This is a genomic window from Shewanella sp. UCD-KL21 (assembly GCF_001957135.1).
GTDB lineage: Bacteria > Pseudomonadota > Gammaproteobacteria > Enterobacterales > Shewanellaceae > Shewanella.
On the sequence record NZ_MPHK01000002.1, the window covers coordinates 115,343 to 173,013 of the forward strand.

Genomic DNA, 57,671 nt, shown 5'->3' on the forward strand with positions numbered 1-57,671 from the left:
CTCGCCACTGGACGTTGATACCATGCCGTGCTGAGTGGCTTTGATGGCGCTGATGGCCATCGTTTCGACTTCGCAGCCTTCATAGTTAGCAAAATGCTGACTGTGTTTTAGCATATCGGTCAATAAACTTAATACATGGCTCTGTTGATCGCGAGTAACCCTGTCAACCTTACTGGCGGCAAACAGTAACTTATCAATTTTAGGTGAGAACAAACGCCTTAATAAACTCGATTGTCCAAAATGAAAGCTTTCGACAATACTATTAAGTGCATTACCCATATCCTCAAATTGTGCTTTACCGCTGTTTAAGCCATTAAAGCAATCCACCAGCACCAGTTGACGATCGAAACTGGCAAAATAATCCCGATAAAATGGCTTAACCACCACTGAAACATATTCTTCGTAGCGACGCTTTAGCACTTGATAATAGCAACCGTCAGCAGCATTTTCTAAGTCAGCTAACTTATCTTTACTGAGGTTAATGAGAGGAAAAAAGGCCAATAAAGGCGTGTCAGCAAACTCTCCGGGCAATAACATTCGACCGGGCTGAGCAAGGTAAAAGCCTTGGTTGTTAACCAAGTCGACCAGTAATGCTTGGTACAAGTCTGCAATCTGCTTTAACTTATGCTCATCAGCGGTTTCAGATAAATTGATGCTGGATAATTCACTGACAAATTGCGGATAATAGCTTGAGGCAGCTAGTCGCTGCTTAACATCAATTTGTGACTCACACCACTGGATGAAGTTTTGCTTCATCATAGGTAAATCGAGTAACCACTCACCAGGGTAATCAACAATATCCACATACAAGGTGGCAGTATCAGCAAGTTTTGCCAATATGCCCTTTTGAGGCCGATATTTAATCGCCAGCCTTAGCTCAGAGATATTGCGAGTTGATGCAGGCCAAGTCGCTGGCGACTGGGTTAATGATGTCATCGCTCCTTTATAGTCAAAACTGGCAATGGCTAAATCAGGTTGCATGGCGCGTTTAATGCCAATTAAGCGATTTTCACGACAAACCTGCCACAAAGGCAGTGGATTTTGGGTTTGGCTTTTTTCTGATTGCAGCCCCGCATGGAGCATTTGATTAACCAGTCCGGTAATAAAAGCGGTTTTACCCGCCCCTGATAAACCGGTCACGGCTAAGCGAACATGCCGATCGGTTGAGCGATGAACTAATTGATGTGTTTTTTGGGAAATTTTATTAATGGAACGATCAATAAAGCTCATAGTTAATCTCAAATTAAAGAATAAGCAAACTAGGGATGAAAATTGTTTTCAAGTACTGATAATCAGGTCTTTACTAGAAAAACACAAGGGCGGTAAACCGCCCATTGGAATTATATGAAGATAGTCGTTTGAATCGAGTTAAAGATTATTAATTTCTCTTTTCAAATCAAAATTATCCGAAGTGACATGGCGCTCAAGTCGTTGCAGTCTAATTTCAAGAGCATAAAACTGACTATTCACATCATGTAAAGCACGTTTAGCCGGCTCTCCTGCCTGCCAAACCTTTTTCTTAACTTCTATATCTTTGTGACCTTTAGCATGTGTTGTGTCTTCAGGCTTAATATCTAATATCATCCATAAGGCAACGTAGATGATAAATACAGGCCCTGAACCACCCAATAAAAATATTGAGACTACGACCACTCTAACTAACCAGGTTTCAAGATTAAAAAAGTCTGCTATCCCTGCACATACCCCAGAAATTTTGCCTGATGATGGGATGCGGTATAACGTGCGACCGTTAGCTGTGCTCATCTTTCCCCCTCCATTCTGGCGCCTCTGTATCTAAAATAGCTTCCAATGTTTCAATACGTCGACCCATTTTATCTGCTTGGGCAATTAGTTCATTCAATTGTGTAAACTCTTCTTCAGTGAGCCCCTGACTCACTTGTCGCTTACTGCGATAATGAAGAATCAACCAAATAGGTGCCACAATAACTAAAAATATAATGATTGGGGCAATAAGAAGATCCATATCCATAACTCACCTCTGAAAAAGTTTACTTGTCTGATTTAGTTTTTGATTTAGGTTGCGATTTAGCTTTCACTTTCGCTTTTAATGCTTCAAGTTCGTCATTGACTGAATCTTCAGCTTCAAGTGCCGCAAACTCATCAGCAAGGCTACCCTTTTTACCAATATCATAAGCTTCAACTTGTGACTCTAAACCTTCAACGCGACGCTCATATTGCTCAAACTTCACCATCGCATCATCAATTTTACTTGAATCAAGCTGCTTTTTAACTTCTAAACGTGAAGTGGCAGTTTGCTTGCGCATGATAATGGTTTTTTGGCGTGCTCTGGCATCATTCAGTTTTTCTTGTAACTGTTCAACTTCATGTTTAAGACGAGCAATGTGCTCTTCTACTACTTGAAGTTCCATCTCAAGGGTTTCTAACAATGATACCGTTTTTTGTTTTTCAATTAGCGCAGCTTTTGCTAAGTCTTCTCTATCTTTCGATAAAGCTAATTCAGCTTTAGCTTGCCAATCAATTACTTGCTCTTGAACTCGGCTAATGCGTCTTAGTAACTCTTTCTTTTCTGCTAATACTTTTGCAGAAGTAGAGCGTACTTCAACTAACGTGTCTTCCATTTCCTGAATGATCAGGCGTACCATTTTTTCTGGATCTTCAGCTTTATCAAGTAAAGCACTGATGTTCGAATTAATGATATCTGCAAAGCGTGAGAAGATTCCCATAATGTGTCCCTCAAAAATATTGTTAATGTCGAAGTTTACTATTCACAAGTTATGCCAACTTTCAAAAAGCGAAATAATTCAACACCATAACCAAAATATTAACTTTTTCTTTCTTTTAATGCCGCAGCCCACTATTATGATTTTCACCACTTGTTAGCGTAATAGACTAAAAATTACAGTGACTAAACAATTTGAGCAAGACAATCTTATCGGACAATCTAATGCTTTGTTAGAGGTATTAGAACATGTTTCTAAAGTTGCCCCACTTTCTAAACCAGTATTAATTATTGGTGAACGCGGCACAGGTAAAGAATTGATCGCCGAGCGGTTACACTATTTATCAGGCCGTTGGGATAAAGAGTTTATTAAATTAAACTGCTCTTCATTAAGTGAATCATTACTTGAAAGCGAACTGTTTGGCCACGAGTCTGGGGCGTTTACGGGCGCGAAAGGCAAACATGAAGGTCGCTTCGAACGTGCCGATGAAGGCACCTTATTTTTAGATGAGCTGGCCAATACCTCAGGGTTAATTCAAGAGAAACTGTTACGAGTCATCGAGTATGGTGAATTTGAGCGAGTGGGTGGCAGTAAAACAGTCAATACCAATGTAAGGTTAATTTGTGCTGCCAATGAGGACTTACCTTCATTAGCAGAAAATGGTGAATTTAGAGCCGATTTACTAGATAGATTAGCCTTTGATGTAATCACCCTACCGCCCCTTCGTAGCCGCACAGAAGACATTATGCCTTTAGCAGAGCATTTTGCTGTGAGCATGGCAAGGCAACTGAATTTAGATTATTTTGGCGGTTTTAGTCCGGTTGCTATAGAGCAGCTCATGTCATATCGCTGGCCAGGTAATATCCGCGAGCTTAAAAACGTGGTCGAGCGCAGCGTCTATCGTCGAGGATCAGAAGGTGAAGAAATTGACCACATTATTGTCGATCCCTTTGCCTCTCCTTATCGACCAACATCAAGAATAAAAACCCGTGAAAGGCAGCAGCCTCAGCAAACAGCGCATCAAGCTCCCGATACTTCAGTCACGAGCCCTGTAGCCGATGATCCCGCTGAAAATGAAGCATCATCAGTGAGCACCAATGCAGCAGACAGAGATATTCGCTTCCCATTAGACTTTAAAGAGCATACTGAAAACTATGAGATTAACCTGCTAAAAAGTGCCTTAGCCCAAAGCCAATATAATCAAAAGAAGACCGCTGAAATATTAGGTTTAAGCTACCATCAACTGCGGGGCATTTTGAAAAAGTATAATTTACTTGAAAAGTCTTAATAGGATATTTGCTCCTAAGTTATTAACACTGCTAAAATACTTATTCAGTACCTAAATAAAATGATGAAAAAATGCGTGAGACATTAAAACGCTTCAAACCTGCTGCATTACTCTACTTGCTATGTTTTTTAGTAACAGGTTGTGGTGAGCTCAATGTCCCATCAGGTATTGTGTATTGCTCTGAGGGCAATCCTGAAACCTTTAACCCGCAATTGGTCACTTCTGGTACCACGATTGATGCCAGTTCTAATCAGCTATACAATCGCCTAATTGACTATAATAATGACTCATCTGATTTTATGGCTGCGCTGGCAACCCAGTGGCGCATATCCGATGATGGCTTACGTTATCACTTTGTGTTGCGAAAAGGCGTACAGTTCCAGCACAATAATTTGTTCAAACCTTCGAGAAATTTTAATGCCGATGATGTCTTGTTCTCATTTAATCGCATCATTGATCCCGCGCATCCCTTTCACTCAGTGAGCAGAACTGGCTATCCATTTTTCCAAAGCATTGATTTTTCTAATTTAGTGAGTCGAGTCGAAAAAGTAAATGACTATGAAGTGGTATTCCACTTAACCCAACCTGATGCATCCTTTTTAGCTAATTTGGCCACTGATTTTGCGGTTATTCTTTCTGCAGAATATGGCGAGCAACAATTGCAGGCAGGTACCCCTGAAAATATCGATTATTTCGCCATCGGTACAGGGCCTTTTTACCTCGCTGATTATGTCAAAAATGATTTTATTCGCTTTAAACGCAATACCGCATATTGGGGTGAAGCGGCTAAAATTGACCTGTTAGTTTTTGATATCACACCTAAAAGTGAGTCTAGACTGGCTAAAATTATCACTAAAGATTGCCATGTATCTGCCCTGCCTAAGGCCAATGAACTTGCGGTAATTAAAAAGCATAAACACCTGAAAGTTAACACTAAACCTGGGTTAAACGTCGGTTTTTGGGCTTTTAACACCCAAAAGCCTCCCCTAGACGATGTGCGAGTTCGACATGCCCTTGCCCATGCCATTGATAAGAAAAATATCCTTAATGTGGTCTACCATGACACCGCCGTAGAAGCGACCGGAATGCTGCCGCCTGGTTCATGGGCTTATGCAGACTCTTCCAACCCTAATGATTTTGATCCTGAAAAAGCTAAAAGGCTGCTAGAAGAAGCAGGGGTTAATAACTTAACCTTTGATATTTGGGCGATGCCAGTGGTGCGAATTTATAATCCAAATGCCCTCAAGACCGCAGAGCTGATTCAGGCCGACTTAGCCAACATTGGGGTTAAAGTAAATATTGTCAGTTATGACTGGAGCGTGTTTACGCAAAAATTAATTAGCCAAGATTATGATTCAGTATTAATTGGTTGGAATGCTGACAATACCGATCCTGATAATTTCTTCACCCCACTACTCAGTTGCTCAGCCCTAGAATCAAATAATAACCGTTCTAAATGGTGTTCAGCTGAATTAGACGCAATACTTGCACAAGCTAAAGCTACGCCAATAAAAGCCACTAGAAAAGCGTTATATCAGCAAGCTGAACAGCTCATTCATCAGCAAGTTCCCTTGGTTAATATTGCCCATGGACAAAAATTGATCCTAAAAAACATTTCAGTATCAGCTAAAGATGTTAACCCCTATGGTGGCATGGCTTTCTCTAATATCGAACTAAACGCAGCGGAGAAAAAACCTTAATGTGGCGTTATTTTCTAAGACGAATTAATTTATTTTTTGCCACATCATTGGTTATGATTGCGGTACTGTTTTTTGCCACCGGTATGTTTCCGGTAGAAAAAAGCTACGCCTTAACTGGGATACAGTTCCCTACCAGTGAACAACAAGCGCAAACCGTAGCCGATTTTAAACTGGAAAGTAACCAGCTCAGTCAATTTATCGCTTATTTGAAGCAACGATTATCAGGCAATTTAGGGATTTCGGTTAACTCACAACAAAGTGTCGCCACAGAGCTCAGTCACGTGTTACCCGCCTCTTTTGAACTGTCATTATTTGCTGGGACAATAGCGATATTTTTTGGGGTGCCACTTGGCGTATTGTCCTCATTAAGTGAAAGTAAGTCAGTCCAGCGCAGTATTTTAGCCCTAACCTTAACCGGTTATTCTATACCGGTATTCTGGCTCGGATTAACCTTGTCGTTATGGTTTGGGGTAAAGCTAGAGTGGTTGCCGATCTCTGGACAAATCAATTTATTATATGAAATTGAACCCGTCACAGGTTTTATGCTGATCGATACCTTGCTATCACATGAAGCCTATCGGATCTCGGCATTCAAAGATGCCTTATTACACATCATTTTACCTGCAGTAACCTTAGCGGTATTACCTTTTACTGTCGTCATACGTATCACACGTCAAGCAATGATGACGGTAATGACTCAAACCTATATTCGCGCTGCTGAAGCCCGTGGCCTTAATACCTATCGTATTTTAATGAAACACGCCTTACCTAACGCGCTGATCCCAGTACTTAAAGCCTTTGGCTTAATGCTGGGCTCGTTTGCCAGTTACGGCATTATTGTCGAGGTGATTTTTGCATGGCCAGGAGTAGGTTCATGGCTTATTGCTGGAATATATCAGCGAGATTACACCGTGATTCAAGCAGGGATTCTTTCTGTCTCGCTGCTGATTATCTTTTTAAGCATTATGATTGATTTAGTGCATACCACTATCAACCCTATTAATAGGAAAGATCTGTATGCCAGCAATTAAAATATATCAGGATGAACACATAGCTTCACCTATGATGCAATTGTGGAAAGCATTTGCCAGCAACCCATTTGCTGTCGCAGGCCTATGGGTGGTGATATTTTTATTGCTACTGGTTGTATTGGGGCCGCTGCTTGCCCCTTACCCACCAGAAATGCAAAATCCTGATGCCATATTATTGCCGCCATCATGGGATACTCTTGGACATGTTTCGCATTTTTTAGGTACCGATGATTTAGGCCGAGACTTATTCAGCCGCTTATTGCATGGGGTTAGATTAACGTTTGGCATGTCATTAATTGTGGTGCTTTGCGCCTTAATCGTCGGCTTTGTTATTGGCTCCCTTTCAGGAATGATGCGTGGGTTAAAATCAAGTATTTTAGGTCACTTGCTCGATGCCTTATTATCAATTCCGTCATTATTGCTAGCCATTTTGGTTGTCGCAGTGACCGGTCCGGGGTTAATAAATGTATTTTGGGCAGTAGGCTTAGCCTTAACCCCGCAATTTGTGCGGGCGATTCACCAAGCTGTACATGAAGAGCTACAAAAAGAATACGTTATTGCCGCTAAACTTGATGGCGCCAGTCAAATACAAATCTTTTGGTATGTCATCATGCCAAACGTCTGGGAAGTGGTTATTATTCAAACGACCATTGCTATATCGGTGGCGATATTAGACATTGCCGCCTTAGGCTTTCTCAATCTTGGCGCACAAGCCCCTAGCTCAGAGTGGGGAGCGCTGATTTTTCAGGGGTTAAACAGCCAATTAATTGCGCCTTGGTCGATTACCATTCCTGGTCTGGCTATCCTATTTACCGTGTTATCCATTAATTTGGTGGGTGACGGATTACGCTCGGCGCTCGCGCCGATAAGAAACTAGCCCATGCCATTACTTGATGTTAGAAATCTTACTATCGAACTCGATACCCCACAAGGCACAGTGAAGGTACTTGAGAAAGTCAGTTTAACCATTAATCCGGGTGAAATTCATGGCTTAGTTGGTGAGTCAGGTTCTGGGCGTAGCTTATTAGCCAAAGCGGTACTGGGCGTTTTAGGCCCAAACTGGCGCATCATTGCCGATCGCATGATGTGGGATGGCAAGAATTTATTGGAAATGACTAAAAAGCAACGCCGCAGCTTAATGGGCAGTGATATGACCATGATTTTCCAAGACCCTTCTGGCAGTTTAGATCCGGTAAAAACCATTGGCAGTCAGTTAATTGAATCGCTCACGCCAAACAAAGCCGTGCCTTTTTGGCGCAGAGCAAAAGACACTCATTTAACCGCGCAAAAATGGCTTCATAAAGTTGGAATTAAAAAGCCCAAAGCCATTATGAAGCGCTACCCTTGGGAACTTTCTGAAGGTGCCTGCCAAAAGGTAATGATTGCTATGGCAGTAGCAAACCACCCTAAGCTATTAATCGCAGACGAACCAACCAATGCGATGGAATTAAGTACCCAAGCGCAAATATTTCGTTTGTTAGCCCAATTAAACCAACTACAAAATGTCTCTATACTGTTAGTCAGCCATGAACTAGAAACTTTAGCCAAATGGTGCGATCGCATCAGTATTTTATACAGCGGACAAATCATGGAGTCGGGGCCAGTTAACGAATTAATCAAACAGCCCTATCACCCCTACACCAAAGCATTATTTAAAAATCTGCCAGACTTTGCAGGCCAAATACGCCACAAAGCCTATTTACCAACATTGCAAGGTTCGTCGCCGTCATTACAGCATTTACCAGCAGGCTGCAGGCTAGGTCCTCGCTGCCCTGACGCCCAAAGAGCATGTGTTATCCAACCCAGTTTGGCCCACGAAAAAGATCGCTATTTTGCCTGCCATTTCCCGTATAACAGTGAGATAGAAGATGACAACGCCATTACTTAAAGTAAACCAGCTAAGCAAACGCTATTTTACGGGTTATAAAAGGTTTAAAGCGCAATATAATCAAGCCCTGTCGCCGCTATCATTTGAACTTGAGCGTGGCCAAACCTTGGCTATTGTCGGTGAAGTAAGCTCAGGTAAAAGTACCTTAGCGCGGATACTGGTTGGCGCAGAGCCCCGCAGCGGTGGGGAAATATTGTTTGAAGGCGAAGCATTAGAGGCGCGAAATCTCAAGCAGCGTAGCCGCTTGATCAGAATGATTTTTCAAGATCCTAACACCTCATTAAACCCGAGGTTAACCATTGGTAGCCTGCTAGAAGAACCATTACGGTTTAACACCACATTAAATTCAGCGGAACGAAAAGTGCGGGTGGCAGATAGACTCAGAAAAGTGGGCTTACTGCCTGAACATGCCAATTTCTATCCGCATATGGTCTCTGAAGGTCAAAAACAACGTGTGGCCGTTGCTAGAGCGTTAATGTTAAACCCTAAAATCATTATCGCTGATGAAGCCCTTGCTTCACTAGATTTATCAGTGCGTTCTCAAATACTTAATCTACTGATAAAATTACAAAAAGAAATGGGGCTATCGTATATTTTTGTGACCCACAATTTGAACATTGTACGTCATTTTAGTGACAAGGTACTGGTGCTCAAAAACGGCAGCGTTGTTGAACTAGCGAGCACCGAAGAATTATTCAATCACCCACAACAAGAATACTCTCGCCGTTTAATATCGCAGCAAACACAACTCACTGCCAAACGCTAAACTGCTCCAACCACTGAGTAATTTAGCCAAAAAACATAAAAACTAGTGCCAATTCGTCGCCTAACTATTTATCCTAGTGCGATTGTTAAAGGAAGAAACCAAATTATGATTATTAAACCTAAAACACGTGGCTTTATTTGTACAACGACTCATCCAGTCGGATGTGAAGCTAACGTTAAAGAACAAATCGAATTAACCAAAGCAAAAGGCAAAATCGCAAACGGCCCTAAAAAAGTCTTAGTGGTTGGCTCTTCAAGTGGTTACGGCTTGTCTTCACGTATTGCATCTGCTTTTGGTAGTGATGCGGCCACCATTGGTGTTTTCTTTGAAAAACCAAGCACAGAAACCAAACCAGGTACGGCCGGTTGGTATAACTCTGCTTACTTTGACAAGTTTGCTAAAGCTGAAGGTTTATATTCAAAAAGCATTAACTGTGATGCATTTAGCCATGAAGCAAAGCAAAAGGTGATTGAGCTTATCAAACAAGACCTCGGTCAAATTGATATGGTCGTTTACTCTTTAGCCTCTCCTGTGCGGAAATTACCTGATACCGGCGAAGTGATCCGCTCAAGCCTTAAGCCTATCGGTGAAACTTATACCGCAACTGCGGTAGACACCAATAAAAATACCATCATTGAAACCTCGGTAGAGCCAGCAACAGAGCAAGAAATTGCTGATACCGTGACAGTTATGGGCGGCCAAGATTGGGAATTATGGATGAGCGCCTTAAGTGATGCTGGCGTATTAGCGGATAATTGTAAAACCGTGGCCTACAGCTATATCGGCACCGAGATCACTTGGCCTATCTACTGGCATGGCGCGTTAGGTAAAGCCAAAATGGATTTAGACCGCGCCGCTCATAGCCTTAATGAAAAATTAGCCAAAACAGGCGGTTCTGCCAATGTAGCTGTGCTAAAGAGTGTTGTGACTCAAGCAAGCTCTGCTATCCCGGTGATGCCTTTATACATTGCGATGGTATTTAAGAAAATGCGCGAAGAAGGCGTCCATGAAGGTTGTATGGATCAAATCTATCGCATGTTTAGCGAGCGTTTATATCGCGCTGATGGCCAAGCGGCACCAACAGATGATGAAAACCGCCTTCGTTTAGATGACTGGGAATTGCGTGAAGAAATTCAAAAGCATTGCCGTGACTTATGGGCGGATGTCACCACAGAAAACCTTGCAGAACTAACTGATTATAATGAATACAAAGAAGAGTTTTTAAAACTGTTCGGTTTCGGCATTGACGGTATTGATTATGACGCTGATGTTAATCCAAACGTCACCTTTGATGTTATCAGCCTTTAATACCCTAAGGTAATAAGAAAAGCCAAGTTATTATAACTTGGCTTTTTTATTTCGGTTTAATTCTTTATTCTATTCAATAATGCTGCTTTATTAATTAAAAAAAGGCCAAGTTGATGAGACTTGGCCTTTGTAAGGGAATGATGAAATTTAACTAAGAATTATTTAGTTTTTAACGCATGCTTAGCGGCATTTTCGCCAGCTTTACGGCCAAATACTACCGTATCAGCAATCGCGTTACCGCCTAGACGGTTATAACCATGAACACCACCAGTGACTTCACCAGCTGCAAACAAACCAGGCATTTTCCAGCTTTGTAAGTTCAAGATATTAGTATCTGTATCAATAGCAATCCCGCCCATAGTGTGGTGAATGCCAGGTGCGACTTTTACAGCATAGTATGGCGGAGTGCTTAAGCTTAATGGCATATCAGCGCGACCAAACGCATCATCTTTACCTGCTGCTTTATACTTGTTGTAATCCGCTGCCGTTTTCGGTAAATCGCTCATGCCAGTAATTTTTGCAAGTTCTTCAATGGTGTTGGCTTTACTTAACATGCCTAAATGTTCGTATCCACGTACCATTTTCTTTTTCTCAACCAATTGCTCATCAAACACTAACCAAGCATATTGCTCTTTTTGCTTAAGAATGGCATCTGATGCACGGTCACGAGTAGTTAGTTCATTAATGAAACGATTGCCATCAGTATTAACCATAATGGCACCAACACCACGAACGGTTTCAGAAATCAAAATACGGCTATCTTTACCTACTGTAGGATGCGCTTGAACCCAATCAATATCAGTCATTGAAGCGCCAATTTCTTTAGCAAGTAGTACACCATCACCGGTGGCTGTTACGTTATTTGAACTCGACATGTCTTTCATTGTTGGGCGGTAGTAAGCAACCATTTGCTTGTTCATACCATAACCACCTGTCGCTAATACAATAGAATCTGCAGCGACCATGTTGTAGCCTGAATGGCGTCCGTGAACAACCACACCAGCAACTGATTGGTCATCATTTAAGACGATTTTTTCAATTCTTGAATTAACGCGAACTGGAATATCACGTTCGACTGCAGCTTTACGCAAGGTATCAATTAAGTGTGGACCAATTGATGCGCCACCAGACGGTGCGTGAGTACGCTCAGCTCTTGCGCCGCCTGAACGTTTAAGTTCTGACATATCAGCACCTAAAGACTCAAGCCATGCTACAGCGCCAGCAGACTCTTCAGCCATAGTTTGTACAAGTTTAGGGTCATTTTGGTAACGACCGCCTTTCATGGCATCTTCTGCATACCAATCAACAGTGTCTTCAATGCCTTTGGCTTTTTGTTGTGGTGTACCGACGGCATTAATACCACCAGCAGCTAGCATTGAGTTACCACCGGTGTAAGGTGCTTTTTCAAATAAAACAACGTTAGCACCAGCCATTTTTGCAGAAATCGCTGCATTGAAACCAGCACTACCACCACCAACAACAATCACATCTACGGTTTCTACAGGGCCTTTGTCAATTGCTTGTTGGATTTTGTCTTGATCCCAATCGCCATCCCACTTCTTCTTCGCTTTTGAATCAGCAAATGGCATTTCAATTTCAAAGTTATGGCAGTTATTACAAGTCAACTCAGGTTTAGCATGGGCGGTATGGCATGAAGTACAGTTGATATCGCCTAAATGCGAAGCATGTGGATCAAACTCTAAGCTGTCATTCGCGAGCTCTTCGTAACTACCATGACAATCAAGGCATTGTGCATTTTCATGGGTTTGACTATCGGTCATTGATTTCTTGATGTCTTTCATTTTGCCTGTTACATGACACGTTTGGCAGTCGCCCATTTCAGTATGGAAAGACGCTAAGTCATTTTTTGCCATTACGCTGCCAGAAGTAAGCATCATCACTGCTACTGCCGAAGCTAAATATTTAAGTTTCATTGGTTCATACCTCTAATTATCGTTTTCACAACTTGTTTTGTTGGACGAGAGAATACTCATAAAGAGATAGTGAAACTTAGACATTGGTCAACATTGGCACTTGGTTAAGTTTTAATGAAACCAAATTAAAATTAACTTAAACCGCTACAAAATAACAACATCTGTGACCCAGTTAGAATTTATCTCCGTGGTTCAACCCTATTATGTGCAGCAGATTTTTACGCTAATAACACCAAAAAGCTGATGACTTTGGCTGTTATTCAAGAATCGATTTATTAGCAAAAGCTACATAACTACCTAATAATGTGAATCAAAATAGAGATGATTATGAAGATGAACAAGTCACTAGTTTCACTCACTGTTGTATCAATTCTATCAGCAAGTTCTTTTGCCGCTGTCGCTGAGTCACCGCACTTTTATGGCCGTTTAGAAATGGCACTAACAGAGTCTGATAACGGTTTTACAACACAAAATCAAAAAGCGGGCACTGTGCTTGAAAATAACTTTTCTCGCTTAGGGGTAAAAGGCAGTGAGAAAATATCTGAAAATATTGAAATAATTTACAATGTTGAAGTACAAGTTAACGCCGCCACCAACGAAGCAGATGATGATCTATTCAAGCCAAGAAATACTTATTTAGGAGTAAAAAGTGACTTGGGTACCGTCATTGTCGGTCGTAATGATACGGTAATGAAAACATCAAAAGGCACTGCTGAAGCATTTGCATTAACCAATGCCGCCTACAATAGAATGATTGCCGGGCAAGACAGGAAAGCCGATGGTATCACATACTATTCTCCGCAAATTGCCGATTTGGTCAGTGTAAATGCGACCTATTTGGTTGATGACAATTATGACTCTGGTGAAAGTCAGTACGCATTAAGCGTCACTGCAGGTGATAAAAAACTCAAAAAGCAACGGTATTATGTTGCTGCGGCATATAACACCATTGGCGGTGTTGACGCATACCGCGGGGTTGGTCAAGTTAAAATTGGCAGCCTTAAATTAGGTGGCTTATTGCAAAATACCCAAAGCCAAACTTACAGTGATAAAGAAGGTAATTCATACTTTGTTAGCGCAATTTATAACTGAAGTGGTATTAACTTTAAAGCTGAGTACGGTAAAGATAAGGCTGGTTTTGGTAAGTATTTTAAAAATAATGACGTCTCTTCAGCACAATACAAGGAAGCGACCGATGTTGATATTAGCTCATTCACAATCGGTGCCGATTACCGTCTATCAAAGTCAACAATGGTATTTGGCCACTACGCTACCTATGAAGGTGAATACCGCGTGGCTAACACTGGCCCGACGATAGAATTAGCAGATGACAGCGTCTTTACTCTTGGCGTGCGCTACGATTTCTAATCCGACTTTATTTTACATTAATATCAGCACTTTTATCGGTGCTGATATTATGAATAAAATATGATGACTCCATCATAAATGATGGGTTTATGCTAACAAGGTAAGACTTTTTGAAATAACTTGAACTCGATTACAATTTATAAAAACAATAGCAAAAGTTTACAGAGTAAATATTGTTAACTCGTTATACTAATAAAGCATTCATTAAATTATTAGCCAATGAAAATTACACTAAAGCAACTGTCAATATTCAAAGCAATCCATATTAATGGCCAAATATCTAAAGCGGCGAAAACATTACATATGTCTGTTCCTGCAGTCAGTATGGCTTTAAAGGAGCTAGAAGGTTCATTAGGCACTCGTCTATTTGAAAGAAGCAGTAATGGCTTAACCATTAATGATAATGGTGAAGTTATTTTGCCTTATGCTAATGAGATGCTCTCCAAAAGTAATCAACTGGAGCAGATGTTTACTGAGCGAACAGCCATAGGCGGCACCATTAAAGTCGGTAGCAGTAAAACTGCTGGTAATTATATTCTCTCAAGAAAAATCCCCTTATTTAAACAGCAGCACCCCTGTGTTGATATCAAACTGGTGATTAATAACAGTTTAGCTATCGAAAAAATGGTATCTGAAAAAGAACTGGATTTAGGTTTTGTTGACGCCAAGCCTGGGTTAAATAACTTACACTATCAGCAGTGGCTTAAAGACCGTTTATGTATCGTCACTGGCAGTAATAACCCATTAGCCAGTGAAATCATCACCCCTGAACGCCTGTCTCAGGAGTTATGGGTGATGGATGAAACCATATCGGTTTCAAGGCTACGTAATACCCAGTTATTAAAAAGTGCCCGAATTAACATTCATCAAGAGTTATCCATGAACACCATGGGCGCAATTAAGCGTGCAATAGGCACTGGTATTGGTATTAGTGTGTTGCCTTATCTTGCAGTTAAAGAAGAAATCGCCAGCGGCCAACTGATTGAATTAGATTTACCGGAGTGGGATTTTCAGCGAAATTATTGGTCAATATGGCGAAATGACGAAGCACTGAGCCCGTTACTGGATGAATTTATTCAATTCTGCAATCAATAGCACAACATTTACACCATTAAGGTTGCCAATATAAATTATGATTACTGCAGATCCGGTCATATTTGGCTTATTGGCCGCGATTATAGGTTTGGTATTTTATACTAGCCAGTTGACGCAAACCTTTTGGAAGCAGCTTTACCGCTTTGTGCCAGTAATGGTAATGATTTATGTACTGCCGTCATTATTAAATACCTTAAACATTGTCGACGCCTCCCAAAGCCAAATACCGCACATCTCCTCTAAGTATTTAATGCCTGCTTGTTTAACCTTATTAATTATCAGCGTAGACATAAAATCAATCCTGTTATTGGGACCTAAAATTGTCATGCTATTTTTAATTGCCAGTTTAGGTATTATTATTGGCGGCCCTTTAACCCTGATACTTTTTGCTAAAATAGCACCTGAATCCGTTCAATGGTTAGGTGACGATGCTGCCTGGCGCGGAATGGCGACATTAGCAGGAAATTGGGTTGGCGGTACAGCGAATCAACTTGCCATGAAAGAAATCTATCAGGTAAAAGAAAATCTATTCGCGATTATGATTTCGGTCAATGTCGTCTACTCTGCGATTTGGATGTCATTTTTATTAATTTGCGCTAATAATGCAGCAGCGATAGATAAAAAAATTGGCGCAGACTCAAGCAATTACCAGCGTTTAATTGCCACTAATAAACAGCAGCAAGCTCACTCGGTCAAGAATATTACCTTAAGGGATTATATATTAATATTCAGTGTGGCGTTTGGTGTCACTGGGGTTGCACATATGGGAGCTGATATTCTAGCGCCGTATTTTACCAGCCACTACCCAGCAACAGAAAAGTTTAGCCTGACTTCAAATTTCTTTTGGATTGTCATCATAGTGACCAGTGTCAGCATTTTATTATCAAATACAAAGGTACGTGAGCTTGAGCAATTAGGTGCATCCAAGGTTTCCACTGTCATGCTGTATATTTTAATTGCTAGCATGGGCCTACGGATGGACTTGACCATGATTGATGACTTTCCTATATACTTCGCCATCGGCTTTGTATGGTTAGCTATTCATAGCCTTTTTGTGATTATTGCAGGTCTGATGATGAAAGCGCCGGTTGCCTATATGGCATTAGCAAGTCAATGCTGTATTGGCGGCGCGGCATCGTCCCCAGTGGTGGCAATGGCATTTCATCGCTCACTGGTCCCTATCGCGATCATGTTCTCAGTATTTGGCTATGCTTGGGCAACTTACATGGCTTGGCTATGCGCCGAGATGATGCGCCTCGTATCGCAATAAAACGATGACTTACAGTGAACATATACGGATACCTGTTACTGTAATTTTAAATAGACTCTAACCTCTACAAGCTCTTGGTTGTCATCTGCTATAGCTGCTTCAACTGCGTTAGTTTGGGTCACAGCCAAGCGTTCAATTAGCAGCGGCTGACTGGTTAAAGTCAAACCGCTGGCAGCAAGCCAATGGGTATACAGATATTTAATTTTACTGTTAAGTTCTTTTTCAGAGCCCAAATGATAAAAGTGAGCGTAACGCCCCGCAGCCACAGTCTTATTGGAAAAATAGTCAGACTCAGCGATAACGGGCGCTAATTCATTGAGCTGCGCTTGATTGACACTCACACCAATATCCAGCGATAACATGGATTGCTCATCAGCTAAGGCATTAATTTTTGGATAAGGCATATCATAAACGAAATTAAAGCTGCGACTAGTACTTGGCGATAAGTGATATTTTTGCCAAAATGCGCTTAAGGCATTTATCGATTGAGATAAGTAACAAGCGGGTCCACGATGCTCAATAACCACTAACTCTGTCGCCGTTAGATCCGATAACTGAATATCAATCTCAGCAGCAGAAAACTGCTCATGCCCTTCAGCTAGCGTACTGAGTGGTTGTTGCTTGGCAAAAAAATCCCCCCAGTTAGGCGAGTCTTGAAAGCTTTGTGGGCTTTGGCCAATACTGCTGGTAAAGGCGGTAATAAAAGCGGCTGTTGACGGATAGCCCATTTTTAACGCGACAGTATCTAGGCTAATAGTCTTATCAAACCCAAGTAACTGCGCCGCTTCAAGGTTTTTTAGCAAGCTAATATAATCCTGCGCTTTAGTATGAAACAGACTGTAAAATAACGCGCTAAAATGCACTTCAGCAACCCCTGCAATTGCTGCTAAGCGGCTGTTGAGCTTGTCATCATAGGCAGAGATTGCAGATAGATTATTATCGATATAGCTTAACAGCACTTCAAATTGAGCATGTAAATCTTTCAAATTTTTACTAGACCTCTTAGCTTAAAAATTACTTATCTTTCATAAAAACGGACTAACAAGTCTGCATTTTAGCGCCATGACAGCAACAAGCGGTTTGGCTTATAAGCCGCTAGATTGACAGGTTAACAACAACCCCATACCTTAGCGTTTTACTAAATAACGGCGTTAGTCTGTCACTTTTTGCCATTGGTAATAACTGACATCAGCAAGCTCTAGCATGAGTTTATCTTCTTCTGTATCACCATATGCATACACTTTATCAAAATCTTGTAGGTCAAACTGAGCTGAAACTCGATTTGATTTGGCAGCGCCGCTACAGTCACCATTGCGATAACTCCCCGTCAACTTACCCTTTTTACTTTCTAGTTCAGCACTTATCAGTTTAAATCCATGTTGGCGGCACCAAGGGGTTAAATAAACATTAAGTGATGCAGAAACCACAACAATGGTGTCACCTTGCAGCTGATGCCATTGAAGGCGCTCTAGAGCTTGGGGTTGAATGAGTTGATCTAAACTCGCAGCATAATCTTCGCCTATGGCCTTAATGTGTTGCTCATCTTGTTGCCAAAAAGCAAATTTAGAAATGATGCGCCGGGTTATTGACCCACCAATAAGCTGCCATTTATAAGCGGCTATCACAGGGATTAATATCGGATAACAAACCAATAAACGCCACTTAGGTACACTTAAGTAAATAAATGGCGTGTAAGTATCTTTATTTGTAATAGTGCCATCAAAATCAAACAATGCTAAGTTCATAAATATCCTTATAAGAACCTCAAATTTTTGACATAAAAAAGCCAAGGCGAACCTTGGCTTTTTAAACTCCAATCAGCTTATTCAGCTACTGGGTATTCAACTGTTGCTTTTGCTTTTAAAGCTGCGACAACTGAACGGTAGTCAGCTTCGCTGTATTGAGGTACTAAACGTTGTTTAATACTTTCAACAATATTTGTATCAATACCTTCTGCAGCATTAACTTTATCCAAAGCAATAACCGCATAGCCATTAGCTAACGCAGCTGTATCAAATGTGCTTGCACCAGCTTCTGGGGCTGCAATTTTAAATGCTTTAGTCGAGATAGCTTGGTCAATATCTTGATTAAATCGTGCTAGCTTCTCTTTCGTTACTACTGCGACTTCAGTGATTTCAGTGCCTGCTTTTAACTGCGCTAAATATTCATTAGCTTTTTCACTTGCGGCAAAGTTCGCTTTATCTTGCAATAAACGCGCTTCAATGCTGCTAGATACTTCAGTTAATGGCAATGTACCAGCATCTTTATGTTGCAGTAAACGAATCACAACCACATGGTTAGGTGCTAACTCAATCACTTCACTGTTCATGCCGCTACCAATAACGTCATCAGAAAATGCAGCTTTGATTAACGCTGGCGTATTTAAATTAACAGGCGCATTATCACGAGAAAATAACGCTGTTGATTGTACTTCAACGCCTAATGCTTTAGCTGTTTCATCTAACGTGTCAGGTATTTCGTAGCTGGTATCGGCTAAAACACTTTGTAAGCTATAAAATTCATCAACGGCTTTTTTGTTTTGAAGATCTGCGATGATTTTATCTTGCACGTCATCAAACGGCGCTGCAGCACCTGATTGCACATCGAGTAACTTGATAATGTGATAACCAAATTCACTCTGCACGATTTGTGAATACTCACCAGTTGACAGTGCAAATAAAGCTGAGTCAAATGCAGGGTCCATAACACCTTGCTCGAACCAATCAAGTTGACCGCCCTGCTCTGCGCTAAATTGATCATCTGAATCAGTTTTAGCAACGGCAGCAAAGTCTTCACCAGCTTGTAATTTAGCTAAAGCAGCTTCGGCCTTGGCTTCGTCAGCGCTATCATCGCCAGATGCAAATAAAATATGTGCAGCTAAACGTTTTTCTGGCGTTTGATATTGTTGTTGGTTGTCTTCATAAAAAGCACGCGCATCATCAACTGAGGTTTCGATACCTTTAGCCAGATCTGCAACGTCCAACTCGACATATTCTAAGCTAACTTTTTCTTGGCTCATGAACTGAATTAAGTTGCTTTCGTAATAGGCTTTAACCTCTTCAGCAGGAACAGTTGAAGAAGCTAAGAAAGGTGTAGAGTCCACAACTAAATAACGGATATCACGGGTTTGACCTTGAACTTCAGCTAATTGCTTTGCTTCACCATCAAGCACAAACTCACTGCCCACTAGCGCGGTTAAAAGTTGACGACGAGTCATATCAACACGCATCATATTTCTAAAGCTAGTGGTTTGATAACCTAATTGACGTAGTACTGCTAAGTAACGGTCATTATCAAATACACCATCGGTTTGGAATGCTTGCTCATTCAGAATCGCTTGTTTAATTTGCTCATCTGAAACACGTAGCCCCAAATCTTCAGCCGCTTGGCTTATTAGCTTATCTGAGATCAAACGATCTAATACATTCTGCTTGATACCATTCATATAGTTATCATCAGCAGCTAATGCATCAAACATTTCGCCTAGTTGTTGCTCTAAACGGCCACGTTCATTTTGGAATGCTTGTTCTAATTCATTGACTGTGATTTGGTCACCATTAACTACTGCGGCAGGAACATCTGTTGAGGTTCCTAGGTAACTACTGACACCAGCAAATGCGAACGAAAGGATCACTAGTACTAAAATACTTTTAGCTATAACGCCTTGTGAACCTTCGCGAATTTTTTCTAACATCTGAATTCTCGCTTGTTGCGACATAATAAAATAAAAAGGCGCACCTTTTGGGGATGCGCCTTCTTGTAATTTAGACGGAGTATTCAGACGCTACCGAGGTATGCCTTATCTCTCCTAATATCAAAACAACAAAGTTAATTCTGATACTTTATTTCGCAAAAAGCACTGTTAAAACAGTGCTTTCTACAAATGCCTTACAAAAGGCAACGATACTAACTATTTAGTTAACAGCGTCTTTTAGTGCTTTACCAGCTTTGAAAGCAGGAATGTTTGCTGCTGCAATTTTGATTTCTGCACCCGTTTGTGGGTTACGGCCAGTACGTTCTGCACGTTGACGTACTTCAAAAGTACCAAAACCAACTAGAGAAATCTTATCGCCTTCTTTAAGCGCTTCAGTAACAGCTGCGATAAAAGAATCTAGTGCACGGCCAGCGCCTGCTTTAGAAATGTCAGCACCAGAAGCGATTTTCTCGATTAGTTCAGATTTGTTCATGTCATCCCCTTGAATGTTATTTTTGCGCCGCAACCAAATCCGTCTTTGGAACGGTCTACGGAGGCTTTTTATCGTAAGTTTGATACCACACCAAACTTAGTTGGAAAACCAAAAAAAATGTACTTGGATACAGCTCAAAGTCAGATGCGCCAAGGGTTTGGTGCTAACTGACTCTCCACTTATCTAGGCTACCACAGCTTTCGTGTTTGTTAAGCCCCTTTTTTCATTTTTTTTGGGTTACTAGCAAGTTTTTTTACTGATTAGTTACTTTTTAACCACTTCGAAGCCTTTAACAGGTCTTTCTAAGGCTAATTCAAGCACTTCCTCGACCCATCTTACTGGGTGGATCTTTAAATCTGCAATCACATTTGCTGGAATTTCTTCTAAATCACGCTCATTTTCTTTAGGAATAAGCACAACTTTTATACCACCACGATGCGCCGCAAGCAGTTTCTCTTTCAAGCCACCAATTGGTAACACTTCACCACGAAGGGTAATTTCACCCGTCATTGCTACGTCACTTTTAACCGGGTTGCCGGTTAAACTTGATACTAAAGCAGTACACATTGCCGCACCTGCTGAAGGACCATCTTTTGGCGTTGCACCTTCTGGTACATGAACATGGATATCACGCTTTTCATAAAAGTCGTTATTGATCCCCAACTGCTCTGCTCGGCCTCTAACAACGGTCATTGCAGCTTGAATTGACTCTTGCATCACATCACCTAGCGAACCGGTATAAGCAAGTTTGCCTTTACCTGGCACCGAGGTGGCTTCAATCGTCAGTAAATCACCACCTACTTGAGTCCATGCAAGGCCAGTCACTTGGCCAATTTGATTGTTAGATTCAGCTTTACCGTAATCAAAGCGCTGCACACCTAAGAAAGATTTCAGGTTATCTTGATCCACAACAACGGTTTTCACTGACTTATCAAGCAAAATCATTTTTACGACTTTACGGCAGACTTTAGACAGCTCACGCTCTAATGAACGCACACCAGCTTCACGGGTATAATAACGGATCATGCCAATAATGGCACTGTCTTCTATGGTTATCTCACTCGCTTTTAAGCCATTACGCTCAATCTGTTTGGTTAATAAATGCTTCTTAGCAATATTAAGCTTTTCATCTTCGGTGTAACCCGATAAACGGATCACTTCCATACGGTCAAGTAATGGCCCAGGGATATCCATTGAGTTTGAAGTAGCAACAAACATGACGTCTGATAAGTCGTAATCCACTTCAAGGTAATGATCGTTAAATGCTGAGTTTTGCTCAGGATCTAATACTTCTAATAATGCTGACGATGGGTCGCCGCGCATATCAGAACTCATTTTATCAATTTCATCTAATAGGAATAATGGGTTTTTAACGCCCACTTTAGCCATTTTTTGAATGACTTTACCCGGCATAGAACCAATATAAGTACGACGATGACCACGGATCTCGGCTTCATCACGCACGCCACCTAATGCAACACGCACATACTTACGACCTGTCGCCTTCGCAATTGACTGACCGAGTGACGTTTTACCGACACCTGGTGGGCCCACTAAACACAGAATTGGCCCTTTAAGCTGTTTAACACGGCTTTGTACCGCAAGATACTCTAAAATGCGCTCTTTAACCTTCTCAAGCCCATGGTGATCGGTATCAAGAATGGCTTCAGCTTTTGATAAATCACGCTTGATTTTAGAACGCTGACTCCAAGGTACCGAGGTCATCCAATCGACATAGCTTCTGACAACAGTCGCTTCTGCAGACATTGGAGACATCATTTTAAGTTTGTTTAACTCAGCTTCGGCTTTCTCTTTGGCTTCTGCTGGCATTTTAGCCTCGGTGATCTTCCGAGCTAATACTTCAAACTCATCTTGGCCTTCATCAAGATCGCCTAACTCTTTTTGAATGGCTTTCATTTGCTCATTCAAATAGTATTCGCGCTGACTCTTTTCCATTTGTTTCTTAACGCGGCCACGGATGCGTTTTTCAACTTGTAATAAGTCAATCTCGCCTTCCATCATCGCCATTAAATACTCTAGGCGCTCACCAACATTAATCATCTCAAGCACAGACTGTTTGTCTTCTAGCTTAAGTGGCATATGCGCCGCCATAGTGTCAGCAAGGCGCGCCGCTTCTTCAATACCGGTTAATGAAGTAAGCACTTCAGGCGGTATTTTCTTATTAAGCTTGATGTAACCTTCAAATTGGCTGATTGCACTGCGGACTAAGACTTCTTCTTCTTTTTCAGCTAAGTCTTCAGAAGCTAAGTATTCAGCTGTCACGACAAAAAATTCATCTTCTTGGGTATAAGCGGTTACTTTTGCGCGCTGACCACCTTCAACTAAGACTTTAACTGTCCCGTCAGGTAGTTTTAATAACTGCAAAATTGAGGCTACGGTACCGACGTCGAAAATGTCTTCTTTTGTTGGCTCGTCTAAATCAGCTTCTCGCTGTGCGACCAATAAAATTTGCTTGTCTTGTTCCATTGCCGATTCGAGACAACGAATAGATTTCTCTCGTCCGACGAACAACGGAATTACCATATGGGGATAAACCACTACATCTCGCAGTGGCAGCACGGGGAGTTCGATATGCGCTTCACGCTCTTGGGTCATAGTTCGATTCCGTTTGATGAATGGATTTTATAAGTCAGTATATTGGGATGTTTCTCAAACTTTCAATGGTTAATACGAAAAAAGGAGCCCAATGGACTCCTTATTTTTAATAAAAGACTAAATCGTCTATTTATTGTTCGCCGCCAGCAACTTGGCTTTCGGCATTTTCGTAAATTAGGATTGGTGCTGATTCGCCTTTTACTACAGACTCATCAACAACGGCCTTAATCACGCCTTCCACTGAAGGGATGTCATACATGGTATCGAGTAAAATATCTTCGATAATTGAACGAAGTCCACGAGCACCGGTTTTACGGGTCATTGCTTTATGAGCAATGGCTTTAAGCGCATCTTCGCGGAACTCTAACTCAACATCTTCCATCTCAAATAAGGCACCATATTGCTTAGTAAGTGCATTTTTAGGTTGAGATAAGATTTGAACCAATGCAGATTCATCTAATTCAGTTAGCGTCGCAACAACAGGTAAACGACCGATAAACTCAGGGATCAAACCAAATTTAATTAAATCTTCTGGTTCAACCTTACCTAATGTTTGCGAGATAGTCGCTTTATCTGCATCACCTTTAACTTCAGCGCCAAAACCGATACCAGTACCTGTTAAGCCACGTTGCTCAATAACTTTTTCAAGCCCAGCAAACGCACCACCACAAATAAATAAGATCTTAGAAGTATCAACTTGCAAAAACTCTTGTTGTGGATGCTTACGACCACCTTGAGGTGGCACAGAAGCAACAGTACCTTCAATTAGTTTTAGTAGCGCCTGCTGAACACCTTCACCCGATACATCACGAGTTATAGAAGGATTGTCAGATTTACGACTAATCTTGTCGATTTCATCGATGTAAACAATACCACGTTCTGCTTTTTCAACGTCGTAATCACATTTTTGCAGAAGTTTCTGAATAATGTTTTCAACGTCTTCACCCACATAACCTGCTTCAGTTAATGTGGTTGCATCAGCCATAGTAAACGGCACATCAAGTGAACGCGCTAAGGTTTCAGCCAGTAATGTTTTACCACTACCTGTAGGCCCAATAAGTAAGATATTACTTTTACCAAGCTCAACACCTTCAATCGGCGTACCATTACGTAAGCGCTTATAGTGATTATAAACCGCTACCGATAGCACCTTTTTTGCCTGATTCTGACCAATGACGTAATCATCGAGGTGATTACGTAATTCGTGTGGCGTTGGTAATTGGTCTTGATCGCGTTTAGGCGAAATTTCTTTTATCTCTTCACGAATTATGTCATTACATAACTCGACACATTCGTCACAAACATATACTGAAGGTCCAGCAATTAGCTTTCTAACTTCATGTTGGCTTTTCCCGCAAAAAGAGCAGTACAGCAGCTTACCGCTGTCACCGGAATTTTTGTTATCGCCCATTAACTCTACCTCTGTTACAGCCTAGACACTGTCTGTAGAAAACCATCTGTACTGTTTAAATGCACAAACACAGTCTTATATTTTAATACTCTATTCTTCAAAGAATAGCGCACTCAGGCGTAAAGATCAGCTACGCTTTTCAAAAACTGAATCAACTAAACCATAATCGGCTGCTTCTTGAGCACTCATGAAGTTATCACGGTCAGTATCACGTTCAATTATTTCCATTGGTTGACCGGTATGTTCCGCCAACATTTGGTTCAATTTGTTCTTAATGCCAAGAATTTCTTGAGCATGAATTGCAATATCTGAAGCCTGACCTTGGAAACCGCCTAATGGTTGGTGGATCATCACGCGAGAATTAGGTAAACAATGACGTTTGCCTTTTGCGCCACCAGCAAGTAAAAAAGCGCCCATGCTTGCCGCTTGACCAATACATACAGTACTTACATTTGGCTTGATAAACTGCATGGTGTCATAAATCGCCATACCTGCAGTGACTGAGCCACCTGGCGAGTTAATGTAAATTGAAATATCTTTGTCTGGGCTTTCTGATTCTAGGAACAATAATTGCGCCACGATCAAATTAGCCATGTGTTCTTCAACCTGACCAACCAAGAAAATTACACGCTCTTTTAATAAACGAGAGTAAATATCATATGAACGCTCACCTTTTGCTGTTTGTTCAACAACCATAGGTACGAGAGCATTGAGTACAGATTCTGGCGCTTTATGCATTTTATACTTTCCCTAAAATAAAAATGGCTCGTATGAGAACCTCATACGAGCCATTATAAATGGCGAACCGCCAATCAAGTCAAGCGAAGGTTACGCTTTACCTGTTGCCTTGTTCATAAATTCTTCAAAAGCAACTTCTTTTAGAGTTACTTTTGCTGATTTTAATAGCACTTCAACAGCTTGCTCTTCAAGAGCTACGTTACGCATGTTCTGCATAAGCTCTTTGTTGCCATTGTAGTATTCAACAACTTCAGTTGGATCTTCGTAAGCAGAAGCCATTGAAGCGATTAAACCTTGAACGCGCTCATCTTCAGCTTGAAGTTCATTCGTTTTGATTACTTCGCCTAATAATAGACCAACTTTAACACGACGCTCAGCTTGCTCAGTGAATAAATCAGCTGGAAGCTCAGGCATGTTTTCAGCTTGACCACCAAAACGTTGCATAGCTTGTTGACGAAGAACGTTCACTTCGCCATCAACTAGTGCTTTAGGAATAGTGATGTCGTTAGCTGTTAATAAACCTTCGATAACTTGCTCTTTAACATTCGCTTTAAGCGCTTGATCAAGTTCACGAGTCATGTTTTTACGGATTTCAGCTTTAAGGGCTTCTAGGCCACCTTCAGCAATACCGAATAATGAAGCGAACTCGTCATTCACTTCTGGTAATTCTGCAGCTTGAACTTCTGTAAGAGTAATAACGAACTTAGCCGCTTTACCTTTTAAGTTTTCAGCGTGGTAATCTTCAGGGAAAGTTACTTCAACTTCAAATTCTTCACCGGCTTTATGACCAATGATGCCAGTTTCAAAACCTGGGATCATACGGTTGCTACCTAGTTCAAGTTCGAAATCGTCAGCTTTACCGCCTTCAAATTCTTCACCTTCAACAGAACCTACAAAGTTCATTTTAACTTTGTTGCCTTCTTCAGCAGCAGTTTCAACTACAGCGAAAGTAGCGTGTTGCTTGCGAAGCGTTTCAATCATGGTGTCAACGTCAGCGTCATTAACTTCAGCTTGTGGTTGTTCAACAGCGATTGCATCTAAACCAGTTAATTCAACTTCTGGGTAGATTTCAAAAGTAGCAACGAACTCGAAGTTCTCGCCTTCAGCTTTACTAGGAGTAAATACTGGTGCGCCAGCTGGGTTTAGTTTTTCAGCCATGATAGCTTCAATGAAGTTGCGTTGCATAACTTCACCAGTCACATCTTGACGGATAGCTTTACCGTAACGTTGGTTGATTACTGATACTGGTACTTTACCTGGACGGAAACCAGAGATTTTTGCACGCTTCGCTTCACGTAATAAATTGTCTTTAACTAATTTCTCAATTTGCTCAGCAGGTACAGAAATTGTTAGGCGACGTTCTAGGCCTTGAGTTGTTTCAACAGAAACTTGCATTGTTTTACCTCGAAATATGTCTGACGTCCTTTGTAATAGTCGAAAACTCAACTATTAAATATTCATTTCTTGATGATTAATGGTTACTAATAAAAGTAGTGACACAGCAGCGTTTAAGCGCTGTTACCTGTAGTAATTCGTATTAGATATTTATCAAGACGCGACATTATAGCGGCGGTTTACAACGGAGTCGAGTATCAAAACAGGGATTTTAGACATAAAAAAAGCGACCTAAGGTCGCTTTTTTTATAATTGTGCATTTAATGTGCAAAATTTGGGGTGACTGATGGGGCTCGAACCCACGACAACCGGAATCACAATCCGGGGCTCTACCAACTGAGCTACAATCACCATAATTTGGTACGCCCGGCAGGATTCGAACCTGCGACCACCCGCTTAGAAGGCGGGTGCTCTATCCAACTGAGCTACGGGCGCATGGTTTACAGATAAATCTGTATATCCTACTAGCGTGATAAGCTGCTTTGGTTAACAACTTATCTTTTTACAGCTTATTCATAAAACCGAAGCTTTACAAATAAATAAATTTGGTCGGTGATAGAGGATTCGAACCTCTGACCCTCTCGTCCCAAACGAGATGCGCTACCGGGCTGCGCTAATCACCGAGATGTTTCATTGCTTCAATGTTTAATTTGTTTAAACACCTTCACTGTGAGAACGGAGCGCATATTAACGAGTCACTTTCCTATCGTCAACGATTTTTTTGACAAACTTGTTCAGGTGCTGTTTTAACAAACAAAAAATTCTGTTTTTAAAAAATCGCTAAGGCAATATTCATGACATGACTATAGCTGACTGATAGAATACGCTTCGTTAATTTCGTCTTATTATCGCGCCATAAAGGAAACTATACCCCCATGACTGCCCAAAATATTGATGGCAAAGCGATCGCTCAATCTATTCGAACCACTTTAAAAGAAAAAGTACTTGCGCGTAAAGAAGCAGGTAAAAGAATTCCTGGCTTAGCGGTCATCTTAGTTGGTGCAGATGCTGCGTCACAAGTCTATGTAGGAAGTAAGCGCCGCGCGTGTGAAGAAGTCGGCTTTCAATCTTACTCATATGATTTAGAGACCACGACTACTGAAGCTGAATTGTTAGCCTTAATTGATCAATGCAATGATGATCCTAAAATTGATGGCATTTTAGTGCAATTACCATTACCTGCTCATATTGAAGATTCTAAAGTCATTGAGCAAATTCGCCCTGATAAAGATGTTGATGGTTTCCACCCTTACAATGTTGGTCGACTTGCTCAGCGCATCCCAGTGCTGCGTTCATGTACGCCAAAAGGCATTATGACCTTGATCAAATCAACGGGTGTAGATACATATGGTCTTGATGCAACGATTGTTGGCGCATCTAATATTGTCGGTAGACCAATGACATTGGAGCTACTACTTGCAGGCTGTACTACGACCACCTGTCATCGCTTTACTAAAAACCTTGAACAAAAGGTCCGTCAAGCTGACTTATTGATTGTTGCAGTAGGTAAGCCCGGTTTTATTGCGGGTGATTGGATTAAACCAGGTGCGATTGTTATCGATGTGGGCATTAACCGCTTAGACAATGGCCGCTTAGTGGGTGATGTAGAATTTGATCTTGCTGCTGAGAAAGCGGCTTTTATTACCCCGGTACCAGGTGGTGTAGGCCCGATGACAATTGCCAGCTTACTAGAAAACACTTTATATGCGGCTGAAACTTACCATGACTAAAGCTGTGTTTAATAAGCGTTAATAATTGTATTAACGAAAAAGCCTGCATTAGCAGGCTTTTTTATGGCTGATTAAACTCAAGCGTTACTTTTTACGCCAAGTGGTTACACCATTTTCGCCATCTTCAAGAATCACCCCAAGGGCATTTAGTCTATCTCTAGCGATATCTGCAGCAGGCCAATCTTTTTCAGCGCGGGCGCGATTACGTTCAACGATCAAGGCTTCAATTTCAGCGACTTCATCATCACTGCCCTCGCCTTGGAAATAAACATCAACATCATTGCTGATAATACCTAGCACGTCTGTTAATTGCTTAAGGCTAACACCTAGGGCACTGGCTTGCGCCATATCTACTAATTTAAGACGGTTAATCTCACGTACCATATCAAAGATAACCGAGTAGGCTTCTGGTGTATTAAAATCATCATCCATCGCCAGTTTAAATTTACCGACATACTCAGATGCAGCTGCTGGAGCAACAGATAAGTCTAGGCCTTTAAGCGAAGTATAAATACGCTCTAAAGCCGACTTAGCTTGTTTTAAATTATCTTCAGAATAATTTAACTGACTACGATAGTGACCCGATAATAAAAAGTAACGTACTGTTTCTGGGTCGTAATGCTCTAACACATCTCTGATAGTGAAAAAGTTGCCCAGTGATTTAGACATTTTCTCTTTATCAACCATCACCATGCCAGTATGCATCCAGTAGTTAACATACTTTGAGCCATGGGCACAGCAAGACTGCGCAATTTCATTTTCATGATGTGGGAACTGTAAATCGCTACCACCGCCATGAATATCAAAGTTTTCACCTAAGTGTTTGCCATTCATTGCAGAACATTCAATGTGCCAGCCAGGACGGCCAGGCCCCCATGGAGACTCCCACGTTGGTTCGCCAGGTTTTGACATTTTCCACAACACAAAATCCATCGGATTACGTTTAGCCGCTTCCACTTCTACCCGCGCGCCAGCTTGCAGCTGCTCAAGGTTTTGTCCTGATAAGCGGCCATATTCCGCAAATGAAGCCACACTAAAGAGTACATCGCCATTGTCAGCAACATAAGCATGCTCTTTGGCGATGAGTGTCTGCACCATTTCAATGATCTCATCGATATGCAGTGTCGCTCTTGGTTCAAAATCTGGGCGCAGCATATTTAATGAATCAAAGTCATTGTGCATCTCACCAATCAAACGCTCAGTGAGTGAATCACAACTTTCGTTATTTTCAGCGGCGCGTTTAATGATTTTATCGTCGACATCGGTGATGTTACGTAAGTAGTTCACCACATAGCCACTATAACGTAGGTAGCGAACTATCATATCGAAAGACACAAAAGTACGACCATGACCAATGTGACATAAATCATATATGGTGATACCACATACATACATGTCAATCTTGCCAGGGTTAATCGGTTTAAACTCTTGCTTTTCACGACTCATACTATTGTAAATTTTCAACATCGATGGTTCTCTTTTACTCTTAATAAAACTCAATTTAATTGCCACAAAGTCTACCATGAGCAACACTGTTTTGAACACTGCACTTTAAGCCTCACGTAAGATAAGTTAGAATCGCGCAACAATTTTTATCTAGGTAATTAAATATGATCACTTTGCACACAAATATGGGCGACATCAAAATCGCTTTAAATGCTGAAAAAGCACCTTTAACTGTTGAAAACTTCATTAAGTACGTAAAAGAAGGTTTCTACGACGGTACTATTTTTCACCGTGTGATTGATGGTTTCATGGTACAAGGTGGTGGCTTTACTGAAGATATGGTTCAGAAAACCCCTCATGCTGCAGTTAAAAATGAAGCGAACAACGGCTTATCAAACAAAGTCGGTACCTTAGCGATGGCGCGTACATCTGATCCGCATTCAGCCACATCACAGTTTTTTATCAATGTGAATGACAACACTTTCTTAGATTTTAAAGCTGAAACATCTCAAGGCTGGGGCTATTGTGTATTCGCTGAAGTTGTTGAAGGTCTTGATATTGTCGAGAAAATCAAAACTGTTAGCACTGGTAACCGTGGCATGCATCAAGACGTACCACTCGAAGCCGTTATCATTAACAGTGCAAGCATTGCAGAATAATCATTAATGCAGACTGTTTTTATGGGCGATTTGCACTTAAGTGCAGACCGCCCAGATATTAGCCAAGCTTTTATTCGCTATCTCAACTCAGATCTTACTGATGTTGAAGCGATTTATATCATCGGTGACTTATTTGAAGTCTGGACCAGTGATGATATTGCCGAGCCCTTTACTGACGAAATAGCCACCCATCTAAAACGTGTCGCCACAAATATCCCTATTTATTTTATCCACGGTAATCGAGATTTTATGATTGGCAAATCATTTGCTCGTAAAGCTGGACTGATCATACTCCCAGAAGTTGTTGAGTTAGATTTGTACGGGATAAAAACAGTAGTCTTGCATGGTGATAGCCTTTGCACGCTCGACAAAGCTTATCAAAGGTTCAGAAGCTTCAGAAATTCATCATTCGTGAAATGGATTTACCGTAACTTGCCTAAATCAACGCGACAGAACATCGCTGCAGATATTCGCAAAAAAAGTCAAAAAAGCAATCAACAAAAAAGCTATACCATCATGGATGTTGAGCAATCAGCCGTTGACAGCCTACTGCAAAAAACCAACTGCCAAAGAATGATCCATGGCCATACCCATCGTCCGGCAATACATCAATTAGCCGATAACAAGCAGCGCATTGTGGTTGGTGACTGGTACGAGCAAGGCAGCATACTGATTGTCGACCAATACACTGCCAATCTTGAACAACTGCCCTTGCTAACTTGATGACATCAAATACCGCAAGGATATAGTGTTAATTGGGTAAGCCACTGTGGAATTTAAAATCGGTATCTGGGGTTAAAATAAGCTCAGCTTCGACCTCGGTCAAAAACCTTACTCTGTCACTAATATCTTTATCCGATACTAACTCGGCCAACGTCAGGTAATCTTGATAGTGACGAGCTTCAGAGCGAAGTAGCGATACGTAGAATTTGCCCAATTCTTCATCCAGATGCGGCGCAAGTTTGGCAAAGCGTTCACAAGATCTGGCCTCAATTAATGCGCCAATAATTAACTTATCGACTAATGCATCTGGCTCGAAGGTTTTAACATGCTTCAGTAAGCCTTTGGCATAACGTCCAGCCTCTATTAGCTCATACTGTACCTGTTTTTTTTCCATCAACTCCATGACTTGATAGAAATGATGTAATTCTTCTTTTATCAGCAATACCATTTTATCAACTAACTCTTGGCCATAAACACAGCCTTCACGCACTGTGATTTGTTTGCTGACGTTACTTTTTCCTTTAAGAGAGGCTAAATCGCCGATCTTTTTATAGGCAAACTCTTCATATGGCTTTATCCATTGAGACAGCTGCTCAGCACTGGGTTTATCCACCGCATATTTCCTAATTAAAAACATCGCACTTTGAGCGGCTTTTAACTCACAAATCATATGATCTCGAAGAATGATAGATAAGTTTTCTGGCTTGCTGGCCATTTCAATCCACTTATCAGGTGTTTCACAATTTAAAAAAGAGTAAATCGGCTCAAGTAAATCTGGCTCATACATCATTGAAGTACCGCTAAATATTTTATGTGGCGCCATTGTATTAAAAAAATGAAACAGATACGACAAGCCATGTGCTTAATCTAAGACTGCCTTAAGCAGCAAATAGATATTTAACAATCATCAACTAAGTCACTTTACCTCGAATATTTACATACAAATCGACTTTCTAAAGCGAAAAATACTGCATAAGCTTACTTCTGATGAGCTTATTAGCTTTTTATCCTGATAAAACAGCAATAGCACTTGACGAATGGCCGCTAATGTTCAATAAATAGTCTATACATCTGCGTAACAATAGTTGCTTAAGTTGTATTTCAATCACCTTTAATGGATAAGCTTCGATAGGGATGAAGTTATTACTTAAACGGCTCACTAGTAACGAGTACATTAAGTATGTGTAGGACTGATTAAGGCGATTGATATATGGGGCTATGATCAGTTCGTCTGAAGTTTGGCGAGCTATGTATGAAATGCTAAACAAGGATAATAACAATGATATTGAATCACCTAATGGGGCTATACACTCATCCGAAACAAGAGTGGCAAACAATTGAACGTAATCATGAGGCTGTTAAAAGCAGCCTAAGTCATATTTTACTCATCGCGTTAATTCCTGCTGTATGCAGTTTTATTGCAACCGCTTATATAGGTTGGCACCCTGCTAACGGCGATCCACTGTTCCTTACCCCACAAAGCGCCATGTTCATGTCTGTTGGAATGTACTTTGGTCTTATTGCTGGCGTACTTGCACTGGCTTATTTATCTTATTGGATGGCAAAAACCTTTGATGCCGCACCAACCTTTACACAAGCACTTGAGTTAGCCGCTTATACCGCGACACCATTATTTATGGTCGGCATATCAGCGCTATACCCTGTGCTATGGTTTATGATGTTAGTGGGCCTTGCAGGCTTAGCCTATTCAGTATATCTACTATACGCCGGTGTCCCCATCATTATGAATATCCCAGAAGAAAAAGGCTTTATTTACGCAAGTTCAGTGGTCACTGCAGGTTTAGTGCTATTGGTCGGGTTAATGGGTACTAGCGTTATATTATGGAGCTTAGGCTTAGGACCTATGATGCAGTAAATGTTTTTGCACTATATTTAAAAGGCGCTTTCGCGCCTTTTTTGTTATGGCGCGGCCCATAAAGAGAGTTGGAATTAAGGTGATATATGACCAAAAATACCTATCAAAAAATCCTTTTTGTATTACTGCTTTTAGCGGGTTTATTTGCCATCAACCATTGGGTTAAGTCATCCACAACAGAAAGTGACGCTGATCCTGCTGGTGCAAACGCCATTAAAACTCCAATAGCTACAATTGAGTCAGATGTTAGTCATCAAGATATAGATGCCGCAAACAACAAACTCACAGCTAAAACACCGCAAATAAAGGCCTCAACAAAGATTATTTTAAACTCGCTCGATCAATTAATTGAATTATTTAACTCATTAAATTACAACAAACAAAGTTGGGATGCCGGTGTAAGAGAAGTGCCTCGATTAACCTTTGATAGCGTGAGCGAGAATTGGCAAAAAACCTCAAACGAGATCCCAGTACAAGTTAAGAAAATGGTTTTTTTCAGATTAATGGCGCCATTAATATTACTCAGTAATGAAAATATTATTTTAGAGCGAAAATGGGTGAAACAGGCTGAACTAACAGATAGCAAGCTTATTGATATCGCAATAAAATACAAGGTCATCACTGATAAGCAAACACCATTAACACAAGATTTACTAAAACAGCTGCTAAAGCGCGTAGATATCATGCCACCATCATTAGTGTTAGCCCAAGCGGCTGAAGAAAGCGGCTGGGCGACATCGCGCTTTACCGTTGAAGGTAACGCCTTTTTTGGCCAGTGGGATTTCAGTGGCAATGGCATGCTCCCTAAAAAGCAAAGAACAGAGTTAGGTAATTACGGTTTAGCACGATTCGATACCCCGCAAGCATCCGTTGAGGGCTATATGCTAAATATCAATACCAATGCAGCCTACCTTAAATTGAGACAAATGAGACAGCAATTACGTTACGAGAAAGAACCGATAACAGGCCTTAAATTAGTCACCACCTTAGATAAGTATTCCGAACGTGGCCAAGCCTATATTGATAGTATCCAGCAGATGATCCGTTACAACAAACTTGATCAAGTGGACGCCGCCTATTTAAGTGATGGTGCGCCATTACAGTTAATTTCCGCTTCTAACCAAGTCAATTCTACTGATAATTAACCAAAAAAATGCCAGAACAACATTGTTCTGGCATTTTTATTAACTGACTTAGGGATAAACTACCCTCAGCAAAAACTACTGGTAAGCTTTAGGCAAAAGAGTCACGTAGCGCCACAGTTAAGTTAAATACTAAAGCCTCTTTTGATGAATCCTTGTTATCAGCGCAGAAGTAACCTTCACGTTCAAACTGGTAGGCTTTTTCAGCCACGGCGTTAGCTAAGCTTGCTTCAGCTACACCGTTAAGCACAGTTAAAGAATCATCGCTTAACACTTCGTCTAAGGTTTCAAAAGCTGCTGGAGACGCTTCAGTAAATAAACGGTGGTATAAACGGAATTCAGCCGGTTTGGCCGTTGTCGCTTCAACCCAATGAATAACGCCTTTAACTTTACGGCCATCACTTGGGTTCTTACCCAATGTTTCATTGTCGTAAGTACAATAAACCGTGGTGACATTACCGTCTTCATCTTGATCAAAACGTTCTGCTTTAATCACATAGGCATTACGTAAACGTACTTCTTTACCAAGTACTAAACGCTTAAAATGCTTATTAGCTGACTCTTTAAAATCTTCAACGTCGATGAATAACTCTTTGCCAAATGCAATTTCACGGGTACCCATTTCAGGTTTATTCGGATGCATTGGCGCATTGATTATTTCAGGCGTATCCGACGGGTAGTTTTCAATCACTACTTTAATCGGTTTTAACACAGCCATGGCACGAGGTGCATTTTCGTTCAACTCTTCGCGAATACACGCATCAAGTACGCCACCTTCAATAAGGTTTTCTTGCTTTGTAACACCGATACGCTGACAGAATTCACGAATAGACGCCGGAGTATAGCCGCGACGGCGTAAACCAGCGATAGTTGGCATACGAGGATCATCCCAACCAGACACGATTTCACGCGTGACTAAGTCGTTCAATTTACGTTTCGACATCATGGTGTATTCAAGGTTTAGTCTTGAAAACTCATACTGACGTGTACGGTTTGGTTGATTAAAATCATCTAAATGATCTAACACCCAATCGTACAAACGACGGTTGTCTTGGAACTCTAAAGTACATAATGAATGGGTGATATTTTCAATCGCATCAGAAATACAGTGAGTAAAGTCGTACATTGGGTAAATGCACCACTTATCGCCTGTTTGATGATGGTGAGCAAAACGAATACGGTAAATAACCGGATCACGCATACACATGAACGGTGAAGCCATATCGATTTTAGCGCGCAGTGCACACTCACCTTCTTTGAATTCACCTGCACGCATTTTTTCAAATAGGTTCAAGTTTTCTTCAACAGAGGTATCACGGTAAGGGCTGTTTTTACCTGGCTCTTTTAAAGTCCCACGGTACTCGCGTGTTTCTTCAGCATTTAAGAAACACACATAAGCTAACCCTTTGGTAATTAGCTCAACTGCATATTGATGTAATTGATCGAAGTAATTCGAAGAGTAGCGAACCTCACCCGACCATTCAAAGCCTAACCAACGCACATCATCCTGAATAGAATGAACATAATCGATGTCTTCTTTTTCAGGGTTAGTATCATCAAAACGTAAGTTACATTGACCTTGATAATCTTGTGCTATGCCAAAATTTAAACAAATAGACTTTGCATGGCCAATGTGTAAAAAACCATTTGGCTCTGGCGGAAAACGGGTTTGCACACTGGTGTGTTTACCACTTTTTAAGTCTTCATCAATAATATTACGAATGAAGTTACTTGGACGTACTTCGTTGTCCACTTGGCTCATGGAGTTCCTCTTGGTGCACGATGGTGAAATTTATGACCTTTGATGATCCTACAGATTTACGCGAGTTACAATGCCTGTTTGCTAAAAATAACCCTCAAAAAACAAAAAACCAGCATTTCGTAAAATGCTGGTTTTAAATTGAACACAAATTATCTTATTCGGTGATAATTTTAATCCCTGGAATAATCTGCTGACTCTTTTTACCCTGCTTTTTAAGCCAGAAATAAAAGCCCACTAGCGCAATCGAAAAGAATGAGATCCAACCGATAGATTGTACAGGGTGCTTAGCAATATTAGCACCTTGATACACCACTGTGGCACTGCCGTAAGCTAGCGCGAAAGTCCAAAGCGCCGCAAATCGCGCCCACTTAGCTCCGAATTCATTCACTAATGCACCCATTGCCGCAACACAAGGCGTGTATAGCAAGATAAATAGCAAATATGAGAATGCAGCAATTTGCGAGGTAAACCCAGCTTGCAGTGCACTGAATGTTGAACTATCAACTTCAAGCTCTGCTGCGGCTTCTTCTATATTCTCTACATTTCCGATATCAATTGATAAAGGATCTTCAGGGGCAATACCCAATAAGTTTTCAGGGATAGTACTTAATGCCTCTGAAAAACTTTCAGACAGGCTAGCTAACTCTTCATCTTCATCAGCTGGGGTAGCATATAAACTGTTTAATGTGCCAACAACCGCCTCTTTAGCAAAAATGCCAGTGATAATACCTACTGTCGCAGGCCAGTTATCTTGCTCTACGCCCATTGGTGAGAACAAAGGGGTCACTTTTTGGCTTAATACGCTCAGAACAGACTCATTACTGTCTTCATGGCCAAAACTACCATCGGTACCAATTGCATTAACAAAGTTCAGTAAGGTCACCACGATAACAATGGTTTTACCTGCACCTAAAATAAAACTTTTAGTACGTTTAACTGTACGAGAAAAAACCGCTTTCGCTTTTGGCATTTCATAACTTGGCAGTTCCATCACTACCGCACTACTTGAACCTGGCAATACAGTACTGCGAAGTAATAACCCAGTACCAATAGCAGCAAAAATACCAATGATATACAGTAAAAATACTAAGTTTTGACCAGAATCAGGAAAGAACGCTGCGGCAAATAAGGCATATACAGGAAGTCGCGCACCACATGACATAAAGGGTGCCATCATGCCGGTGACAATTCTTTCGCGCTCACTACCTAGCGTACGTGTTGCCATAATAGCCGGTACAGAACAACCAAAACCGACAATCATTGGCACAAACGCCTTACCCGGTAAGCCAATTCGTCGCATTAATCCATCAACGACGAAGGCTGCACGAGACATATAGCCTGATGCTTCAAGTACCGATAACGCAAGAAATAATGCTGCAATAACCGGTATAAAGGTCGCCACGGTTTGAATGCCCTGACCGATACCGCCAGCGACAATCGTCACTAACCACACAGGTGCACCGATAGAGGTTAATAACGCGCCTAAATGGTCAACGAAAATGGCCCCCGCTGTAATATCAAAAAAGTCAATAAACGAGCTACCAACATTGATACTGAACATGAACATTAAATACATCACTAACAAAAACACCGGAACACCGAGTGCAGGATGTAAAATCAATTTATCAAGCTTATCACTGGTGCTTTCAAACTCACCCACTTCCACAGATTGGCTAAATACCGTCTCAACAAAGTCAAAACGGGTGGTTGCCACTAACACTTCAACGTCTGTTCCTGATTGCTCGGCGATCTTAGTACAATCATTAACAACATCTTTTAAGCTAGTGTTATTACATTTTCCACAGCCATTACCGTTTCCAAGCATAGCAAGTGCGCGACCGCGACTTAGATCGCTAGCATGTTGTTGCAGGGTTTGTACGCCCGCTTCAATACGCTCATCATAATTAAGCATTAAAGCAGACTCAGAGATTTCGCCTTTTAGTAACTTTAAGACTTGATCTTGAACCTGTTTAACATCGTTTAGCTCTCGCGAACAAACGGCAATGACAGGGCAACCTAGCTCTGCAGACATTTTATCAAGGTTGACTTCGATACCTAATTTTTTAGCCGCATCGATTTTATTCAACACCACAACCATTGGAATACCCAGCTCTCTTAATTGAACTGTGAGGTAAAGATGGCGCTCGATATTGGTTGCGTCTACAAGATTGATGATGCCATCAATTCTTTGTTCGGCGAGATATTGCTGGGCGATTTGTTCATCTAAAGAGCAGTCGCAGCTATTTCCAGCCGGTAATAAATCGTAAATACCCGGTAAATCAGTTAAATGAATATTAGTGTTATCGAGAGTGAAATAACCGGTTTTCTTTTCTACCGTTACGCCAGACCAATTACCCACCTGCTGATTAGAGCCCGTTAATGCATTAAACAGGGTTGACTTGCCAGCATTAGGATTACCTACGGTGACGCAATGAAATTCTTTAGTCATTTGTTTTTACTACCTCAATAACATCCGCTAAATCACGGCGCATACATAAACGGCTACCACGTAAATCTAATTCAACTCCTGAACCCATTGGCGCTCTGCGTAACATTTTGAATGACGTATGAGGGGTGATGCCCATAGAGAGTAATTTACGCTTTACAGTTTGAGGTAAAGAGAGTTGACCAACCTCTGCAATCTTAGCGCTGTCGCCGGGATTGAGTTCACTAAGCTTCATAAAGCATTTACCTTGGGATTATAAATATGAATTACACTAATTTTATATGAGCTAACTAAGCAAAACCTTTACCTAGATCATGTTTTACGAGTGCAAACGAGAATGGTTTTCAATTGTATTGTCAATTATGTGATAAAAGCCCAAAAGAAAATAGTGCTTTGAGTATTATTATTTGATAACGGCTGAATTAGCCGCCAGTTTGAGGAAAAGCTTTAGAAAAATGTTATCGAATGTCCCGCGCAAGTAAACCAAAAGTAAACTCATCATGCCAATGAGAGCCTATTTTATAATTTTGTCTTAAGCAGCCTTCGTTAATAAAACCACAAGCCGTCATTACCTTGGCTGAAGCGATATTTTGAGTTGAGCAGATACCAATATATTTATGAATACTGAATTGATGAATTCCCCAATCAATTACAGCATTTAAACTTTCTGTAGCATAACCTCGGCCCGACACCTCAGGAGCAATGATGTAACCCACCTCAGCGCGCCTTAGCAAAGCATCATCACAACAAAAGCCTGTAAAACCAATAAAGGCACCGGTGTGTACATCTTCAATCACTAACGTTAACCACTCTCCAGAATCAAACTCCCACGGCGCAAGTCTTGAGTTGAATTTCTGTTTAATGGCTAACTCAGTCATTGGCTCACAGATATATTGGATGACATCAGGATGTTGATGCAGGCGGTTAAAACTGTCCCAATCCTCCTTGATTAAGGTTCTAATTTTTAATCTGTCAGTATATAGCGCAATCATTAACTGGTTAGCTCCAATAAAAAAGGCAGCCTAAGCTGCCTTAGTCAACATAAGGCGTTTAGCCTCTGCTGGTTACTTCTAATAAATGGTAACCAAATTGAGTTTTAACTGGGCCTTGTACTTCATTTAAAGGCGCGCTAAATACTACTTCATCAAACTCACGAACCATCATTCCTGGACCGAAAGAGCCTAGTTCTCCACCTTGTGCACCTGATGGACATGATGAATGGGCTTTAGCAATTTCAGCGAAGTCTGCACCTGCTATGATTTGCTGCTTAAGCGTTTCACATTGTTCTTCAGAACTCACAAGAAGATGCCTAGCTGTTGCCTGTACCATTTATAGCTCCTTTGGCAATTGATGCCATTAATTAATCATTTTTTTATAAAAAATAAAAGGGAGCATAAATTGCTCCCTTGTTACTCAGATTACATTCACTAAACTATCAGTTATTGGTTATTTTGCCAATTCGGATTCAATCCAGCGAGCGATTTTTTTCTCCATAACAGCCATAGGCAATGAACCGGTTGTTAAAATTTGATCATGAAAGCCCTTAAGATCAAATTTATCACCAAGCTGGGCTTCAGCATCAGCCCGCAATCTTAAAATAGTCAGCTGACCAATTTTGTAAGATAACGCCTGACCAGGGATAGCCATATAACGTTCTACTTCTGCAATGATGTCAGACTCTGCCATTGGCGAGTTGTCTTTCATATACTGAATTGCTTGCTCACGGCTCCAGCCTTTAGCATGTAAGCCGGTATCAACCACCAAGCGCATTGCACGCAGCATTTCGTCAGATAGCTTACCAAAATACTGATAAGGATCGCTGAATAAGCCCATTTCGATGCCTAAGTACTCAGCATATAATGCCCAGCCTTCTTCAAATGCTGTATAACCTTGGAAACGTTGGAACTCAGGGATACCGGTTAACTCTTGTTTAATGGCAATTTGAAAGTGATGCCCAGGCGCGGCTTCATGTAAAGAAAGCGTAGTCATGCCCCACTTAGGCTGTGCTTTTAAATTAAAGGTATTAATATAAAACACACCAGGACGTGAGCCATCTACAGCAGGTGATTGATAAGAAGCCCCTGCTGCTGATTTTTCTCTAAAGCTTTCAACAGGTTTAACAACATAATCAGCTTTGGGCATCACGTTAAAGTATTTAGGTAACTCTTTATTGATGTCATCTTTAAGTACCATATAGCCATCAATTAAGCCTTGGCGCTCACTAAAGAAATATTCTGGATCACTTGAAAGTGATGCGAAGAAATCGCTTAAATCACCTTCAAAGCCAACTTGCTCACGCACTGTATCCATTTCAGTTAAAATGCGTTTAACTTCTGAAAGACCAATTTGATGAATTTCATCCACCGGCATTTTAGTGGTGGTATGACTATTTGCTAGCGTTTGATACCACTCTTTACCATTAGGTAATCCCCACCAACCATCAGAAGCTCTAGCATGAGGAAGATAGGTTTCTTTAAAATAATTTCTTAAACCTGTTAAGGCTGGAATTAACTGAGTTTGAATTAGCTTACTGTACTCTGCTGTTAATTGAGTCTTATCTTGCTCAGTGAAGTCTTCAGGCATGATATTAATTGGCGCATAAAATAAGCTTTGCTTAGCATCTTTAACTAATTGAGCATCTAACTGCGGGATAATACGTTCAACCAAGACTTTAGGTAACACAACTTTACTGGCGATCCCCTCATCCATTCTTGCTTGAGCCAGCCCTATCCAATTGATAAAACCTGCAAGACGACCTAACCAGTTGTGATAATCTTCAACGGTGTTAAAAGGCTGGGCACTTTCACCACTGCCCAGTTGGATCATGCTGATAACCGTACTGTAAAACTGGTTCATTGGCATAAAATGCTCAGGATACGACTCGGCAACAAGATCCATATGACGGTCATACATGAACATATCAAAGCTTAATTGCAAATCTGCTGGCAGTTCATTTGCATTAATTGATTTTGCTCGTTTTAGAAATTGACTGTTTAGTTCATGTCGTTTTTTTAGGTAAGCCTCAGTTAATGAACCACCAAACTCAGCGTTGTAATCATTAACCCCTACATAGGTTGCATAGATAGGTTCTAATGCTAACAGTGCTTTAAAGTAATCATCTGCTAAAGCATTATATGCTTGTGCTGCAGTCTGGCTGCTTTGTTGCGCGCTTTGTGGATTCGCACTGATTGAGTTTTTTGGACTTGTTTGCTCACTGCATGCTTGAAGCGATAATAAAGAAGCAATAGCAACGGTCAGTAATGTTTTTTTCATCATCAGATCCCTGTCTGGGCCGCAAAAATACCGGCCTTAAAAATAAGATTTATCTTTTTAGTTATTATTTACAATGTATCGCAATTAGTTGTTATTAGTTAGCAAATAATTGTAACTGAGATTAACAATCTATCCTCATTATACCTAAAAATACGACTCAAAAAAAAAGCCCCTTTAAAGGGGCTTTTTTCAAATTAACAAGATTACAAAGTAATATTGTTAATTCGAGCTTTTTCTTTGATATAAGAAATATAGCTATTAGCGCTGCGCTTCGTTTTGCTGTGTTTAGCAGCACGATTTGCACGCTTATAAGCAGACTTATATTGCTTCAAGCTTAAATGAGCTAAAGTTAACTCAAGTTCAGCTTCACCTGGCTCATCCAAACCTGCTGCAAGTGCTTTTTCAAACACCGGAATTGCAGCTTTAGGCTCTTCAGCGATAGCTAGAATTTTACCTTGTTTAAGGTATAACTCAGCATCTCCAGATAACTGTGCAGCTTGGCCATATAATTTGGCAGCTTGCTTGAAGTTTTTAGCATTATGGTAGAAACCCGCTAAGATTTTAATCGACTTTTCAGTCTCTTTAATCATTCCCGATTTCATGTGCTTTTCATAAAGCTTAGCAGCATTATACGGCGCACCATTTTGCGACATAAGTTGTGCTAATCGAGTAATGTTAGCGTCAGTTTCTAGGAAACCATTTTTATATGCTAAATCATAAGTTTGCAATGACTTGGTATAGTCTTCAGTCATCAAATAAAATTGCGCTAACTGTACCCATAAACGTTTATCGTCTTGGAACAGCGGTACCATAATTTCGAGTACCTTAACCGCTTCTTTATACTTCTTTTGATTGAAGTATGCTGTTAATTTCATTTGATAAAGGCCTTTATCAGGTTTCTCTACTAGAGAAAGTCCTTTATCGGCGACTTCAAGTACTTTATCCCACTGCTTAAGTTCACTGTGTGCAATACCGATACGACGGTATACAACAGGGTCGACTTTACAAGTAAAGTCCATCCACTTGTAGTAGTAAGGAATAGCGTCTTTGAACTTCTTTTCTTGTAGTAATAAGTCAGCATACAAACGTAATGTTGCAGCGTGATCTGTACCACCAAGAATGTCAGCATCAACAGCTGTTTTTAAATACTTGATTGACGTTGCCATTTGACCTTTTTCAGCATAGAAAGAACCGATCATTCGGCCAATATACGCTGCATCAAAATCATTTTTGGTATTGACTTCAAGCAAGATTTCAATTGCTTGGTCCAAACGCCCTTCAGTGTATTCTTCGAAAGCTTTTTGAACTTTCTTACCAGCACTAGCACCAACTGCACGAGATTGACGTTCATCAATTGGACATTTTTCAGCTGCTTGAGCAGTTGAAACTGTGAGTAGCGAACTACCACACAAAGTTAGTAGCAACGCACTAGCGAGTTTACTTACTTTACGCATTATCTACCTCCTTTATCCAAAGTGAAATCAAGTTGTACAGTCATACCAGGAACCTTCATAGCCTTACCATCAATGATTTTAGGCTTGTATTTCCATTTCTTTAACGCACGAACTGCTTCGCGGTCAAAAATACGTTTAGGTTCTGCTTTAATAACTTTAACGTCTTCGATGCCACCTAATTCGTTGATGGTAAATGAAAGTTGTACATAACCTTCTTTACCATCACGTGCTGCAGCAATTGGGTATTGAGGATCAATACGTACAATTGGTGTTGCATCACCGTCACGTGTCATCATGTTGCCAAGTTTAAAACCTGTGCTAGCACCGCCAGCGACAACACCACTCATGTTAAATGCCATATTCGTATCAATATCTGATGACGTATCTGGCGGAGTAGTATCCGGCTTCGGTGGTTGCTCAGGTGGTGCTGGTGGCTTAGGTTTAACCCTAGGCTTATCCTGCACTTTCGTATCCTGCTTATCCATACTGATCTCAATAATTGGAGAATCAGTTGAAGTGTCGGCGCGTTTAGCGCCGCCACCGACCAAGAAGGCCATGAAGACAAACAGGGCGAAAGTAACAGCAGCACCAACTATGAGTGATACTATTGCTCTCAGCATATTAGTCTTTCCCCGCTGAAATCGAGATTTTGTCGATACCCGCTTTCTTTACGTTGTCCATAACCTTAACTACAAGGCCATGTTCTGCTTCTTGGTCTGCTTCGATTAATACAGCCGCTTCAGGTGCTTCAGCTAACATACGTTCAACGTTTGCTGTTACACGCTCGATGTCAACCTGACGGTTTTCCATCTTAATTACGCCTGTCTTACTCACACCAATAAAGATGTTTGCAGATTTTTGTTGTGTCGCTGTAGAAGCTTCAGGTTTCTTATAATCAAGACCTGATGGCTTAATGAACGAAGTCGTCACAATAAAGAAGATCAACATGATAAACACGATGTCGAGCATCGGAGTCATATCTACTTGTGCTTCTTCTTCTACACTAAAATGCTTTTTACGTGCCATTTTCAATACTCTCTCTAGTGGTGTGGCAAGCTATCTTTTAGCTTTTCGAGACTAATTTTCAATTTTGCATCTAATCGAGTGCTAAAAAATACACCTGATAGTGCTGCTACCATTCCTGCCATTGTCGGCATGGTTGCCATTGAAATACCAGCCGCCATCATACGAGCGTTACTCGTACCATGAACTGCCATCACATCGAACACTGCTATCATTCCGGTTACGGTACCTAGTAGACCAATCATTGGACAAATGGCTACTAATGTTTTGATAAGCAGCATACGAGCATTCATATCTTGCTTAGCTTGGGACACCCAAGCTTCACGGATACGGTGTGCATACCAAGAGGTTGAATCCTCTCTATTATTCCATGCGTTGATAATCGCTTTATGCTCTTTTGGTGCAGTCAAATTGATGTACCAAAAACGCTCAAGCATTAACACCCACATTAGAAATAGCACTGCCGCTACCAACCAGAGGATATCTCCTCCGGTGGCCATGAAGCCCCTGACAGAGTCCCAAACATCCATCAGGATTAGCATCATTAGTCAGCCCTCTTCTCAGCGTGCTCTGCAATGATACCAGCGCTTTGTTCTTCAAGAACTTGAACTACTGACTTGCTACGAGCGATAACAACCGCGTGCATTAGCATTAGAGGAAGTGCAGCAACAAGACCTTGTACCGTTGTCATCAATGCCATAGAGATACCACCTGCCATTAGACGTGGATCACCAGTACCGAACAATTGAATTGTTTGGAAGGTTGCAATCATACCGGTAACTGTACCTAGTAGGCCCATCATAGGTGCGATAGCTGCTAATACTTTAATGATTGAAATACGTGCTTCTAGAGCTGGCGTTTCTTTCAAAATAGCTTCATCAAGTTTAAGTTCAAGGGTTTCAACATCAACGTCTTTGTTTTCTTGATAAACTTTAAGTACACGACCTAATGCGTTATTACCTGGGTTTGCAGTGTCTTTACGTTGAGCTTTAACTTTAGCGCCAACAATATAAAGAGTAACTAAACGTTCAATTGAAATCAGTGCACCGATAACAAGTAAACCGATGATGATGTAACCAATTGTTCCACCCGCTTCAATACGCTCTTCGATAGTCGCTTTTTGAGTGAATACACTTAGTAACACACCACGTGCAGGGTCAACAAACAGTTTTTCGTAACCAGAAGTTGCGCTAGTGAATGATTTAACACTTGATACTTGTGCACTACCTGGTTGCTGTGAAAGCTCTTGGATTAGACCAAGGTCAGCGTTGTAGACAACGTATTTGCCATCAGCAAGTAAGTTATATGCACCAACACGAGTAACTGTAGTATTAGTAACGCCGCCATCTAAACCTGTTACATCAGCATCGAAAGTAACAACTTTACCAGATTCGACCATTTCAAAAAGTTGAGCTTCCCAGAATTGTTCTAGCTCATTAATTTTTGGAAGTTCTTTACGAGCACCAAGTTCTGCAATAAATGCATCACGGCCAGGGAACTGTGCAGTAATGTTAGAACCAACTAACTTACCAGCAAAGTCACCCGCTTCACCTTTAACAACACCGAACATTTCGCCTAAGTCACCAGAAGCAATCTTACGATCTTCTTCTAATTGTGCGATTTTACGTTCGTTATCAGTAAACGCTTGCGCTAGATCTTTACCACGTTGTCTTTCAGCTGCAAGCGCTGATTTTTCACGCTTAAGAAGAGCTGCTTTATCGCCACGCTCATTTAAGAACTCAGCTTCACGCTTCTTATTAGTTTTAGTCGCGTTAGCACGGTCTGTTTGAACTTGCTTTAATAGTTGTTCAATCGTTTTTGGTGCATCTGCAGCGCTAACCATACCTGATGTTAGTGACAGAGTTGCAGCAACGATTGCTGTAGTAATAAACTTTTTCATTATTGTGCAGCCTCCGCAGCAGGGATTGGTAAGGCGAATAGATCAGGAGCACCTTGACCACGAGCCTGTTTAATAGCTTTGCTTAAGTTACGAAGATAGCTATCTTCTAACACATCCCAACCTTTAGTTTCTGCGTTATACATCCAAGCTGACTTTTGGTCTTGGCTTTGAGCGTATAGGCTTACACGACCGAAGTTTAAGAAATCAACTAGAATTTCTTTACCATCAATTTGTAATTGACCAGTTTCTGCAATTAACTTAGAACCATATTCACGTTCAATGTTATATGCATCTAAGATCAAGCGGTACTTTTCAGCAAGTGTGACTTCAGCACTATTTAACGTATCTTTTAAACGTTGAACACGAGCTTCACGAGCGTCTTTGTTAAATGGTAAGTCTAAAGCGATAAATTGCTCTAAAGCCTCTACCATTTTAAACATTAAAGGAACAACACCTTGTCTAAGAGCATCAACACCGTCGATATCATCTTGGATAAGTTTCATTGTCGCCTGTTGGTCTGCAACCAATCCAGCAACATAGTCATTGTATGATTTTAAAGATTCGCGTTCGTCAGCAACTGAGCCATACTCAAAAAGCATGTCTTGTGCTTGATCAAAATACTTATCAACTTTGTTTTGCGACGCAGCAGCATCAGCATGAATTTTGCCGTCTGCTTTTTGTACGTCACTTAGAGGATCTGCAATCACGAAGTTGCTGCTAGCTAATGCAAGCGCGCCAACAAGTGCAGTAGCGATTTTTGTTCTATTGCTTACCTTGGACATAGTTCCCAACCAATTTATAGTGAATTAGAAAGCTTTAACTAGAAAGTAACAACCGCGATTTTATTGTTAATCGATGTTGCTCTCACTAAGTGTATCTTTCTCTTGTGATTGTTAGTTTTTTCTTCCCTATTCTATACCCGCTAAGGCATAGACCCGCTCGCATCATTTCACAAAATGTTGACCTGTGTCAACAATTGAGAACATCAAAAACTACAAGAAAGATGTGTTTGAGCATCGATATGAATCGAACGTTGCATTTTTAAACAAAGCAAAAAAAAATTGGCATTTTAAAAAGAACTGATTCAACTATTTAGGAGGGCAGATACTTTGATGTATTGAAAATTACAATTAAATAAAAAATTTCACTAGCTCTAACTTGCCACCTTCAGTTTGAATATGTTTACTAGTTTTACCGTTACGGCTATTAACTGAAGTGTATTTATGGTGTTTTCATAGCCCAGATGCTCATCCATTTCGGCATTTAGAGCTGCTTCAAACGTTTTCTTTTAGAGCATCTGACTGAGTTGATTTAAGTCTTCAGATATTTTAATGTTTTTAGCTGCTTCTTTAACAAAAGTTTCAATATCATTTTTTGTTCATAAATATCTGCCTATCTTCAACTCTATATAGAGTGCTTTTTGACAAGCAGCTACACAAATCAGTTGCAGTTTTGCGACAAAATCACATAACGCTTAATTGGGCAAACGAATTATTTAATAGTTTATGAAATCAATGAAAGCCAGTTTAACTTTTTAGTGATATCAATAAAAAGTTAAAGTCACAATTAGAGTAAATATCCCTTACAGATTAAATGCTAATACTATATAGACGCTATAGTATTAGCGTACGATAACTTTCAATTGATTATTTTGTTCCTGCAGATGTTTGACCCTTTCTCCAAGCTTCTCGCATATCAGCTTCATTTTCTTTTCTTAACTCATCAGCTAACTCGCGGGTCATGCACGTTCTCCTCTTAATGTTACTTCCTGTCTTTGCGATATATTCACACACAAGATCCTCATTATTATTCGACGCTGTTTTTTGGTCAGTTGTTGAAGCACAACCTGATAATAATATACAAAAAAATAAACCTAAATATTTACTCATAATAAACTCCACAATTAAAAAAGACATGACTCTTTCGAGTCATGTCTGTTTAAGCTTAAATATTAAAATCTAAATTAGAATTTAACACCGACACCTACGAATAAATGTCTACCTGTAGTCGCATAAGTGCGAGGGTCAGTATTATCGTTAAAACCAGTAGCCGCGTATGGTGGGTCTTGGTCAAACACGTTACTAACACCAAGTGTAGTGCTTACATTATCGAAGTAATAAGTAAAACGAGCATCATGAATTGTTTGGCTATCAACAGTACGTGAGTCGCTTAGGTCATCAAGATCGGTAGCCGCATCATTATTAGCATCAAATGGTTCTAGTGCTTCACCAATGTAACGGATCTTCCAGTTAGCAGACCAGTTATCTTGTGCTAAGTTAATGTTAAAGTTAGTCTTCCACTCAGGGAAGTTACCGTCACCACTTGTACGACGGAACCAACCAGCATTTTCAATTTTTGAACCGTCTGCTTGAGTAATTTCGTAAGTATCATAGTAAGTAGTATCTAGAACAAAGCTTAAATCACCAATACCGGTCTCAACACTGTATTGTGCATTGAAATCATAACCAGATGAATGTACACCACCAACGTTGATATTACGGTTATCAATATCACTTGAGTTACCATAAAGACCTGGGAACTCAGGACCATAACGAGTAATTAAGTCACAGTAATTACCTTCTAATGCACACTTATCTAAAATTAACTGCTCACCAATCGTTGAAATAGCGTTATCTAAGTCAATATCCCAGTAGTCAATTGTAAATGATAAGTTTTCAACAAAACCTGGACTCCATACTGCACCAATAGTAAGAGTATCAGCTTCTTCAGGAGTCAAATCTGCATTACCACCTAAAGTTGAAGACAACTGGTCACCAATTGGCTCAAATCCAACAGCTGGGACACCGTCTGCAATACAGAAAGGAGTTGGGTTAGTTGCACACTTATCTGATACTAGTGGGCTATTATCAACTAAACCTGAAAACAGCTCATTTGTAGATGGTGCGCGGAATGCAGTTGATTTAGTACTACGGAACATTAAGCCATCGATTGGCATCCAACGTAAGCCAAGCTTGTAGTTTGTAGTATCACCAAATGTATTGTAATCAGAATAACGGATAGCACCATCAAGTTCTAAACTTTCTGCGCCAACAACACCAGAAAGTAATGGGAAGTTCATTTCTGCATAAACTTCATCAACTTCGTAGCTACCAATTGTTTTTTCACGGCTAGAACCACTGGTAATACCTAAAGCAATCAATGCATCTGGTAAATCAGCACCTGACTCTTCACGATGCTCAGCACCGAAAACCATTCCTACAGGACCAGCAGGTAGTTCAAATGCATCACCGAAGATACTTGCACTCAATACTGTTTGTTCGTTTGAACCTAAGTCATGAGCTTCAAATGTAATGTAATCAAGCATTTCTTGAGAAACTTGAGTATCAGTACCTGGTATACCAAAAGTATTTAATGATACACAACCAGGAATTGGGTCATCAACAGTTCCACAAATCACATCACCATTTGCATCCATAAATGATGGACCTACAGCTAGGCTAACTTTTTCAAAGTTAACACCACCGGCACCAGCTGTGCTTGATGAGTTTTGACCGTATACGTAAGATACTTCATAACCCCAAGTGTCAGCGAATTCACCAGCCATACCAAATACACCACGAACAGTATCAACTTCAAATGACGAATCACGGCCACCAGTTTCAACCATACGACGGCGCCAGTCAGCTATATCTACTGTCTCGCCATTATCATTTTTAGGGCCTAATTGCTGATTCCAATAGTTATCTGCAGAATAAGTCGCATCAGTCCAACCAAAGAATGCTAGTGGTGCTAATGGCAGAGGTGCTAACTTAGTTTTAGATGTACGACGGTTGAATGAAACTTCAGTGAAGAAACGTACCGCATCATTAAAGCGATATTCAGCTGATGCATACATACCGTAACGCTCTTGTGGCGTTAGGTGATAGTTAGCAGGTGCATAGTTGTATGTGTCTTTATCCCAATCCCAACAATCATAACCAGTAGGGTTAGTAAAATCTGAAGGATCTGATTGACCAGGACCACTACCAGCACCATGTGTGAATGAGTTACAAGTTGCATCATCAATGCCATTATTAACACCGTTGTAACGACCCCATGGTGGCGCAGAAGAACCGCCTTTATCTAGCTCTCCAGTTGCTGGGTTTAAATCATATTCAAACTTCGACCAATCACGGTCTCCAGACATTTGCTCTGTTTGTTGCGTATAATAAGCACTTACAACAGCATTAGCGTTATCGCCAGCTAGACCAACAGTAAAATCAACTGTCTTAGTTTCGCCATCCCAGTTCTCAGTTGAACCGTCATAAGAAACATTTGCTTCAAAGCCTTCGAAGTCATTACGGGTAATAATGTTTACAACACCAGCAATAGCATCAGAGCCATAAACCGCAGAAGCACCATCTTTCAATACTTCAACACGCTTAATAATTGCTACAGGAATAGTACTTAAATCTGCAGAAGCATCAGCACCAGTACCAGAGTTAACCATACGGCGGCCATTTACTAACACAAGTGTTCTTGCACTACCTAGACCACGTAAAGATACACGGACAGCACCTGAACCACCGTTATTAATTGCGGTATTTGTTGCTGCACCTGCAACAGCTGGTATTTCTTGTAAAATATCACCAATGTTAGTAATACCTGACTCAACAAGATCTTCACGCGTAATAACTTGGACAGGGTTAGCACCTTCCATATCCACGCGTTTAATACGTGAACCTGTTACTTCAATACGCTCTACTTTTGCGCCTTCATCAGCAGCGAAAGCTACTGGTGAACTAAATGCTGCCGCAGCCGCACCGCTAATCATTGCTAGACGCACTGATTTAGCTAATAAATTCTTATGCATTGTCAATCTCCCTGGACTTATGTCTTTCTTATTGTTCCAACCTTATTAATTTAGGTTGGTTAACGAAGTTGAACATCGCTCAACTACATTCCGTATGCAATAAAATCACAAATAAAACATTAATTCAACATATGTTTCATTAATATCTGGAGAGTTAACATGTCTAGAACGGTCATTTCGTCCACAAAAATGAACACCAACAGAGTTATGCACTAAGAGGACGGCTCAAACTATTGATAATTATGAAATTTAAAAAATGTAAAACACAACATTAAATGTTGCAGGTTTGTATTCGTTTGCGCATTTTTCGTGCGGCAACTAATCCTCGAATCGTAATCAAGACAACATAAAAACGCACAACCCATTAACAACTGTTCATTTTTTATTAATTGAAAGCAAAAAAAACACCCCTTTCGGAGTGTTTTTTGATATTTGTTACGTTTAAGTATTATAAAATGTAACGAATACCGAAGCCAATACCATCATCTTCACTGATCTTCATTATGTCTTCGTTTGTTCCGCGGAAATCACTGCTGTCGATACGACCTTCAAAATATATGATGGTGTTTGTATCCCAAATATAATGAATACCTGCAGTAGTGAACTGACGCTTAAATACTTCGCCTTCATCAGCGTTTAATACGTTATCAGCATCTAGCATGTTGTATGCTAAGAAAACACGAATGTTGTTGTCAAAACGATATGAAACTAATGACTCAACACCTTTAGAGCTTTCTATCATACGGCCAATGTTATCTGTGTCATGGAATTTGTTTTCATTGTAGTTAGCAGAGAAATAAACACCTTCTGCATCCCAATCACCATATGTCACACCTAGGCCGTAAATTTCATCACGTTCTTCAATGCGAGAACCGTTTTCTAATTCACCTTTAAATTTACCCGTGTTGTAACCAACACCAACAGATAAGTTATCTGTGAATTGGTACATTGCAGATAAACCGAAAGTATTACCGTACTCTACAGTACCTAGTGAATCTTCAACACTAATACTTGGTTCGTCAGAAAAACTACTTTCGATTCCATCTTCGAAAATATCAAATTCATTTTGCTTTAATTGTACTTGCACACCAAAACTAAAATTGTCAAACGAGTTACGGTATTGAATGGTTTTGTCACCACGACCTACACCGTTAATAGCACCATCAGCTTTATTGTATGTGTATACACCTGCTGCATTACCATCCCAAACGATAGGATAGTTTGTTCCGCCAACAACGTCATACCAAACGCCCCATTGCTTACCAAGGCTAATTGAGCCGTAAGTATCGTTTGATAAACCAACATAACCTAAACGGTTAGTCAGGAACTCATCACTTTGTGATTCAAATTGACTTCCAGCACTGTAAACAATGTCACTGTTACCAAATGGGTTAACAGCCCATTCGAATTTTGCAAACGTTGCCCAACCATCATTCATTTGACGGTCAAAAGCGAAGTTAATGCGTGATGCGCCATTGACGAGTTCAGTCTCTCCTTGTCCACTATAAATACGTGCATCGATGAAACCACCAATGGCAACTGAGTTCTTCTCATCTTTATAGATTTCGATAGCCGAAGCTGTTGGAACAAACATGACAGCTGCAAGTGTTGATGCAATTAAAGTCTTTTTCATCGAGCTAAACCTTCCCATTTCATTTTCATCATTAATTTTTTGAATAATCCATTTGCATAGTTTTTTTCCATTAACTGTAGGCTAGCATGGTGAAACAGCATGAAACAAAGGGATAAATCAATAAAGCACAAGAATAAACCAAATAAACACATTAAGCAGCATGTAACACTACCAAATCAAACTATAGTTGCAACAAATAACTAACAGCACCACAATTTACTACATTAGAGCAACGTTAATTGACTGCTGGTTAGACTAGCAAAACTATAACCTTGTAAGCCTAATACAGGCTCTGCAATGGGCTCGATTTGTTTATCAAGGTAATATTGGTAATCAATTGATTCATTTGTTGCTTCTATGGGTTGCGCGCCATTCAGAGTCATCCTGTAAGCGATCATGGAGCCTCTTTTACCAAGCGCCGAATTACCGGTTATTTGACATAAGCGCGTCGCGGCTTTCACATGTGGTGAAGATTTAGCCGTATAATCTTCAATGTTACGCTTTAGGCGTTTTCTAAAAATTAGTTCATCATCAAATGAGCCACTTTGAAGCTCGTTAATTTGATCTAACAAGTAGCCTCTAACGTCACCTTGGGTAAATAATAAGAAATATAAATGATATTGCATTTTTCTGGCTAAAGGGCTCCAGTCGCTTCTGACTTGCTCCATGCCTTTGAAGGTCAGCGCTAATTGCCCTTCATTGTCACTGGTTGCCCCTACATAGCGCTTTTTACTACCGGCATCAGAGCCTCTTAAGGTCGGCATAACAAATTGACTAAAATGGCTTTCGAATTCAAGTTCTAGATAACTTTGTATTTGAAATTCAGTAGCACAAAATTCGGCCCACTTTTGGGTCATTTTCTGCGCCAGTAAATTACCTAACTGATTAATATCTGCTACTTGGTGATTTTCACCTAACCATACAAAAGTGGAGTCGGTGTCGCCATAAATCACTTTGTAGCCCAACTCTTCAATCCAAGCTTTGGTTTGCTTCATAATTTGATGGCCACGCATGGTAATCGAGCTTGCAAGTTTGGCGTCATGAAACACACAGCCTCGAGAACCCAATACGCCATATAAAGAGTTCATGATTATTTTAATGGCTTGAGACAGAGGTTGGTTGTTAAGGGTTTTGGCTAGTTCACGCTGCTGCGCAAGTGATGCAATAAGTTCAGGGAGTATTGGCTTGTCTCTGCTAAATCTGGCATTGAGAAACCCCGGTACAGTCACGTCGTTAGACTGTTGCTCACCTACTATCAAGCCTTTAGGATCAATCAAAAATGTTCGAATAATGGATGGATATAGGCTTTTAAAGTCCAACACTAAAACATCTTTATAAAAACCCGGGATAGAATCCATCACATAGCCACCAGGAGACTCAAGCCCATCGCTAGCGGGGTGAGCAGGAGCAACAAAACCGCTTCGATGTAAATGCGGTAGATATAAATTATTAAAAGCTGCAACAGATGCGCCAACGCGGCCAAACTCTAAGCCAGTAAGTTTGGCTCGTTCAATGGCAAAAGCCAGCAACTGGGTTTTCTCAAAAATATCCCAAACTAGGCGGCAATCGGTGATGTTATAAAACGCCAACGCGGGTTTATCATGGGCAAAAAAATGACAAATTTCTTGGCCGCGATTATCGACATGATCAATAGCCTTGCCTTCATTTAGTAATTGTTGCGACACATGCTCTAATGAATAACGTTCAAAATGATAAAACGCCGCTCTAATCCAATCGATGCCATCTAATACCACTCGACCCGGTAAAGATAAGGTTTCAGGGCGATGCTTATCTTCAACCTTCCAACTTAATAGCGTCCCCCCACGACCAATGGTTAACGGTATCGAATGTAACTGACAGCGTTTATATAATAGTGACAAGTCAAAGATAACGACTGCCCAGCCGATAATGACATCAGGATCATATTCGGCAAACCAAGCAATTAAGCGCTGAATAAGCTCAACCTCGTTAGCCACCCACTGAATATAGCGCTCTGACTCTTGAGGCTGCCCCACCATAATGACTAATTGATAATCTTGCCCATACAAGCCAACTGAATATAACTCGCCGCTAGGGCTACATTCAAAATCTAATGAAATCATTGATAGCTTTATATCAGTTACACTCTTTCTCGCTTTAGTTGAAGCGAAAACAGGTAATTTCCCCGTGGTTGATTTTGCTTGAGCGATAAACTCCACATCAAAAGCAATAAAGCGTTCGATTAAGAATCGTTGCTCTACCCTTATATCGGCTTCATAAATTTCAATGCCCATGTCATTAGCAATACGCAATAACTGCCGTTGAACACTAGCTGATTTTAAGTAAATACAAGCGATAGCTTCATGGTTAAAGTTTTTTAGCGCGACAGTTTCTATTCTGCAGCCTCGGTGAATATGCCCGGTTAGCTTTGGTATATCTATTTGACGGCAAAAACACACAACTTCAGCCCCGTCAACTTCAATCAGTACAGGTCCAGTTGCGGTTTTTAAATAATATTGCAGTATAAGTTGACCATCACGAAAAGCTGAATGCCGCGTCAACACTCGCCCCTTGATAGAAGTCATCTTATTTACGCTTGATGTCATAGTTTTTGGCTCGATTAAATATTTCGTGCAGTTCAATTCACTGTTATTATGTACAGCATATAACAGCGTACACATAAACAGTAAGCAAAGAATGCGAATAGGTCACTCATGTTAACGGATAAAGTCAAAAGTCAGATCCGCACTATCTATAAGGATATCGCGGCGGCAATGCCAAATTTTCGATCCCGGCGTGAGCAAAATTATATGGTGGCTGAAATATCTAAAACACTTGCCGGTGAATATGATAAACAACGTCGCATTATGGTTTGTGAAGCGGGTACAGGTATTGGTAAATCCTTATCCTATATTCTTGGCACGATTCCGTTAGCCATTGCCAGCAAGAAAAAAGTCTGCATCGCAACGGCAACGGTTGCATTGCAAGAACAATTACTGCATAAAGATTTACCCTTTTTTTTACAACAATCTGGGGTAGATTTTAAATTTGGCTTAGTCAAAGGGCGTCAGCGCTATGTTTGCCTAGCAAAACTTGAAGCCATGATAGGCCCCGAAGACACCACGCAAATGGCAATGTGGCAAACAAAGCCAGATCAAAGCCAAATTGACCAACTAAAAAAAATCCATAAAGACTACCAAGATAAAAAGTGGAACGGTGAAATCGACACTTTAGAGCAACCTGTTCCTGATTTTTTATGGCAGCAAATTTGCTGTGATAAACACAGTTGCCACCGTCAGTTATCAAACCATCATAACTGCCCTTTTCATAAAGCCCGTGAAGATGTCGAAACCTGGGACGTACTCATTGTTAACCACAGTTTGTTATTTGCCGACTTAGAACTAGGCGGCGGGGTTATTTTACCTGAGCCTGAAGAGATGTTTTATGTCATTGATGAGGCCCATCACCTGCCAACTGTAGCCAGAAATTTTTCCAGCGCTCAAGCGAGCCTTCGCGGCACTGCTGATTGGTTAGAAAAGGCCAGTAAAACCTGCTCTAAATTACAAAATCAATTAAAAACGACTCATATTATTGCACCAGTACAAGCGATGCTTGATCACATTAATGAACTGGTTAGTCAGCTTAATCAAGTAGCGCACTTCTGTGATACCCAGCCACAGCTATTTGCCAACCCAGAAACCCGCTTAAGATTTGAAAATGGCAAATTGCCAGAGTCGTTATTAATACAGGCAGAAAACTTAGCCTCAGCGTCTAAATCAGCCTTAAAGCAATTTAATAAGATTCAAACCGTATTAAGCGAAGCCATCAAAGATGGTGAGTTACCTAAACATCAATCAGAATCGGTACTTTCAGAGGCTGGTTTTATTTTACAGCGTTTAGAAAACTTACATAAATTATGGAAAATGCTCGCCAAAGAAGATTCAAAAAAAGGCGCACCAATGGCGCGCTGGGCTGAGCTCATAACGGGCAAACAACAGGATTATTTATTCTGCGCATCCCCTATTGAAGTGGGTTTCATGCTCGAATCTATGCTGTGGCAAAAAGCGGCCGGTGTTGTATTGTGCAGCGCAACACTGCGGGCGCTGAATAATTTTAATCATTTTGCCCATCAGGTCGGGTTATCATTAAATGATGGCAGCCGCTTTTTGGCGTTATTATCACCCTTTGATTATCAAAATAACGCCACATTATTCATTCCTCAAATGAAGAATGAGCCTACAGATGAAGCCTTTACCGATGAACTTGCTGAGCAGATATTGGCATTAGTTGAAGATGAAATGGCAACATTAGTGCTGTTTGCCTCTTATTGGCAAATGGAAAAGGTTACTGATCAAATTATCGGTAAAATGCCTAAAGAGCAGTTATTTGTGCAAGGGACAATGCCAAGACAGCAATTGCTAACGCAACATAAAGCCCGTTGTGATGCTGGTAAAGCCAGTATTATCTTTGGCACAGGCAGTTTTTCAGAAGGGCTAGATTTACCAGGCGATTATCTTACCAACCTAATTGTCACCAAACTGCCCTTTGCAGTGCCGACTTCTCCGGTTGAACAAGCCCATGCTGAATATATAAAAAGCAAAGGCGGTAACCCTTTCCTACAATTAACCATTCCAGATGCGTCACGTAAATTAATCCAAAGTTGTGGTAGATTACTGCGCAAAGAAGACGATTATGGCCGAGTGACTATTTTAGACAGGCGCCTAATTACCAAGCGTTACGGCAAATCATTACTCGATGCCCTACCCCCATTTCGTAAAGTTATTGAGTAGGTATTTTTTTGGAATTTTTGTTAGATCCTAGTCATTGGGTCATTCTGGCGGTAATAGGTGTTGTAGCAGGTTTTATAGATGCCGTTGTTGGCGGTGGCGGTTTGCTTTCTATCCCTGCACTGCTAACGATGGGCGTTCCGCCCCATTTAGCATTGGGTACCAATAAGCTCGCAGCCTGTTTTGGCTCTATTACTGCTGGTTATACCTACTATAAACAACAACTCATTAAACCTTCCTTCTGGCGGGTGGCATTTTTGACGACCTTTTTAGGTGCCATAATCGGTAGTTTTTTAGTTTATTTTATTGATGCTGCTTGGCTCGAAAA

General features: G+C 40.7%; 47 protein-coding genes, 3 tRNA genes and 1 pseudogene (2 of these 51 running past the window's edge). 17 read left to right on the forward strand and 34 right to left on the reverse strand.

What is annotated here, in order from left to right; all coding sequences use genetic code 11:
- From BM739_RS02490 to pspA, 4 genes are all read right to left on the reverse strand, one after another.
- Positions 1-1,230: the 5' portion of a YcjX family protein gene (locus BM739_RS02490; RefSeq protein WP_076536945.1), read on the reverse strand. Its footprint begins 225 nt before the window's first position; the window shows 1,230 of its 1,455 coding nt (coding positions 1-1,230); the start codon lies at positions 1,228-1,230; its stop codon lies off the left edge, out of view.
- Positions 1,231-1,368: 138 nt separating this feature from the next.
- Positions 1,369-1,764 (reverse strand): envelope stress response membrane protein PspC, encoded by a 396-nt coding sequence (gene pspC, locus BM739_RS02495; protein ID WP_076536947.1) that lies wholly within the window; start codon positions 1,762-1,764, stop codon positions 1,369-1,371.
- On the reverse strand, positions 1,751-1,990 hold the full coding sequence (gene pspB, locus BM739_RS02500) for an envelope stress response membrane protein PspB (RefSeq protein WP_076536949.1): 240 nt from the start codon (positions 1,988-1,990) through the stop codon (positions 1,751-1,753). Before pspB ends, pspC begins: the two co-directional genes overlap by 14 nt.
- 19 nt (positions 1,991-2,009) lie before the next feature.
- On the reverse strand, positions 2,010-2,705 hold the full coding sequence (gene pspA, locus BM739_RS02505; protein WP_076536951.1) for a phage shock protein PspA: 696 nt from the start codon (positions 2,703-2,705) through the stop codon (positions 2,010-2,012).
- A gap of 178 nt (positions 2,706-2,883) precedes the next feature.
- Between pspA and pspF the strand changes: the two genes are divergently transcribed.
- From pspF to fabV, 7 genes are all read left to right on the forward strand, one after another.
- Positions 2,884-3,990 carry a phage shock protein operon transcriptional activator gene (pspF, locus tag BM739_RS02510; protein WP_076536953.1) on the forward strand — a complete coding sequence of 369 codons (1,107 nt, stop codon included), beginning with the start codon at positions 2,884-2,886 and terminating at the stop codon, positions 3,988-3,990.
- Between the two features lie 71 nt (positions 3,991-4,061).
- Positions 4,062-5,690 carry an ABC transporter substrate-binding protein gene (locus tag BM739_RS02515; protein ID WP_076536955.1) on the forward strand — a complete coding sequence of 543 codons (1,629 nt, stop codon included), beginning with the start codon at positions 4,062-4,064 and terminating at the stop codon, positions 5,688-5,690.
- Positions 5,690-6,721 (forward strand): ABC transporter permease subunit, encoded by a 1,032-nt coding sequence (locus BM739_RS02520; protein WP_076536957.1) that lies wholly within the window; start codon positions 5,690-5,692, stop codon positions 6,719-6,721. The genes BM739_RS02515 and BM739_RS02520 overlap by 1 nt, the downstream gene beginning before the upstream one ends.
- A complete protein-coding gene (locus BM739_RS02525) occupies positions 6,708-7,598 on the forward strand; it encodes an ABC transporter permease subunit (RefSeq protein WP_076536959.1) in 891 nt (296 codons plus the stop codon). The genes BM739_RS02520 and BM739_RS02525 overlap by 14 nt, the downstream gene beginning before the upstream one ends.
- A 3-nt stretch (positions 7,599-7,601) precedes the next feature.
- Positions 7,602-8,609 (forward strand): oligopeptide/dipeptide ABC transporter ATP-binding protein, encoded by a 1,008-nt coding sequence (locus tag BM739_RS02530; protein WP_076536962.1) that lies wholly within the window; start codon positions 7,602-7,604, stop codon positions 8,607-8,609.
- Complete coding sequence (locus BM739_RS02535; RefSeq protein WP_076536964.1) at positions 8,590-9,375, forward strand: ATP-binding cassette domain-containing protein; 786 nt, start codon at positions 8,590-8,592, stop codon at positions 9,373-9,375. Before BM739_RS02530 ends, BM739_RS02535 begins: the two co-directional genes overlap by 20 nt.
- Positions 9,376-9,480: 105 nt before the next feature.
- Positions 9,481-10,683: an enoyl-ACP reductase FabV gene (gene fabV / locus BM739_RS02540; protein WP_076536967.1), complete on the forward strand. Its 1,203-nt coding sequence runs from the start codon at positions 9,481-9,483 to the stop codon at positions 10,681-10,683.
- Between the two features lie 158 nt (positions 10,684-10,841).
- Here the strand turns inward: fabV and BM739_RS02545 are convergent, their stop codons facing one another.
- Positions 10,842-12,617, reverse strand: a complete 1,776-nt coding sequence (locus tag BM739_RS02545) for a flavocytochrome c (RefSeq protein WP_076536969.1) — start codon at positions 12,615-12,617, stop codon at positions 10,842-10,844.
- A 333-nt stretch (positions 12,618-12,950) separates the two neighbouring features.
- On the opposite strand from BM739_RS02545, the pseudogene BM739_RS02550 reads away from it, so the two are divergent.
- The 3 genes and pseudogenes from BM739_RS02550 (at position 12,951) to BM739_RS02560 (ending at position 16,350) form a co-directional block, all read left to right on the forward strand.
- Positions 12,951-13,985, forward strand: a pseudogene (locus BM739_RS02550) (porin).
- A gap of 219 nt (positions 13,986-14,204) precedes the next feature.
- Complete coding sequence (locus BM739_RS02555; protein WP_076536971.1) at positions 14,205-15,080, forward strand: LysR family transcriptional regulator; 876 nt, start codon at positions 14,205-14,207, stop codon at positions 15,078-15,080.
- 37 nt (positions 15,081-15,117) lie between these two features.
- A complete protein-coding gene (locus tag BM739_RS02560; protein WP_076536973.1) occupies positions 15,118-16,350 on the forward strand; it encodes a DUF819 domain-containing protein in 1,233 nt (410 codons plus the stop codon).
- 35 nt (positions 16,351-16,385) lie between these two features.
- Here the strand turns inward: BM739_RS02560 and BM739_RS02565 are convergent, their stop codons facing one another.
- From BM739_RS02565 to BM739_RS02615, 11 genes are all read right to left on the reverse strand, one after another.
- Positions 16,386-17,336 carry a GyrI-like domain-containing protein gene (locus BM739_RS02565; RefSeq protein ID WP_076536975.1) on the reverse strand — a complete coding sequence of 317 codons (951 nt, stop codon included), beginning with the start codon at positions 17,334-17,336 and terminating at the stop codon, positions 16,386-16,388.
- Positions 17,337-17,501: 165 nt separating this feature from the next.
- Positions 17,502-18,095, reverse strand: a complete 594-nt coding sequence (locus tag BM739_RS02570) for an HAD-IB family hydrolase (protein WP_076536978.1) — start codon at positions 18,093-18,095, stop codon at positions 17,502-17,504.
- A 77-nt stretch (positions 18,096-18,172) separates the two neighbouring features.
- Positions 18,173-20,044 carry a SurA N-terminal domain-containing protein gene (locus BM739_RS02575; RefSeq protein WP_076537326.1) on the reverse strand — a complete coding sequence of 624 codons (1,872 nt, stop codon included), beginning with the start codon at positions 20,042-20,044 and terminating at the stop codon, positions 18,173-18,175.
- Between the two features lie 220 nt (positions 20,045-20,264).
- Positions 20,265-20,537 (reverse strand): HU family DNA-binding protein, encoded by a 273-nt coding sequence (locus BM739_RS02580; protein ID WP_076536981.1) that lies wholly within the window; start codon positions 20,535-20,537, stop codon positions 20,265-20,267.
- Between the two features lie 264 nt (positions 20,538-20,801).
- Entirely contained in the window at positions 20,802-23,153 is a 2,352-nt protein-coding gene (gene lon / locus BM739_RS02585) for an endopeptidase La (protein ID WP_076536983.1), read from the reverse strand.
- Positions 23,154-23,283: 130 nt separating this feature from the next.
- On the reverse strand, positions 23,284-24,564 hold the full coding sequence (gene clpX / locus BM739_RS02590) for an ATP-dependent protease ATP-binding subunit ClpX (protein ID WP_076536985.1): 1,281 nt from the start codon (positions 24,562-24,564) through the stop codon (positions 23,284-23,286).
- A gap of 126 nt (positions 24,565-24,690) precedes the next feature.
- Positions 24,691-25,302 (reverse strand): ATP-dependent Clp endopeptidase proteolytic subunit ClpP, encoded by a 612-nt coding sequence (clpP, locus tag BM739_RS02595; RefSeq protein ID WP_076536986.1) that lies wholly within the window; start codon positions 25,300-25,302, stop codon positions 24,691-24,693.
- Positions 25,303-25,392: 90 nt separating this feature from the next.
- Positions 25,393-26,697 (reverse strand): trigger factor, encoded by a 1,305-nt coding sequence (gene tig / locus BM739_RS02600; protein ID WP_076536988.1) that lies wholly within the window; start codon positions 26,695-26,697, stop codon positions 25,393-25,395.
- Between the two features lie 275 nt (positions 26,698-26,972).
- Positions 26,973-27,048, reverse strand: a tRNA-His gene (locus BM739_RS02605).
- Positions 27,049-27,055: 7 nt separating this feature from the next.
- Positions 27,056-27,132: transfer RNA gene (locus BM739_RS02610), tRNA-Arg, on the reverse strand.
- Positions 27,133-27,243: 111 nt separating this feature from the next.
- Positions 27,244-27,320, reverse strand: a tRNA-Pro gene (locus BM739_RS02615).
- 252 nt (positions 27,321-27,572) lie between these two features.
- Here BM739_RS02615 and folD point away from each other — a divergent pair.
- Entirely contained in the window at positions 27,573-28,427 is an 855-nt protein-coding gene (gene folD, locus BM739_RS02620; protein WP_076536989.1) for a bifunctional methylenetetrahydrofolate dehydrogenase/methenyltetrahydrofolate cyclohydrolase FolD, read from the forward strand.
- An 84-nt stretch (positions 28,428-28,511) separates the two neighbouring features.
- Here the strand turns inward: folD and cysS are convergent, their stop codons facing one another.
- The gene (cysS, locus tag BM739_RS02625) at positions 28,512-29,894 is read right to left on the reverse strand and encodes a cysteine--tRNA ligase (RefSeq protein ID WP_076536991.1); all 1,383 of its coding nucleotides are present in this window, start codon (positions 29,892-29,894) and stop codon (positions 28,512-28,514) included.
- A 143-nt stretch (positions 29,895-30,037) separates the two neighbouring features.
- Between cysS and BM739_RS02630 the strand changes: the two genes are divergently transcribed.
- Positions 30,038-30,532 (forward strand): peptidylprolyl isomerase, encoded by a 495-nt coding sequence (locus BM739_RS02630; protein WP_076536993.1) that lies wholly within the window; start codon positions 30,038-30,040, stop codon positions 30,530-30,532.
- Between the two features lie 6 nt (positions 30,533-30,538).
- The gene (locus BM739_RS02635; protein ID WP_076536995.1) at positions 30,539-31,255 is read left to right on the forward strand and encodes a UDP-2,3-diacylglucosamine diphosphatase; all 717 of its coding nucleotides are present in this window, start codon (positions 30,539-30,541) and stop codon (positions 31,253-31,255) included.
- A 28-nt stretch (positions 31,256-31,283) separates the two neighbouring features.
- On the opposite strand, the gene BM739_RS02640 is transcribed toward BM739_RS02635, so the two are convergent.
- A complete protein-coding gene (locus BM739_RS02640; protein ID WP_083698050.1) occupies positions 31,284-32,042 on the reverse strand; it encodes a tRNA-(ms[2]io[6]A)-hydroxylase in 759 nt (252 codons plus the stop codon).
- 492 nt (positions 32,043-32,534) lie between these two features.
- On the opposite strand from BM739_RS02640, the gene BM739_RS02645 reads away from it, so the two are divergent.
- Together BM739_RS02645 and BM739_RS02650 are read left to right on the forward strand one after the other, a co-directional pair.
- Positions 32,535-33,131 (forward strand): Yip1 family protein, encoded by a 597-nt coding sequence (locus BM739_RS02645; protein WP_076536999.1) that lies wholly within the window; start codon positions 32,535-32,537, stop codon positions 33,129-33,131.
- An 86-nt stretch (positions 33,132-33,217) separates the two neighbouring features.
- Positions 33,218-34,276, forward strand: coding sequence for a glucosaminidase domain-containing protein (locus BM739_RS02650; protein ID WP_076537001.1), 1,059 nt, complete (start codon positions 33,218-33,220; stop codon positions 34,274-34,276).
- Between the two features lie 88 nt (positions 34,277-34,364).
- On the opposite strand, the gene glnS is transcribed toward BM739_RS02650, so the two are convergent.
- The 16 genes from glnS to BM739_RS02725 form a co-directional block, all read right to left on the reverse strand.
- On the reverse strand, positions 34,365-36,035 hold the full coding sequence (glnS, locus tag BM739_RS02655; protein WP_076537003.1) for a glutamine--tRNA ligase: 1,671 nt from the start codon (positions 36,033-36,035) through the stop codon (positions 34,365-34,367).
- A 154-nt stretch (positions 36,036-36,189) separates the two neighbouring features.
- Positions 36,190-38,484 carry a Fe(2+) transporter permease subunit FeoB gene (gene feoB / locus BM739_RS02660; protein WP_076537005.1) on the reverse strand — a complete coding sequence of 765 codons (2,295 nt, stop codon included), beginning with the start codon at positions 38,482-38,484 and terminating at the stop codon, positions 36,190-36,192.
- Positions 38,477-38,716: a FeoA family protein gene (locus BM739_RS02665; protein ID WP_076537007.1), complete on the reverse strand. Its 240-nt coding sequence runs from the start codon at positions 38,714-38,716 to the stop codon at positions 38,477-38,479. The genes feoB and BM739_RS02665 overlap by 8 nt, the downstream gene beginning before the upstream one ends.
- A gap of 223 nt (positions 38,717-38,939) precedes the next feature.
- Entirely contained in the window at positions 38,940-39,473 is a 534-nt protein-coding gene (locus tag BM739_RS02670; RefSeq protein WP_076537009.1) for a GNAT family N-acetyltransferase, read from the reverse strand.
- Between the two features lie 58 nt (positions 39,474-39,531).
- Positions 39,532-39,810 carry a peptidylprolyl isomerase gene (locus tag BM739_RS02675; protein WP_076537011.1) on the reverse strand — a complete coding sequence of 93 codons (279 nt, stop codon included), beginning with the start codon at positions 39,808-39,810 and terminating at the stop codon, positions 39,532-39,534.
- A 117-nt stretch (positions 39,811-39,927) separates the two neighbouring features.
- Positions 39,928-41,754, reverse strand: coding sequence for a DUF885 family protein (locus BM739_RS02680; protein WP_076537013.1), 1,827 nt, complete (start codon positions 41,752-41,754; stop codon positions 39,928-39,930).
- A 203-nt stretch (positions 41,755-41,957) separates the two neighbouring features.
- The gene (locus tag BM739_RS02685) at positions 41,958-43,208 is read right to left on the reverse strand and encodes a tetratricopeptide repeat protein (RefSeq protein ID WP_076537014.1); all 1,251 of its coding nucleotides are present in this window, start codon (positions 43,206-43,208) and stop codon (positions 41,958-41,960) included.
- Positions 43,208-43,828, reverse strand: a complete 621-nt coding sequence (locus BM739_RS02690) for an energy transducer TonB (protein WP_076537016.1) — start codon at positions 43,826-43,828, stop codon at positions 43,208-43,210. The genes BM739_RS02685 and BM739_RS02690 overlap by 1 nt, the downstream gene beginning before the upstream one ends.
- Position 43,829: 1 nt before the next feature.
- Positions 43,830-44,234 (reverse strand): biopolymer transporter ExbD, encoded by a 405-nt coding sequence (locus tag BM739_RS02695; RefSeq protein WP_076537018.1) that lies wholly within the window; start codon positions 44,232-44,234, stop codon positions 43,830-43,832.
- Between the two features lie 14 nt (positions 44,235-44,248).
- Entirely contained in the window at positions 44,249-44,776 is a 528-nt protein-coding gene (locus BM739_RS02700; RefSeq protein ID WP_076537019.1) for a MotA/TolQ/ExbB proton channel family protein, read from the reverse strand.
- Positions 44,776-46,131, reverse strand: coding sequence for a MotA/TolQ/ExbB proton channel family protein (locus tag BM739_RS02705; protein WP_076537021.1), 1,356 nt, complete (start codon positions 46,129-46,131; stop codon positions 44,776-44,778). Before BM739_RS02705 ends, BM739_RS02700 begins: the two co-directional genes overlap by 1 nt.
- Positions 46,131-46,913 (reverse strand): DUF3450 domain-containing protein, encoded by a 783-nt coding sequence (locus tag BM739_RS02710; protein WP_076537023.1) that lies wholly within the window; start codon positions 46,911-46,913, stop codon positions 46,131-46,133. Before BM739_RS02710 ends, BM739_RS02705 begins: the two co-directional genes overlap by 1 nt.
- Positions 46,914-47,777: 864 nt before the next feature.
- Positions 47,778-48,020, reverse strand: a complete 243-nt coding sequence (locus BM739_RS20080) for a hypothetical protein (RefSeq protein ID WP_139326801.1) — start codon at positions 48,018-48,020, stop codon at positions 47,778-47,780.
- 74 nt (positions 48,021-48,094) lie between these two features.
- Positions 48,095-50,944, reverse strand: coding sequence for a TonB-dependent receptor (locus tag BM739_RS02715; protein WP_076537025.1), 2,850 nt, complete (start codon positions 50,942-50,944; stop codon positions 48,095-48,097).
- A gap of 448 nt (positions 50,945-51,392) precedes the next feature.
- A complete protein-coding gene (locus tag BM739_RS02720) occupies positions 51,393-52,577 on the reverse strand; it encodes a porin (protein WP_076537027.1) in 1,185 nt (394 codons plus the stop codon).
- Between the two features lie 224 nt (positions 52,578-52,801).
- Positions 52,802-55,162: a DNA polymerase II gene (locus BM739_RS02725; protein ID WP_076537029.1), complete on the reverse strand. Its 2,361-nt coding sequence runs from the start codon at positions 55,160-55,162 to the stop codon at positions 52,802-52,804.
- Between the two features lie 108 nt (positions 55,163-55,270).
- Between BM739_RS02725 and dinG the strand changes: the two genes are divergently transcribed.
- Entirely contained in the window at positions 55,271-57,346 is a 2,076-nt protein-coding gene (gene dinG, locus BM739_RS02730) for an ATP-dependent DNA helicase DinG (protein WP_076537031.1), read from the forward strand.
- Positions 57,347-57,354: 8 nt separating this feature from the next.
- Positions 57,355-57,671: the beginning of a TSUP family transporter gene (locus BM739_RS02735; RefSeq protein ID WP_076537033.1), read on the forward strand. 457 nt of this gene lie beyond the right edge of the window; 317 of the gene's 774 nt are visible here — the first part of the coding sequence; its start codon is at positions 57,355-57,357; its stop codon lies off the right edge, out of view.

Excerpts from the sequence above, each read along its gene's own strand:
- BM739_RS02725 (WP_076537029.1), bottom strand. The coding sequence starts at position 55,162 with ATGACATCAAGCGTAAATAAGATGACTTCTATCAAGGGGCGAGTGTTG.
- folD (WP_076536989.1), top strand. The coding sequence starts at position 27,573 with ATGACTGCCCAAAATATTGATGGCAAAGCGATCGCTCAATCTATTCGA.
- fabV (WP_076536967.1), top strand. The coding sequence starts at position 9,481 with ATGATTATTAAACCTAAAACACGTGGCTTTATTTGTACAACGACTCAT.
- clpP (WP_076536986.1), bottom strand. The coding sequence starts at position 25,302 with ATGCATAAAGCGCCAGAATCTGTACTCAATGCTCTCGTACCTATGGTT.
- BM739_RS02720 (WP_076537027.1), bottom strand. The coding sequence starts at position 52,577 with ATGAAAAAGACTTTAATTGCATCAACACTTGCAGCTGTCATGTTTGTT.
- BM739_RS02710 (WP_076537023.1), bottom strand. The coding sequence starts at position 46,913 with ATGTCCAAGGTAAGCAATAGAACAAAAATCGCTACTGCACTTGTTGGC.
- lon (WP_076536983.1), bottom strand. The coding sequence starts at position 23,153 with ATGACCCAAGAGCGTGAAGCGCATATCGAACTCCCCGTGCTGCCACTG.
- BM739_RS02545 (WP_076536969.1), bottom strand. The coding sequence starts at position 12,617 with ATGAAACTTAAATATTTAGCTTCGGCAGTAGCAGTGATGATGCTTACT.
- BM739_RS02580 (WP_076536981.1), bottom strand. The coding sequence starts at position 20,537 with ATGAACAAATCTGAACTAATCGAGAAAATCGCTTCTGGTGCTGACATT.
- BM739_RS02525 (WP_076536959.1), top strand. The coding sequence starts at position 6,708 with ATGCCAGCAATTAAAATATATCAGGATGAACACATAGCTTCACCTATG.
- cysS (WP_076536991.1), bottom strand. The coding sequence starts at position 29,894 with ATGTTGAAAATTTACAATAGTATGAGTCGTGAAAAGCAAGAGTTTAAA.
- BM739_RS02670 (WP_076537009.1), bottom strand. The coding sequence starts at position 39,473 with ATGATTGCGCTATATACTGACAGATTAAAAATTAGAACCTTAATCAAG.
- BM739_RS02520 (WP_076536957.1), top strand. The coding sequence starts at position 5,690 with ATGTGGCGTTATTTTCTAAGACGAATTAATTTATTTTTTGCCACATCA.
- BM739_RS02635 (WP_076536995.1), top strand. The coding sequence starts at position 30,539 with ATGCAGACTGTTTTTATGGGCGATTTGCACTTAAGTGCAGACCGCCCA.
- clpX (WP_076536985.1), bottom strand. The coding sequence starts at position 24,564 with ATGGGCGATAACAAAAATTCCGGTGACAGCGGTAAGCTGCTGTACTGC.
- BM739_RS02705 (WP_076537021.1), bottom strand. The coding sequence starts at position 46,131 with ATGAAAAAGTTTATTACTACAGCAATCGTTGCTGCAACTCTGTCACTA.
- dinG (WP_076537031.1), top strand. The coding sequence starts at position 55,271 with ATGTTAACGGATAAAGTCAAAAGTCAGATCCGCACTATCTATAAGGAT.
- glnS (WP_076537003.1), bottom strand. The coding sequence starts at position 36,035 with ATGAGCCAAGTGGACAACGAAGTACGTCCAAGTAACTTCATTCGTAAT.
- BM739_RS02695 (WP_076537018.1), bottom strand. The coding sequence starts at position 44,234 with ATGGCACGTAAAAAGCATTTTAGTGTAGAAGAAGAAGCACAAGTAGAT.
- BM739_RS02640 (WP_083698050.1), bottom strand. The coding sequence starts at position 32,042 with ATGTATGAGCCAGATTTACTTGAGCCGATTTACTCTTTTTTAAATTGT.
- pspA (WP_076536951.1), bottom strand. The coding sequence starts at position 2,705 with ATGGGAATCTTCTCACGCTTTGCAGATATCATTAATTCGAACATCAGT.
- BM739_RS02685 (WP_076537014.1), bottom strand. The coding sequence starts at position 43,208 with ATGCGTAAAGTAAGTAAACTCGCTAGTGCGTTGCTACTAACTTTGTGT.
- BM739_RS02630 (WP_076536993.1), top strand. The coding sequence starts at position 30,038 with ATGATCACTTTGCACACAAATATGGGCGACATCAAAATCGCTTTAAAT.
- BM739_RS02650 (WP_076537001.1), top strand. The coding sequence starts at position 33,218 with ATGACCAAAAATACCTATCAAAAAATCCTTTTTGTATTACTGCTTTTA.
- BM739_RS02645 (WP_076536999.1), top strand. The coding sequence starts at position 32,535 with ATGATATTGAATCACCTAATGGGGCTATACACTCATCCGAAACAAGAG.
- BM739_RS20080 (WP_139326801.1), bottom strand. The coding sequence starts at position 48,020 with ATGAGTAAATATTTAGGTTTATTTTTTTGTATATTATTATCAGGTTGT.
- BM739_RS02665 (WP_076537007.1), bottom strand. The coding sequence starts at position 38,716 with ATGAAGCTTAGTGAACTCAATCCCGGCGACAGCGCTAAGATTGCAGAG.
- BM739_RS02560 (WP_076536973.1), top strand. The coding sequence starts at position 15,118 with ATGATTACTGCAGATCCGGTCATATTTGGCTTATTGGCCGCGATTATA.
- BM739_RS02690 (WP_076537016.1), bottom strand. The coding sequence starts at position 43,828 with ATGCTGAGAGCAATAGTATCACTCATAGTTGGTGCTGCTGTTACTTTC.
- BM739_RS02570 (WP_076536978.1), bottom strand. The coding sequence starts at position 18,095 with ATGAACTTAGCATTGTTTGATTTTGATGGCACTATTACAAATAAAGAT.
- BM739_RS02700 (WP_076537019.1), bottom strand. The coding sequence starts at position 44,776 with ATGATGCTAATCCTGATGGATGTTTGGGACTCTGTCAGGGGCTTCATG.
- pspC (WP_076536947.1), bottom strand. The coding sequence starts at position 1,764 with ATGAGCACAGCTAACGGTCGCACGTTATACCGCATCCCATCATCAGGC.
- BM739_RS02535 (WP_076536964.1), top strand. The coding sequence starts at position 8,590 with ATGACAACGCCATTACTTAAAGTAAACCAGCTAAGCAAACGCTATTTT.
- BM739_RS02530 (WP_076536962.1), top strand. The coding sequence starts at position 7,602 with ATGCCATTACTTGATGTTAGAAATCTTACTATCGAACTCGATACCCCA.
- BM739_RS02575 (WP_076537326.1), bottom strand. The coding sequence starts at position 20,044 with ATGTTAGAAAAAATTCGCGAAGGTTCACAAGGCGTTATAGCTAAAAGT.
- BM739_RS02555 (WP_076536971.1), top strand. The coding sequence starts at position 14,205 with ATGAAAATTACACTAAAGCAACTGTCAATATTCAAAGCAATCCATATT.
- BM739_RS02675 (WP_076537011.1), bottom strand. The coding sequence starts at position 39,810 with ATGGTACAGGCAACAGCTAGGCATCTTCTTGTGAGTTCTGAAGAACAA.
- BM739_RS02515 (WP_076536955.1), top strand. The coding sequence starts at position 4,062 with ATGCGTGAGACATTAAAACGCTTCAAACCTGCTGCATTACTCTACTTG.
- BM739_RS02715 (WP_076537025.1), bottom strand. The coding sequence starts at position 50,944 with ATGCATAAGAATTTATTAGCTAAATCAGTGCGTCTAGCAATGATTAGC.
- feoB (WP_076537005.1), bottom strand. The coding sequence starts at position 38,484 with ATGACTAAAGAATTTCATTGCGTCACCGTAGGTAATCCTAATGCTGGC.
- pspB (WP_076536949.1), bottom strand. The coding sequence starts at position 1,990 with ATGGATATGGATCTTCTTATTGCCCCAATCATTATATTTTTAGTTATT.
- BM739_RS02680 (WP_076537013.1), bottom strand. The coding sequence starts at position 41,754 with ATGAAAAAAACATTACTGACCGTTGCTATTGCTTCTTTATTATCGCTT.
- tig (WP_076536988.1), bottom strand. The coding sequence starts at position 26,697 with ATGCAAGTTTCTGTTGAAACAACTCAAGGCCTAGAACGTCGCCTAACA.